This window comes from Neobacillus bataviensis (assembly GCF_019969725.1).
In genome coordinates, this window is record NZ_JAHXYW010000001.1 from 115,344 (window position 1) to 173,014 (window position 57,671).

61 protein-coding genes, 1 pseudogene, 1 riboswitch and 1 other annotated feature (2 of these 64 cut by a window edge) are annotated in these 57,671 nt (G+C 37.8%); of the genes and pseudogenes, 16 read left to right on the forward strand and 46 right to left on the reverse strand.

Annotation, left to right across the window (positions count from 1 at the left end):
• On the reverse strand, positions 1-2,245 hold the 5' portion of the coding sequence (locus LC455_RS00605) for a DUF4132 domain-containing protein (protein WP_223587631.1). It extends 2,672 nt beyond the left edge of the window; only the first 2,245 of its 4,917 coding nucleotides appear in the window; the start codon lies at positions 2,243-2,245; its stop codon lies off the left edge, out of view.
• A 91-nt stretch (positions 2,246-2,336) separates the two neighbouring features.
• Entirely contained in the window at positions 2,337-2,693 is a 357-nt protein-coding gene (locus LC455_RS00610) for a hypothetical protein (protein ID WP_223587632.1), read from the reverse strand.
• Between the two features lie 390 nt (positions 2,694-3,083).
• Here LC455_RS00610 and LC455_RS00615 point away from each other — a divergent pair, with 390 nt between their 5' ends.
• Positions 3,084-3,959, forward strand: coding sequence for a DMT family transporter (locus LC455_RS00615; protein WP_223587633.1), 876 nt, complete (start codon positions 3,084-3,086; stop codon positions 3,957-3,959).
• A 120-nt stretch (positions 3,960-4,079) separates the two neighbouring features.
• On the opposite strand, the gene LC455_RS00620 is transcribed toward LC455_RS00615, so the two are convergent.
• The 8 genes from LC455_RS00620 to LC455_RS00655 form a co-directional block, all read right to left on the reverse strand.
• Positions 4,080-4,580: a DinB family protein gene (locus LC455_RS00620; protein WP_317851404.1), complete on the reverse strand. Its 501-nt coding sequence runs from the start codon at positions 4,578-4,580 to the stop codon at positions 4,080-4,082.
• A gap of 521 nt (positions 4,581-5,101) precedes the next feature.
• A complete protein-coding gene (locus tag LC455_RS00625) occupies positions 5,102-6,265 on the reverse strand; it encodes a DUF4317 domain-containing protein (protein WP_223587634.1) in 1,164 nt (387 codons plus the stop codon).
• A 70-nt stretch (positions 6,266-6,335) separates the two neighbouring features.
• The gene (locus LC455_RS00630) at positions 6,336-7,691 is read right to left on the reverse strand and encodes a DHA2 family efflux MFS transporter permease subunit (protein WP_223588635.1); all 1,356 of its coding nucleotides are present in this window, start codon (positions 7,689-7,691) and stop codon (positions 6,336-6,338) included.
• A 212-nt stretch (positions 7,692-7,903) separates the two neighbouring features.
• Complete coding sequence (locus LC455_RS00635; RefSeq protein ID WP_223588637.1) at positions 7,904-8,362, reverse strand: MarR family winged helix-turn-helix transcriptional regulator; 459 nt, start codon at positions 8,360-8,362, stop codon at positions 7,904-7,906.
• Positions 8,363-8,400: 38 nt separating this feature from the next.
• Positions 8,401-9,780: an MFS transporter gene (locus LC455_RS00640; protein WP_223587635.1), complete on the reverse strand. Its 1,380-nt coding sequence runs from the start codon at positions 9,778-9,780 to the stop codon at positions 8,401-8,403.
• A gap of 37 nt (positions 9,781-9,817) precedes the next feature.
• Positions 9,818-10,627, reverse strand: coding sequence for an MBL fold metallo-hydrolase (locus LC455_RS00645; RefSeq protein WP_223587636.1), 810 nt, complete (start codon positions 10,625-10,627; stop codon positions 9,818-9,820).
• Between the two features lie 19 nt (positions 10,628-10,646).
• A complete protein-coding gene (locus LC455_RS00650; RefSeq protein ID WP_223587637.1) occupies positions 10,647-11,081 on the reverse strand; it encodes a MarR family winged helix-turn-helix transcriptional regulator in 435 nt (144 codons plus the stop codon).
• A gap of 156 nt (positions 11,082-11,237) precedes the next feature.
• Positions 11,238-12,203, reverse strand: a complete 966-nt coding sequence (locus LC455_RS00655; protein WP_263297666.1) for an ABC transporter substrate-binding protein — start codon at positions 12,201-12,203, stop codon at positions 11,238-11,240.
• 286 nt (positions 12,204-12,489) lie between these two features.
• On the opposite strand from LC455_RS00655, the gene LC455_RS00660 reads away from it, so the two are divergent.
• Together LC455_RS00660 and LC455_RS00665 are read left to right on the forward strand one after the other, a co-directional pair.
• Complete coding sequence (locus tag LC455_RS00660) at positions 12,490-13,917, forward strand: Na+/H+ antiporter NhaC family protein (protein ID WP_223587639.1); 1,428 nt, start codon at positions 12,490-12,492, stop codon at positions 13,915-13,917.
• A gap of 78 nt (positions 13,918-13,995) precedes the next feature.
• Complete coding sequence (locus tag LC455_RS00665; protein WP_223587640.1) at positions 13,996-14,598, forward strand: YhcN/YlaJ family sporulation lipoprotein; 603 nt, start codon at positions 13,996-13,998, stop codon at positions 14,596-14,598.
• 203 nt (positions 14,599-14,801) lie between these two features.
• On the opposite strand, the gene LC455_RS00670 is transcribed toward LC455_RS00665, so the two are convergent.
• The 5 genes from LC455_RS00670 to LC455_RS00685 form a co-directional block, all read right to left on the reverse strand.
• Complete coding sequence (locus tag LC455_RS00670) at positions 14,802-15,203, reverse strand: gamma-glutamylcyclotransferase family protein (RefSeq protein WP_223587641.1); 402 nt, start codon at positions 15,201-15,203, stop codon at positions 14,802-14,804.
• Between the two features lie 15 nt (positions 15,204-15,218).
• The gene (locus tag LC455_RS00675; RefSeq protein ID WP_223587642.1) at positions 15,219-15,704 is read right to left on the reverse strand and encodes a GNAT family N-acetyltransferase; all 486 of its coding nucleotides are present in this window, start codon (positions 15,702-15,704) and stop codon (positions 15,219-15,221) included.
• A 112-nt stretch (positions 15,705-15,816) separates the two neighbouring features.
• Complete coding sequence (locus LC455_RS31250) at positions 15,817-15,942, reverse strand: hypothetical protein (protein ID WP_263297644.1); 126 nt, start codon at positions 15,940-15,942, stop codon at positions 15,817-15,819.
• Between the two features lie 188 nt (positions 15,943-16,130).
• Positions 16,131-17,084, reverse strand: coding sequence for an ATP-grasp domain-containing protein (locus tag LC455_RS00680; protein ID WP_223587643.1), 954 nt, complete (start codon positions 17,082-17,084; stop codon positions 16,131-16,133).
• 15 nt (positions 17,085-17,099) lie between these two features.
• Positions 17,100-18,149 (reverse strand): LLM class flavin-dependent oxidoreductase, encoded by a 1,050-nt coding sequence (locus LC455_RS00685; protein WP_223587644.1) that lies wholly within the window; start codon positions 18,147-18,149, stop codon positions 17,100-17,102.
• 108 nt (positions 18,150-18,257) lie between these two features.
• Positions 18,258-18,361: riboswitch (SAM riboswitch) on the reverse strand.
• A 234-nt stretch (positions 18,362-18,595) separates the two neighbouring features.
• On the opposite strand from LC455_RS00685, the gene LC455_RS00690 reads away from it, so the two are divergent.
• Positions 18,596-19,228 (forward strand): MOSC domain-containing protein, encoded by a 633-nt coding sequence (locus tag LC455_RS00690; protein ID WP_223587645.1) that lies wholly within the window; start codon positions 18,596-18,598, stop codon positions 19,226-19,228.
• Between the two features lie 125 nt (positions 19,229-19,353).
• Here the strand turns inward: LC455_RS00690 and LC455_RS00695 are convergent, their stop codons facing one another.
• From LC455_RS00695 to LC455_RS00720, 6 genes are all read right to left on the reverse strand, one after another.
• Complete coding sequence (locus LC455_RS00695; RefSeq protein WP_223587646.1) at positions 19,354-19,443, reverse strand: YjcZ family sporulation protein; 90 nt, start codon at positions 19,441-19,443, stop codon at positions 19,354-19,356.
• Positions 19,444-19,502: 59 nt separating this feature from the next.
• Positions 19,503-19,625 carry a YjcZ family sporulation protein gene (locus LC455_RS00700; RefSeq protein ID WP_223587647.1) on the reverse strand — a complete coding sequence of 41 codons (123 nt, stop codon included), beginning with the start codon at positions 19,623-19,625 and terminating at the stop codon, positions 19,503-19,505.
• 320 nt (positions 19,626-19,945) lie between these two features.
• A complete protein-coding gene (locus tag LC455_RS00705; protein ID WP_223587648.1) occupies positions 19,946-20,686 on the reverse strand; it encodes an esterase family protein in 741 nt (246 codons plus the stop codon).
• Positions 20,687-20,703: 17 nt separating this feature from the next.
• The gene (locus LC455_RS00710; RefSeq protein WP_223587649.1) at positions 20,704-21,891 is read right to left on the reverse strand and encodes an ATP-grasp domain-containing protein; all 1,188 of its coding nucleotides are present in this window, start codon (positions 21,889-21,891) and stop codon (positions 20,704-20,706) included.
• Between the two features lie 153 nt (positions 21,892-22,044).
• A complete protein-coding gene (locus LC455_RS00715; RefSeq protein WP_223587650.1) occupies positions 22,045-22,875 on the reverse strand; it encodes an alpha/beta hydrolase in 831 nt (276 codons plus the stop codon).
• Positions 22,876-23,173: 298 nt separating this feature from the next.
• Positions 23,174-24,091 (reverse strand): Gfo/Idh/MocA family protein, encoded by a 918-nt coding sequence (locus tag LC455_RS00720; protein ID WP_223587651.1) that lies wholly within the window; start codon positions 24,089-24,091, stop codon positions 23,174-23,176.
• A 266-nt stretch (positions 24,092-24,357) separates the two neighbouring features.
• Here LC455_RS00720 and LC455_RS00725 point away from each other — a divergent pair, with 266 nt between their 5' ends.
• Positions 24,358-24,978, forward strand: a complete 621-nt coding sequence (locus tag LC455_RS00725) for an isochorismatase family cysteine hydrolase (protein WP_223587652.1) — start codon at positions 24,358-24,360, stop codon at positions 24,976-24,978.
• Between the two features lie 94 nt (positions 24,979-25,072).
• On the opposite strand, the gene LC455_RS00730 is transcribed toward LC455_RS00725, so the two are convergent.
• The 6 genes and pseudogenes from LC455_RS00730 to LC455_RS00755 all read right to left on the reverse strand — a co-directional run bounded on the left by LC455_RS00730 (position 25,073) and on the right by LC455_RS00755 (position 28,408).
• Positions 25,073-25,822 (reverse strand): ABC transporter permease, encoded by a 750-nt coding sequence (locus LC455_RS00730; RefSeq protein ID WP_223587653.1) that lies wholly within the window; start codon positions 25,820-25,822, stop codon positions 25,073-25,075.
• A complete protein-coding gene (locus LC455_RS00735; RefSeq protein WP_223587654.1) occupies positions 25,823-26,584 on the reverse strand; it encodes an ABC transporter ATP-binding protein in 762 nt (253 codons plus the stop codon).
• A 201-nt stretch (positions 26,585-26,785) separates the two neighbouring features.
• Positions 26,786-26,875, reverse strand: a pseudogene (locus tag LC455_RS00740) (DUF1048 domain-containing protein); the annotation flags it as partial.
• Positions 26,876-26,934: 59 nt separating this feature from the next.
• On the reverse strand, positions 26,935-27,276 hold the full coding sequence (locus tag LC455_RS00745) for a DUF1048 domain-containing protein (RefSeq protein WP_223587655.1): 342 nt from the start codon (positions 27,274-27,276) through the stop codon (positions 26,935-26,937).
• Positions 27,273-27,617: a PadR family transcriptional regulator gene (locus tag LC455_RS00750; protein WP_223587656.1), complete on the reverse strand. Its 345-nt coding sequence runs from the start codon at positions 27,615-27,617 to the stop codon at positions 27,273-27,275. Before LC455_RS00750 ends, LC455_RS00745 begins: the two co-directional genes overlap by 4 nt.
• A 263-nt stretch (positions 27,618-27,880) precedes the next feature.
• On the reverse strand, positions 27,881-28,408 hold the full coding sequence (locus LC455_RS00755) for a dihydrofolate reductase family protein (RefSeq protein WP_223587657.1): 528 nt from the start codon (positions 28,406-28,408) through the stop codon (positions 27,881-27,883).
• A gap of 376 nt (positions 28,409-28,784) precedes the next feature.
• On the opposite strand from LC455_RS00755, the gene LC455_RS00760 reads away from it, so the two are divergent.
• Positions 28,785-29,678, forward strand: coding sequence for a DMT family transporter (locus tag LC455_RS00760; protein ID WP_223587658.1), 894 nt, complete (start codon positions 28,785-28,787; stop codon positions 29,676-29,678).
• A gap of 44 nt (positions 29,679-29,722) precedes the next feature.
• On the opposite strand, the gene metG is transcribed toward LC455_RS00760, so the two are convergent.
• The gene (gene metG, locus LC455_RS00765) at positions 29,723-31,360 is read right to left on the reverse strand and encodes a methionine--tRNA ligase (protein WP_223587659.1); all 1,638 of its coding nucleotides are present in this window, start codon (positions 31,358-31,360) and stop codon (positions 29,723-29,725) included.
• Between the two features lie 64 nt (positions 31,361-31,424).
• Positions 31,425-31,698: a binding site (T-box leader), on the reverse strand.
• 336 nt (positions 31,699-32,034) lie between these two features.
• Between metG and hcp the strand changes: the two genes are divergently transcribed.
• Positions 32,035-33,333 carry a hydroxylamine reductase gene (gene hcp, locus LC455_RS00770; protein WP_223587660.1) on the forward strand — a complete coding sequence of 433 codons (1,299 nt, stop codon included), beginning with the start codon at positions 32,035-32,037 and terminating at the stop codon, positions 33,331-33,333.
• A 232-nt stretch (positions 33,334-33,565) separates the two neighbouring features.
• On the opposite strand, the gene LC455_RS00775 is transcribed toward hcp, so the two are convergent.
• The 5 genes from LC455_RS00775 to LC455_RS00795 form a co-directional block, all read right to left on the reverse strand.
• Positions 33,566-33,766 carry a cold-shock protein gene (locus LC455_RS00775; RefSeq protein ID WP_223587661.1) on the reverse strand — a complete coding sequence of 67 codons (201 nt, stop codon included), beginning with the start codon at positions 33,764-33,766 and terminating at the stop codon, positions 33,566-33,568.
• A 170-nt stretch (positions 33,767-33,936) separates the two neighbouring features.
• Complete coding sequence (locus LC455_RS00780; RefSeq protein WP_223587662.1) at positions 33,937-34,767, reverse strand: sugar nucleotide-binding protein; 831 nt, start codon at positions 34,765-34,767, stop codon at positions 33,937-33,939.
• A 45-nt stretch (positions 34,768-34,812) separates the two neighbouring features.
• On the reverse strand, positions 34,813-35,220 hold the full coding sequence (locus LC455_RS00785; protein ID WP_223587663.1) for a hypothetical protein: 408 nt from the start codon (positions 35,218-35,220) through the stop codon (positions 34,813-34,815).
• A gap of 186 nt (positions 35,221-35,406) precedes the next feature.
• Positions 35,407-38,007 carry a phosphoenolpyruvate synthase gene (ppsA, locus tag LC455_RS00790; protein ID WP_223587664.1) on the reverse strand — a complete coding sequence of 867 codons (2,601 nt, stop codon included), beginning with the start codon at positions 38,005-38,007 and terminating at the stop codon, positions 35,407-35,409.
• Between the two features lie 528 nt (positions 38,008-38,535).
• Positions 38,536-39,300, reverse strand: coding sequence for a GGDEF domain-containing protein (locus LC455_RS00795; RefSeq protein WP_223587665.1), 765 nt, complete (start codon positions 39,298-39,300; stop codon positions 38,536-38,538).
• A 190-nt stretch (positions 39,301-39,490) separates the two neighbouring features.
• Here LC455_RS00795 and LC455_RS00800 point away from each other — a divergent pair, with 190 nt between their 5' ends.
• Positions 39,491-39,991, forward strand: a complete 501-nt coding sequence (locus LC455_RS00800) for a hypothetical protein (RefSeq protein WP_223587666.1) — start codon at positions 39,491-39,493, stop codon at positions 39,989-39,991.
• Positions 39,992-40,032: 41 nt separating this feature from the next.
• Here the strand turns inward: LC455_RS00800 and LC455_RS00805 are convergent, their stop codons facing one another.
• Both LC455_RS00805 and LC455_RS00810 read right to left on the reverse strand, forming a co-directional pair.
• The gene (locus tag LC455_RS00805; RefSeq protein ID WP_223587667.1) at positions 40,033-40,836 is read right to left on the reverse strand and encodes a metallophosphoesterase; all 804 of its coding nucleotides are present in this window, start codon (positions 40,834-40,836) and stop codon (positions 40,033-40,035) included.
• Entirely contained in the window at positions 40,837-41,736 is a 900-nt protein-coding gene (locus LC455_RS00810) for an AraC family transcriptional regulator (protein ID WP_223588639.1), read from the reverse strand.
• 125 nt (positions 41,737-41,861) lie between these two features.
• On the opposite strand from LC455_RS00810, the gene LC455_RS00815 reads away from it, so the two are divergent.
• Together LC455_RS00815 and LC455_RS00820 are read left to right on the forward strand one after the other, a co-directional pair.
• A complete protein-coding gene (locus tag LC455_RS00815) occupies positions 41,862-42,806 on the forward strand; it encodes a DMT family transporter (protein WP_223587668.1) in 945 nt (314 codons plus the stop codon).
• Between the two features lie 259 nt (positions 42,807-43,065).
• Positions 43,066-44,892 (forward strand): APC family permease, encoded by a 1,827-nt coding sequence (locus LC455_RS00820; RefSeq protein WP_223587669.1) that lies wholly within the window; start codon positions 43,066-43,068, stop codon positions 44,890-44,892.
• 125 nt (positions 44,893-45,017) lie between these two features.
• Here the strand turns inward: LC455_RS00820 and LC455_RS00825 are convergent, their stop codons facing one another.
• Both LC455_RS00825 and LC455_RS00830 read right to left on the reverse strand, forming a co-directional pair.
• Positions 45,018-45,392, reverse strand: coding sequence for a nuclear transport factor 2 family protein (locus tag LC455_RS00825; RefSeq protein WP_223587670.1), 375 nt, complete (start codon positions 45,390-45,392; stop codon positions 45,018-45,020).
• Between the two features lie 165 nt (positions 45,393-45,557).
• A complete protein-coding gene (locus LC455_RS00830) occupies positions 45,558-45,764 on the reverse strand; it encodes a Fur-regulated basic protein FbpA (RefSeq protein WP_223587671.1) in 207 nt (68 codons plus the stop codon).
• Positions 45,765-45,997: 233 nt separating this feature from the next.
• Here LC455_RS00830 and LC455_RS00835 point away from each other — a divergent pair, with 233 nt between their 5' ends.
• On the forward strand, positions 45,998-46,918 hold the full coding sequence (locus tag LC455_RS00835) for a hypothetical protein (RefSeq protein ID WP_223587672.1): 921 nt from the start codon (positions 45,998-46,000) through the stop codon (positions 46,916-46,918).
• 5 nt (positions 46,919-46,923) lie between these two features.
• Complete coding sequence (locus LC455_RS31620) at positions 46,924-47,658, forward strand: SH3 domain-containing protein (RefSeq protein ID WP_223587673.1); 735 nt, start codon at positions 46,924-46,926, stop codon at positions 47,656-47,658.
• A gap of 80 nt (positions 47,659-47,738) precedes the next feature.
• On the opposite strand, the gene LC455_RS00845 is transcribed toward LC455_RS31620, so the two are convergent.
• From LC455_RS00845 to LC455_RS00855, 3 genes are all read right to left on the reverse strand, one after another.
• The gene (locus LC455_RS00845; protein ID WP_223587674.1) at positions 47,739-48,770 is read right to left on the reverse strand and encodes a threonine aldolase family protein; all 1,032 of its coding nucleotides are present in this window, start codon (positions 48,768-48,770) and stop codon (positions 47,739-47,741) included.
• A 37-nt stretch (positions 48,771-48,807) separates the two neighbouring features.
• Positions 48,808-49,140, reverse strand: a complete 333-nt coding sequence (locus LC455_RS00850) for a nuclear transport factor 2 family protein (protein ID WP_223587675.1) — start codon at positions 49,138-49,140, stop codon at positions 48,808-48,810.
• A 109-nt stretch (positions 49,141-49,249) separates the two neighbouring features.
• A complete protein-coding gene (locus tag LC455_RS00855) occupies positions 49,250-49,453 on the reverse strand; it encodes a Fur-regulated basic protein FbpA (protein WP_223587676.1) in 204 nt (67 codons plus the stop codon).
• Between the two features lie 289 nt (positions 49,454-49,742).
• Here LC455_RS00855 and LC455_RS00860 point away from each other — a divergent pair, with 289 nt between their 5' ends.
• Positions 49,743-50,666, forward strand: coding sequence for an MBL fold metallo-hydrolase (locus tag LC455_RS00860; RefSeq protein ID WP_223587677.1), 924 nt, complete (start codon positions 49,743-49,745; stop codon positions 50,664-50,666).
• Here LC455_RS00860 and LC455_RS00865 read toward each other — a convergent pair.
• The 4 genes from LC455_RS00865 to LC455_RS00880 form a co-directional block, all read right to left on the reverse strand.
• Entirely contained in the window at positions 50,663-51,454 is a 792-nt protein-coding gene (locus tag LC455_RS00865; RefSeq protein ID WP_223587678.1) for a rhamnogalacturonan acetylesterase, read from the reverse strand. The genes LC455_RS00860 and LC455_RS00865 overlap by 4 nt on opposite strands.
• Positions 51,455-51,541: 87 nt before the next feature.
• Positions 51,542-51,685 carry a hypothetical protein gene (locus LC455_RS00870; protein ID WP_223587679.1) on the reverse strand — a complete coding sequence of 48 codons (144 nt, stop codon included), beginning with the start codon at positions 51,683-51,685 and terminating at the stop codon, positions 51,542-51,544.
• Positions 51,686-51,728: 43 nt separating this feature from the next.
• Complete coding sequence (locus LC455_RS00875) at positions 51,729-52,967, reverse strand: GGDEF domain-containing protein (protein WP_223587680.1); 1,239 nt, start codon at positions 52,965-52,967, stop codon at positions 51,729-51,731.
• Positions 52,968-53,086: 119 nt separating this feature from the next.
• A complete protein-coding gene (locus LC455_RS00880; protein ID WP_223587681.1) occupies positions 53,087-53,554 on the reverse strand; it encodes a CoxG family protein in 468 nt (155 codons plus the stop codon).
• 127 nt (positions 53,555-53,681) lie between these two features.
• Here LC455_RS00880 and crcB (LC455_RS00885) point away from each other — a divergent pair, with 127 nt between their 5' ends.
• Together crcB (LC455_RS00885) and crcB (LC455_RS00890) are read left to right on the forward strand one after the other, a co-directional pair.
• Positions 53,682-54,056, forward strand: a complete 375-nt coding sequence (crcB, locus tag LC455_RS00885; RefSeq protein ID WP_223587682.1) for a fluoride efflux transporter CrcB — start codon at positions 53,682-53,684, stop codon at positions 54,054-54,056.
• Positions 54,053-54,412 carry a fluoride efflux transporter CrcB gene (gene crcB / locus LC455_RS00890; protein WP_317851387.1) on the forward strand — a complete coding sequence of 120 codons (360 nt, stop codon included), beginning with the start codon at positions 54,053-54,055 and terminating at the stop codon, positions 54,410-54,412. Before crcB (LC455_RS00885) ends, crcB (LC455_RS00890) begins: the two co-directional genes overlap by 4 nt.
• Positions 54,413-54,541: 129 nt before the next feature.
• On the opposite strand, the gene LC455_RS31260 is transcribed toward crcB (LC455_RS00890), so the two are convergent.
• The gene (locus LC455_RS31260) at positions 54,542-55,069 is read right to left on the reverse strand and encodes a hypothetical protein (protein WP_263297645.1); all 528 of its coding nucleotides are present in this window, start codon (positions 55,067-55,069) and stop codon (positions 54,542-54,544) included.
• A gap of 196 nt (positions 55,070-55,265) precedes the next feature.
• Here LC455_RS31260 and LC455_RS00900 point away from each other — a divergent pair, with 196 nt between their 5' ends.
• Positions 55,266-56,282, forward strand: a complete 1,017-nt coding sequence (locus LC455_RS00900; RefSeq protein ID WP_223587684.1) for a C40 family peptidase — start codon at positions 55,266-55,268, stop codon at positions 56,280-56,282.
• 905 nt (positions 56,283-57,187) lie between these two features.
• On the opposite strand, the gene LC455_RS00905 is transcribed toward LC455_RS00900, so the two are convergent.
• On the reverse strand, positions 57,188-57,671 hold the 3' end of the coding sequence (locus LC455_RS00905) for a YhgE/Pip domain-containing protein (protein ID WP_223588643.1). It continues 1,427 nt past the right edge of the window; only the last 484 of its 1,911 coding nucleotides appear in the window; the start codon falls outside the window, past its right edge — the gene reads right to left on this strand; its stop codon occupies positions 57,188-57,190.

Consider the following 57,671-nt stretch of genomic DNA (forward strand, 5'->3'; position numbering starts at 1 on the left):
TGTTAATCCTTTTATAATAATAGCGATACACTAGGTCTAAACTGAACATGACATTTAGCTCGATAAGCTCTGGTGTAGTGATTTTTGTTGTTTTAAAATAGTCCTCCCAAACCTCAGCTAGTGGCAGGTCATCGATTCCCTCCCGCTTGTCCTGCATGTTGACGTTTTGACCTCGTCTTAGAGTTGTACCCACTAGGTGCATTTCCTTATAACCATACCAATCGACTTCATATTCGTGCTCGCGATGCTCGTGAATTAACTCGGAAAGGCCAGTTAGGATCTCTTGGATTCTTGTAAAATCGGTCGAGAACACGTTACTGGTTTCGACTTTTGGGATATGGTCAGTTGGCAACTTGCATTGTTTTTCTGGATCGTATAGACCGAAACCGTTCTTTAAGTTATATTCCTCTTTTGTTGTAAGCTTGCCGATTAATAGCTTTTCTTTTTCAGTCGGAGCCTTGATAACCTTGCATTTGTCTTTTACCTTTTTGAATTTTTCCGGCGATGCGTCTTTTAACTCTGAGATCATTTCAAGTCCGCCGACCCGTTGCAATTCACTTTTACTTGTTAAAAGTCGGTCTAATGATTCTTCTAGTTTTTCGTCTACTAGCTTTAGTAAAAGCTTAATAGCACTTTGACGGAGGTTTCCTGTTTTTAATTTTAGGATTGCTTCAACTTTGTCTATTTCGTCTGGTGCGAGAGTTAAATCTAGGATCCGTGTCATCGCTTTTTCACGATTGGTCATGCTTTTATCAGATAAGCATGCAAAAATATACTCCCGTTGAGCAGGGTTAGATTGATCTTGAGTAAAGCAATCGAGTAAATAGCCTCTCGTGTCTGAGTCGTACATGTCTTTTTTCTCGATGATTTGCTTGATGAGTCCCTGGTCCATATCATAGGCAATCAGGTAAAGCATCTTTTTTACGATGGAGTCAGCAGAGTACGCTACCTCTAAGCCACTGAAAACCCTGGATTTGATTGTTATTTCTTTTTTAGGAGCAGTGTCTAACATTGCTTTTAAAAGAGTGAACTGGCGTAGTCGCTCGGACCTTTCTTCAAGTGCCGGAATGCGTTCGAACTCGATTTTATGAATATACTGATTGGTCTTACGGTTCCAGTTCCACGAAAAATAGCACTCGTACGTATAGTTAGAGAGCAGAAAGACCTGTAGCTCCTGGTCTGTTTCGTCTAGATGCTTGGAGGCAATCGTGTACTTGAGCAGGTCGTTCTGACTCTGGACGAGCATATATTGGGCGACTATCTTCTGATAGGTTTCGCCGTTATCCATAAGCGCGTTTACCTGGTGGTTGAGGTCCTCCTCTTCGATTACTGCACTTGCCCATAGACTTGTGTACAGCTTGTTCAAATCCTCACTCTGCAGCCACCGCTTGCGGAGGTCAGGATTTGTTAGGCATTCATGGATGTATTGAATCATTTGCTTGGTAACGCGGGCCTGCTCTGCCTCAAGGGTTAAGCCTGTCCACACGTCGATTGCTCTAACAACAGAGCTATATCGGATTAGGTTGTTGTCAAGGATAACGTTAAGCAAGTGTGTTGTTGCCGCTAGTGTGCCTTCATCCATAGTTTCGACGATGTTTTGGCGGAGACCCTCTTGAAGTCTCGCTGCCACAAGAAGCTCGCCGATGATGGTATAGGCTTCCTCACGATGGCTGAGCAGCATGCCCTTTATCATCTCTCTTGTGAGGAGGGCAGTGTTGTTGTCACCATAGATGACTTCTTTAAGTGCGCTTAGCACGTCGTCGTTTTGCTGGTCTAGCTCGAAGGCGATAATGTCGCTGGTTACCTGGTTGTTTAGGTCAAGGTGCCGGTTTGTAAGAATGTCCATGATGGTAACGTTGTATTTTGCTAGATCATGGAGTGATGCGCACTTTTCGATGATTCTGTTTAAGTGGGCTGTTATGTTTTTGGTGCGGAATGGTCTCCGGTCATAGCCCGTTGAGTAGGAATACTCGGTTGCGTGATTGATGATGTATTTCATGACAGTAGCGTGGTAATCGCCGAGTACATTCCGCGTAAAGTCCACTAGCCGGTTGAGCTTGTCTTGGTCAGTTTCTGCTTGCTCATTGAGCGTATTGGTGAAGCGACGAATATGTCGTTCCTGGTTATAATAATCCGTTTGCATGTACTTTAGGATGTGCCTTGCTAGCTTTTGATCCTTTTCATCGAGTGTTGCGATCTTTGCTTCATAATCTATCAAATTATTTTCGCTTGATTCTATCGTCATTTAGGTATCCTCCTTTGAGTGGACCTGGGGGACGGTTCTCCTGGTTTCATTTTGAGCCACAGGAACGTCCTTCTTGTTTAGTTCAGTCATCCTACCACATCCGGCCCGTGAGCATTGTCAGGCGTATGAACACGACTTCGGCGTCCTCTGTTACCTCTAGTGGGGTATCTAGCTTCTCAGCTTCTTCGTCATTTATGAACACCCGGTAAAATCCGTCTTCAAAGGCTTGAATGGCGGTTTCGATTGCTTTCGTTAGATCTGCTTGCTTGTCATTATATAGTGTTTGGAAGCCTACTTTTCCGGTTTGGGCTTGCTGCTCGATTTCTGAGTTGGAAAGAAAGTTAATAAGTGGTGTTTCTGGATTGATAGCTTTTTTGTTGAACGGTTCGACGTTTTGTGTTACCACTTGGGTAATAAGTTCTCTTAGTGTGTTTGGTTTTTTTAGCATCTCGTATGATTGTTTTGTGATGAAGTTTTTGCGTTTCGCTAGGGATTTTAGTGATATGTAAATGTTCATAAGCAATTTCCTCAATATTTCATTTTTATTAAATATTATCATTTCAATATATGTTATTGTTGCTTTTTCTAATAAATTTCTTTGATTGCTTCTTTGACAAACCTGTCCGTTTGTTTAAGTACAAATTTTCACAATTCTTTGTTAAAATAAATTAAATATTTAATTAGATAAACCGGACTAGAGGTGAAGTAAATTGTATTGGACTCCATTATTTGAAAACGATGTACCAGTAGCACACTATTGCTCTTAATGGAGTAAGGGTGGCTACATCTCTCCGTTAGGGGCATTTTGACCTAATTAAACTACGGAGGGAATAAAAAATTGAAAAACACCTTATTAGGTTCTTTATTTTTGATTTTGGCTTCCAGTATTTGGGGCGGTATGTATGTGGTTGTCAAAGTTGTAGTAGCGGTCGTAGCTCCACTGGAACTTGTGTGGTTAAGATATTTGGTTGCTATTGTGGCACTCCTTATTGTCGGCTTCGTCACACAGCAAAATTGGCGTATAGAGAAACGTTATTTCTTATTAATTATAGCCATTGGAATTATTGGTAACGCCATTTCAATTGTCACTCAGGAAACTGGAACAATGCTATCGTCTGCCCAAATGGGAGCGATTATAACTTCGTCTACCCCAGCGTTTATGGTTATATTTGCTCGCTTACTACTAAAAGAACGGTTGACCTTAAAGAAGATTCTGTCCGTTTGTTTAGCAACAGTTGGGGTTTTTCTTATCGTTGGAGTCGGTCATTTGGATGTATCCAGTAAACTTGGAGGCATCTGGCTACTGATTGCTGCTTTAACGTGGGCACTTATGTCTGTACTTGTTAAGCGTCTTCCAAGTGACTATTCACAAATTGTGGTAACGACCTATTCAATCCTGGTAGCCCTAATTGTGTTGACTCCTTTTGTTTTGCCACGGTTACACGAAATTAATATTTCTCAAATGAGTCACCCAACGATCTGGGGGGGACTTTTGTATTTAGGTATTGTCTCAACAGCAGGTGGATTTCTACTTTGGAACCGTGGATTACAAATGCTTAATGCTTCAAGCGGGGGAATATTTTTCTTTTTTCAACCCGTGGTTGGAACATTGCTGGGGTGGCTTATTTTAGGAGAGACCATAGGAGTAATGTTTTGGATAGGATCTATCTTAATCCTTATAGGTGTTTTATTCGTTATTAAACAGCAAGATTAATATTCACCCCCTTCAATTAAAGCTGAAGGGGGTTTAGATTTTTGTAGGGAAATAATTGAATTCTTCTTAATTAAGAAAACAGGCTCTTCAAAACAATCCTATATTCAACTTACACACCAGTCACTTAACAAGTTTTAGTTCTAACTCATCTTTTTGGCGCAAGTGATGACGAAAATGCATTCCAACCAAATCATACCATTCCCTTGCATTCAGCCATCCGAACCCTCCATGTTTTACTTTATAATTTGGGTTTATATGATCCACTTTTGATTCCCATTGTCTCAACCTTAGAATTACTTGATCCATTCTGCTGATAAGTTCGCTATCTAAATTATTAGGTGGAGTATTTAGTTCATCCGGTAATTTAATTTTAATTGGTGGAAACCCTCCGATCTTAAATAAGTGCTCACCAAACTCCGTTTTCCCAAGGGGTTGTTCATCTTTTAAGGTGGCACATGTTTCCGAATTATCTAGATACTCATGGGCAACAAGGATTAAATGGTCATACATTTGCCCAATAGACCAAACCGCTTCTTCAGATTTATATCTTAGCTGTTCCAAAGAGTAATTTTGAAGCTCGTTTTTGTAAGAATTAATCAGTTTAAGTTCGCTCAGTTTAATTCCCCCTTTGTATTAATTAACTCAAATCTAAAACTTTTTAAATTTTTTGTATATGTAACTAATTATTCAATTTTCGATTACTTTTTCAACAAACCTGCCCTAGCTTTAAGCAGGCGTCCTATCATATGAAATAGTTTCATTGCAGCTTGAGCTTGATTCCTCTTATTCTATTATACTTTTCGTAACTTAAAGTACTTTTTCACAATCTTTTGCTTCTAACCATTTTGGTCGGAAACTCCTTCTCCAATTAAACTCACCGTTAATTGAATAAAAAATAGGATCGCCACTGCAATCCTATCATCACCCGTTTGTTTAATTTAATAATAAATCCTCTATATACTTTCCAATCTTGTCCTTAAGAAGCTTTATTAAGGACATTTTGCTTGATCTCGGAGCCAGTTTTGTCCTTAATAAGTCTTTTAAGAGTGCTAGAAATTAATTTATTGGAGTTTTTTCAGCAACCTTATTAACTCCGTTTTTTTTATTTATTAGCTCATCTAGCTAAACAGAATTTCCTGTTATTATCCAATTGTCTCCGATTCCAACCGGAATCCTTCCACGACCACCTCTTCGTCGACCTCCAGCAATAAGCATCGTTTTCCTTCATAAGTAATATATTTTACATATTTCAGGTCTTTCGGGTTGATGGTTACATTGGCCAATTTGGTCTCGATTTTTATGGTCTTTGGAACTAAGCTGCTGGCTTTGAATTCATATTTTTCATCATCTATGATTTTTTTAATGGCATGTTCCACTTTTGCTGTCTCTACATTTTCCACGCCGCTTACGGTCAAAATGCGTTCGATATCCCGAGAATCCAATGTAGGAATTTCACTTTCTTCATTTTCTTGACTCTCTTGAACCAACTTATCGATTTCCTCATAAACATTGGAAATAACCCGGGATTCCACTTCGTCTCCCATCACTTCTTTTAAAATAAAATCGAAGCAGTCCTTATCTTCCTGGGCAGTAATAATCTCTTCGCAATTGAGCACTTCTTCAATAAATCTAGCATCTGGTTGATTCGCTTTCCCTGCACAATAGAGAAGATGGTTTACATCTGCCGCATTGTCATTAAAAGCAGGGAACAAAAAGCCGGACAATGGAGAATCTAAATTAATAATAGGATCAAAGAAGTTATGCGATTTGAATTCTTTTTCAATATAATCAAAAGTCAAAGCACTTTTCGGTTGATCCGTTTTATTCAGACTGCAAAGGATAAATGGGCTCGAATAGACTTCATCATCCCCGCCTTCTTCGGTTTCCGCATTCCGTTTCCGGGTCGCTTTTCGGTATTCTCCCCGGATAAAGGTCACCACTGTATCAAATTCATATTTCGTGTTCGCAAACATTTTCAAGACGATTTCCAGCATGTATTCTTTCCAATCATCGGTTGACTCTTGTTGTAATCCTTCGAAAAGGAACATTTGGGTGCTGTCTTCCACATCGCGAATGAATTTCAGCTCAAACAGTTTAGCATCAAGCTGCCCTGTTAATACCTTCTTAAAGTTTGTTAAAAACAATTCTTGCGCTTCTTGTTCTAACATTTGAAACGGCTGGCTGACATGATGGTAAATCTCGCCTGATTCTTTCTGCACATAAACATTGAAGATTTCTAGAATTTGCAGGTTGTAATTGTCTAATTTAAATTGTTTCCGGATATTAGCGATATCTTTTTTATTCATTTGATTCAACTCCCATCCCTGATTATACTGTTCAGGAGGAGAAATAGGAATACTCTATAATTCCTACTCTCTAATGATTGGGTTTTTTAATAAAAAATGACAGGACTACATTCATCACCGCTAACCCTAAACTGATAGTAAACACAAGTGAAGAACCTTCTGATGCTGCTAGTGTTGGTTCATTTGCAATGGCTAAGTAACTATTCTGTTTGGCTGCCATAATCGATACCATTACTGCAATACCAACGGCGCCTGCTACTTGTTGGATTGTTTGGGTTAACGCAATTCCGTCCGGATAGTATTGTCTGGGAAGCGAATTTAGCGTGTTTGTTTGTACATTTGCAAGTACCGCCCCAATACCTAACATCATGATAATATGAGTTACCACGATCATCCATAAAGCCGTATCTGTGCCAAACTGGGAATAAAATAAATATCCAAGGGCCACTAGTATAGTTCCAGGTGTAATAACCGCTTTAGAACCATATAAATCGAATAAACGGCCAATGGTTGGCGCTAATATACAGTTAAGCAGGCTTCCTGGCAGCAGGATTAAACCAGTTGTAAAAGCAGCGATAACTAAAGCCATTTGCATATACATTGGCAAAATGACAAGCATGGACAACATATTAAAAAACGTTATAAAACTCATAATAATACCAAGCACGAATTGCGGGTATTGAAATGCTTTAAGATTCAGCATCGGATTCTTCATTTTCGTTTGACGAATTGAAAAAAGAATCAATGCACAAACCCCAGCAATGATGGAGACCATAACAGTTGAATGCGTCCAACCGTGCTCACCGCCAACACTCACTCCATAAACAAAACCACCGAATCCAATCGTCGAAAGAATAATAGATGCTGCATCAATTGAAACCTTACGAACCTCATTTACATTCGGTAAATAAAGAAGCCCGAAAATAAGTGAGAATAGTATGAAAGGGATTGTAACCAAAAAAATCCAGTGCCATGATAATGTATCTAGGATAAGACCGGCTAATGTTGGTCCAAGCGCTGGGCCAGCTAACATAACTAAGCCCATAACTCCCATTGCAGCACCACGTTTATTTGGAGGGAAGATTGTAAAAATAACATTCTGTGTTAATGGCAAAGTAATCGCTAAACCCGCCGCCTGAACGATTCGTCCCGTAAGTAATACACCAAAAACAGGTGCGGCGGCTGCTAGGATTGTCCCGGAAATGAATAGTGTTACAGCAGCAATAAACATTTGCCGTGTTGTAAATTTCTGCATCAGGATACCTGTAACCGGGACTAAAATGCCCAGAGTAAGAAAATAGGCTGTTGCAAGCCATTGAATCGTAGTAGCACTAACATGAAAGATTTGACTTAAATCTCCTAAAGCGATATTTAAGGCCGTTTCACTAAAAAGTCCGACAAAGCCTGCCACCAAAAGTGCAGCCATGATCGGGCCGGTTTTGACTTCTGTTGTAGTTCTCGAGACTGTATTGCTTTGTTTTTTTGCTATTGATCCTGTTTGTGTATTCACGTATTAAACCCCTTCAATAATTTTTTGGCATTACATTATTGTCAACTAGGTTGACTAACTTAGTTTAAAGAAAAACCACCTTTTTGTCAACCAAGTTGACAAAAAGGTGGTTTTCTTTTTACCCGGCCTTATTGTTCAATTCCCCATTCTAACTTTAATAGATCTTTAAGCATATTTACTTGCTCCAAACCTATTTTTTCTGCGATTTTATCCTCAAGCTGGGCTTTAAGTTCTGCATTTTTTTCGTAGCATTCCTCACCTAAAGCTGTTAGCTGGATACACTTCTCTTTCTTGTTGTTTTCTAAGTTTGCAATTTCTACTAATCCTTTTTCAGAAAGATTTGTAATAAACTTATGAATGGCTTGGCGGGATATTTCTACATTTTTGGTAACATAGGAAATGGTCGGTCTCTTCTTATAAATCCTGGCCATGATATACCATTCAGAATTGGAAATATAAATCTCACTGTTATCATTCCATGCTTTTTCTGAAATCTTTCGGACCAAACTATGTCGCTCGCTCAACAAATCTATAAGGTCTAAGTGTTGTAATTCAGAGTTAGGAATCAACCCATTCACTCCAATCATATTCTTCGCACCTACTATACAAAATCCGTTATTGGATGTCAATTTAGTTGACTTCCTTCCCTCGAACGTGCTTTTCGGTAATATAATCCGTACATGAATACAGCCATAATGATTACAAAGGAATAGCCAATATAAATATTCCGATAAATATTTTCCGAAGATAAACCTTCCTGAAGGGTTAATAATAAGCCAGAAACTGTCACTCCCAGCCCCGCACCGAAAAATTGCATTAATTGGACGATTCCTATCCCCGACCCAATTTGAGTCAGAGGCAGGATTCTGGTGATCTCGTTCGAAATGCTTGATGAAATGGCCGTAAAGCCCACACTTGCGAACATATAGGTTAAAAGGATGAAATAGGGATTTAAGGTTGTTAACCACGCAAATAGGATAGTGGCACTTAATAAAAATATTTGCCCAAAAACGATAACCGGTGCATTCCCAAAGCGATCAATTTTTCTACCAATAATTTGTCCAGCTATCACCGCCAAAATGGCTCCTGGAAAAATGATTATTCCTACCTCTGCTGGTGCTTTCTTGAATACAGTTGACAGAATAATGGGCATTAAAAACAGATTTGAAAAGTTTATGAAAAACGCTGAACAACTAATAAATAGAAGTTTTGTATATTGCTTATTTCTGAGGAGTATTGGTGGAATAAACGGCTCTTTAATCTTATTCATATATCTCCAACTTACTGTCAATAGTACAGCCGTACCTAATAAAAAACCATATGAAAGTGTGGAGAGAGAAAGTAACAGGCCCGTAACACTAAGTCCCGTTAGAATGGCACCATATAGATCGAAATGTCCTTTTTTAATAATTTCCTTAGGCAATAACCTTAAGAAGAAAGGAATAGATAGAATAGAAAATCCAGTGATAGCGAAAAGATAATTCCATCCTAAGTATTGAGTAATAACTCCTCCTATTACAGGTCCTAAACCAAATGCCAATGAAGCAGCAGACGCAATAATCGCCATCGCTTTTCCACGCCTTGATACTGGTATATAGCGCCCCGCCATGATCATGCTTAATCCCATCACGGCTCCTGCCCCTGCAGCTTGAAGAATTCGAGCTCCTAATAATAAAATAAAATGATTGGAAAAGAAACCGATGATCGAAGCTATTCCTAAAATGCTAATTCCAAAGAGTAGAAGTCTTGAGAGAGGAATAAAATCCGATAGCCTGCCAAATGTCAACGTTGATATAGCAAACATGATTGAATAACCGGAAACAAGCCAAGATGCGGTGGATGAGTTCAAGGAAAATTCATGAAGGACAACTGGCAATGCAACATTAAACATAGTCGTATTCATTACTACCAGCAAGGTCGTAAAACTCCAAATGAAAATGAGTTTATTCTCTTGAAAGGACACCTTCATTTCAGATTGGGTAGAATCAATTATAATGGAAGACATTTGTTCCCCGCCTTACTTTTATAATTTTATAATCATTCTAGTAATCTAAAGGTGGATTTGTAACAATGGAAGAAATGATATGCAAGGAGTCCCATTCTCCACCAGAAACTGACACAATTGGGTACTTTTTCGGAAAAAGCGTTTTATCGATTTCATTAATTGTAAATCCTTTTTCATGTAAATCTTTTACTTCACCGCAAAGGTTTTCAAGATCATTTAACTTTTGCTTCAGCATTACTTTTCCGTCTTTTATGTACCCTGAATGGGAGCAAAATATCGTTTCGAAATTATACGATAACAGCATTCGAATGGAATTCATAATTAAACGGATTGATTCACTTTTCATAATGACCTTTGTTTTCGGTGCAACATATAAGTCACCTGTAAATAACCTGCCTGTGTCTTCATGATAAAGCGAGATATGGTCATCTGCATGACCTGGTGTATAAATCACTTTCCACTCTTGACTCTTAGTTTGAATCGTTTCTCCTAGCGGCAAAGCCGTAAACTCTTTTCGTATCCCCCAAGCCAGCTGGCGATATTTGGGATATGGGCAGGGCTGGGCACAAGTGCTAATTCCTTTATCATGTATAAAGATGGGGACATTTCGGTTTTCTTGGAACCATGAAGCTGTCCCTGTATGATCCTCATGACTATGAGTTAATGTAACCAGGTCAATCGAATGGCTTTCATAAAATGGAATTAGATCAGATTCAAGGTGTTTACACCCGGTATCAATTAACATTCCGTCTACTAAAAATACATATACTGATCTTCCTTTTTGTCCTTCCCTTTCAAAGCTTCCCTCAATACAAGTAACGTCTTCTCTTGCGTAAACATTTATCATGCGTTTACTCCCCCTTTCCTTAAACTCCCTTATTCGTGTTACTAATTCCTATTTCAAAAAGGATTTTCTTAAATTGCTGAATTTCCTCTACATCAAAATCGGACATCACTTCTTTATTCATGTCATCCATTTTTTCACATAATAAAACCTCCATAGATCTCCCTTTCTCAGTCAGAAAAACCAGCTTGTTCCGGCGATCATTAGGATCCACTCGCCGTTCTATAAACCCGTTTTGTTCCAACCGATCGATTATTCCTGTTATCGTTGCACTGTCCATAAGAAGTTGTTCAGCTAAAGCATAACCAAATTGTCCATCCTTTTCCCATAGCCGACGGAGCAATGCAAATTGTACAGGCGTCACACCATAAGAGGCTAGCTTAGATTTACTCACTTGATTCACTCTTTGTAAAGCTTTCGCTAGTAAAAAATGAACACAGATATCGAATTTTTCCATCATTCTCCCACCACTATTTATTTAAATTTTCTGACTAATAAGAATATATCATGTTCAAGATGATTTGTATACAAGTAATTCGTATGCAAGTGATTTGCGTAAACGAAACTCACACAGCAAAAAACCTGCATGTTTAAGGCAGGTTTTTTGCTGAAATTATTCGCCCACTATTTTCGCGTTCTTTAGCATCTCTTCTGTTAATGAGATTCCTTCTTCTTGAGCAGCTTTTTTATTGATGTACAACTGAAGGTTTTCTGGGAAGCCGACAGGAATTTCGCTTGGTTTTTTACCTTTTAGAATTTCAACAGCCATTTTTCCTGTTGTATAGCCAAGATCGTGGTAGTCGAATCCATAAGATGCGAAGGTTCCCCGTTTTACAGAATCACCTTCACCGACAAAGGTCGGGATATTTTTGTCATTGGCTACTTTAATCACAGATTCTAGTGCAGAAACAACAGTATTATCTTTCGGAATATATAATACATCCGCACGCCCAACCATTGACTCTGCTGCCTGCTTCACTTCGGAACTGGCTGTGATCGTAGTTTCAACCGCCTCCAGCCCGGCTGCCTTTAGAGCGATGTTAGCATTTTTAACATTAACAACAGAGTTTGGTTCACCGTTATTATAGATGATGCCAACCTTTTTGGCATTGGGAATAAACTTTTTAATGGCATCAATCGTATCCTTAATCGCATCAGGGTGTGTATCGGATGTTCCGGTCGCATTCCCGCCGGGCTTGTCCAGGCTTTGTACTAGTTGGGCCCCAACTGGATCAGTTATGGCAGTAAACAATATTGGAATATCCTTCGTCGAGTTGACCACCGCCTGAGCACTTGGTGTGGCGATTGCCAATATAAGGTCATTCTTGTCGGCCACTAAGTTATTGGCAATGGACTTATTATTGTTCATGTCTCCCTGAGCGTTTTGATAATCAATCTTTAAATTCTTTCCTTCCACATAGCCGGCATCCTTCAGTGCCGCAATAAATCCTTCTCGAGCCGCATCAAGGGACGGATGCTCGACAATTTGTGAAATCCCTATTTTTACCACTTTCTCGTTTTTCTCCTTTGCTTCTCCGCTAGTTTCCTTACTTCCCGCTCCACATGCGGTTAGTAACATTAACACTCCACATACCAAAAGTACTAGACTCTTTTTCACCTATAAAATCCCCCTAAATTATGTATTCTACTAATAAAAAAAGGTTAACCCCCTCATTCTAAAAATTTATAATATTCAGATTTTATCATGCTAAGTATTTCGGGACAATAGTACCTTTCTATTATATGAGAATTTATTCTAGTACGTTTTACCTAATTTCCGTTCCAAAAATTTCTGGTTTTAATACTAAATTTCGGAAAATAATAAAAGAGGAGTAAAACAAGATCCACTGCTGGAGGAAGTAGATTTGGAACATACTTGGTTTTCCTTGATACCGTTTCTGATTGTCATTGGCATGTCTATTTGGATAAAAAACATCCTGCCTGGTCTGGTAGTCGGCCTTCTTGTTAGTTCCTTCCTTGTGTCTGCCCATTTTTTAGGCGGTGCCCATCAGGCCGTCACCTATATCGTGACAACCTTGTCTAATGAGACGAACATGAAAATTATCGGGTTTCTTTATTTATTTGGCGGCCTCGTAGGGATGATGAATATTTCCGGCGGGATTAAAGGTTTTTCCGAATGGATGGGAACAAAGATTAGAACGGAGCGGGGCCTGCTCGGGTTCATCTGGCTTACCCTCCCTTTTACCTTTATGATGCCAATGTTTCGAATCATGATGATTGGTCCAGTCGTCAAAGCTCTTGCGAAAAAAATAAACATTCCGAAGCAAAAGGTCGGACTGACAATGGATATTTCTACAGAATCCGTTATCGTCCTTTTACCCGTTGCCACGGCCTTTGTGGGATTCATGGTCTCGTTAGTTGAAGGCAGCATTAGAGGACTTCACATCGGCCAATCAGCGTATCAGATTTTTTTGCTGAGTATTTTATTTGATTTTTTTGCGATTACGATGCTTGTCATCGGACTCATTCAAACCCTTTGGTCTTCTTCTAGAAAATCACAGGATACACGCTTAAATAATGAGCAGGAACTATTGGAAGAAGAGCATGAATTTCACCGGATGGGCATTAAAAGAGAATTATCCCTAGTCCAATCACAGCCATGGAATTTGATTTTTCCTGTTTTTTTACTTTTAGGACTTTCCTTGTTTCTTCTATGGAAAGACGGTACTGCTAAAGGGGCCAAAACCGTTTTCGATGCCTTTTCGAAAGCTGATGCCACCTTCGTCATGCTTCTTGCCGTATTTATAACTCTAGTGTTATCCTTTGCTTTCTATATCTTAAGACGGCTTCCTTTAAATGAAATTTTGTACCATTTTTATGATGGCGGCAATCAAATGATGGAAGCTATCAGTATGCTTGTTTTGATCTGGTCCTTGACACTTGCGGCCAATGATCTTGGATTTTCCACCTTTATCAGTTCAACATTAGGATCCTTTTTACCACCTTTTTTGACTCCAGCAACCATTTTTTTGCTAGGTTCCCTTACAGGGTATTTTATTGGTTCATCATGGGGAACGTGGGGGCTGTTTATGCCATTAGGAATATCCTTGGCTTCAGCTACCGATGCTTCCATTCCGTTAACGGTCGGTGCAGTGTTTGCCAGTGGTGCATTTGGCGCTTTAGCATCCCCATTAGGCGATACGACGATTACGACAGCATCGATTCTCGATATGCCTCTTATCGATTATGCGCGGTATAAACTGAAGGTTTCTGCTTTGGGAGGGATTATTGCTGTTGTACTATATCTTGTTTGCGGTTTCTTTATTTCTTGAAAATGAATCTCCATGCATGAATGGTTCACCTTGAATAGCTCAAACTAATTAGTAAAGATAATTTAAGGAGTGAACTTCTTGAAGAAAATAAGTTTGGTTTCTGTCGTAATGGTTGCTGCCCTTTTAGGTTTAACCGGTTGTAATAATGATAAAGCATTAAATAACAGAAACAATTTGAGAACAAACAATAATAGTAATAAAGAACTCAAAATTAACAATGTTTCCAACCAAAATCTACGCGTATCAGCACGCGCCAGTAATAATGTGGAAAGTCTTAAAGAAGTCGATCAGGCCCATGTCATCCTTCGAAATAATGATGCCTATATTGCGGTCAGTTTAAAAAATAACACTAGCAATACTGGAACTGATATAATTGGCACCAATGATGGTACGACCGGAACGAGAGATACCACTACAAATAATATCGATCGTACCAGGCTGGGAGGCCGTACGGTTGGATCTGGCGATAATACGAATTATAAAAAAGCGGCATCTCCACTTGATAAAAAAATTGAAAGACAAGTACGTGCTGCTGACCGTTCCATTGATAATGTCTATATTTCGTACGATACTGCCTTCTTTGGTAAAATGACAAATTATACAAACGATTTACGCAACGGAACTAACAGAGATGGTGTTTGGAACGATTTTACGAATACGATTAATGGAGTTTTTCGATAAAGCTGCCGAAATTTTTATTCGGCAGTTTTACTTGATTTACCGTGGCAGCTTTCTTTTGGGCTTTTAGGGCAATGAAACGCCTTTTCATTTACCTTTGACTCTCTTTTTCCGGCTTCTGGGGCAATGATACGCCTTTTCATTTACCGTAGATACTCTATTTTCGATATCTCCGGTAATGAAACGTATTGCTGGAAAAGCACTTCTCACTGCGACTGCATCAGGCGATATACACACCAATCACATTCTTTAATTTGCACTAAATTTGGCTGCTGTCGACCCTCAGGAAGAACATATACAAAAGCCTTATAGTCTCCACTTTCGGTATGTACTGATTGAACAACTCGATCATAATAATTGTCTTTCCCCGGACCATAGTATTCTTCGAGCATGTCCAGTGCTTCAAGTTCATTGTCATTCACTTGATATAGTTCACCATATACCCGTTCTCCTCTGGACTGAACCAAATAGGGATATCCGCTGCCAGAATCCAATAGTTTACCTGTAGTCCAACACTTATCTGCCAGACATTCAGCATTTTTAAGGAGATGGTGATTCCGCTCATACCTCCTTAACGTCCCATATACAAAAACCAAATGCTTCTTCAAACTCAGCCCTCTCTTCTAACTAAAAAGATTTGATTTTTCCATTATAACCGTTTTAACTTCAAAACCATTTGGATTTTTTACTATTCCCTCTTTGGTAATAACATAACCTATAGATTCATATAAACGTACATTATCGGATAAACTCGCCCTTACTTTACATACGGCCTTAATTTTTCCTTGTTTATTTGCATAGTTTTCAAGCCACTTTAACATAGACTTCGCAATGCCCTTCCTTCTTGCAAATGGCGGAACCGATACCCTTGAAAAGTATATAGAATCATCTTGTAACATAAATCTTAAAGAACCGACAGGAACTTCATCTAAAAAACATAAAATGAAACTCTCAGTACCATTTAGAAAAGAGTTTCTAAGAATATCAATTGGTTCATTAACTGCACTAGAAGGAACATCAAGATCACGATACTCATCAAAGGCTTCCTTCATTAATTGATGGGCAATAACAATTTCATCTTCATTTCCTATTCTAATTTCAAACCCCATAATTAACGATTTTCCCCCCTATTAATCTTTAACTCTTCCACCTGGTAAATATGTTCATAATGAATTGATTATAGGGACAGCATTACTGTCCCCCTAGCTTCCATTTTATTGGTTACTTATTATGACTATTAAGTGCTTTTAATGCTTTCTTTGCAAGTCCACTCTCTCCAGCAAATTCTACATCCGCTTTTGGCATAGCATTATTTAATTGCTTATTCTTATTCTTATTCTTCGCCATTTTTTACCCCCCTTTAATTTTATTTTCCCATGGATGCCCGATATTGGGATCCACGATTTTAGTTTGCTTTCTTTTTGGTTTGCTATGCTATATGATGACTTATTAAATCAGCTGTGCAAGTCTAAATTAATTGAAAAACCTTCGGCGTAAGACGAAGGTTCAAAAAACTTGTTTATTCTGTTTTTCAGTTAACTTGTTAAAAGGACGTATTTTTCTTCTAATGTCTTCTTTAAGAATAAAGCGACTTCGAGCATTCCGTATTTTCCAGCTTTTGCTTCTGCATCAGAATTATAATTCGTGTTTGTATTAATATCGTAAGTAAAAATTTCACCTTCACCATTTTTGATGAACTCGATTCCAGCAACTTGAATATTATTACCAATTAGAACCTCTTTATATTTTTCTAAAATTTCGTCCTCAAACCCTTCAATGATTTGGAACTTAGGTTTCTCTTCTACCTCTTCTCCTACCGGGCAGAATAGATCGCCAATTTGGCATGCGTCCGCTGGGCAAAGTTCAAATCCTTCCGAAGTATCAACCTTTACGGCATAAACAAAGTTTCCTCCTACAAACTCACAGCGGGTTATGTAGCTTTCAGGAGATTGAATGTACTCTTGAATAAGGGTAATGCCATCGACCGGTTCTTCGAAATTCGGTCCTTCTACATAAGCTTTTAAAGCTTCTACACTATGGAATAATTGAACACCTAAGCCTTTACCGGCACGGTTATGCTTCGTAATAAAGGGCTGTCCTGCAAATGCTTCGGCTGATTTTATAATGTTTTGTTTTCCAACAGCTGCAATTGTTTTTGGAGTTTTAACACCATACTTGTTTAACTCTAAATATTGTAAAACCTTACTAACTTCTAGCTTTAGAGCGCTCGTTCCATTTAACACTGTGCGCCCATGTGCTTCAAGCCAAGCTAATACTTGCCCAGAAAATTCAGCTGCAAAACGATGATCACGTGTATGAGAAGATGCACTCATACGGCTATAGAAGATTCCTTCTGGCGGCTCTTTTGATAAATCTAACGTTCCTTCGTCCAAATGCCATTCTTCATAAGGAACACCAAGTTCCGCTAACCTTTTTGTTAAATGGACTGTCCACTCACTATTTTCATGTATCACATATACCTTGCTCATCTCTAAGTCCCCTCACTAGTTCTTTATTAAACTACGTTTTTGTTCAACTAATGGCATAACCTGCTTTGCAAAGCGTTCCATTTCCTCTAGTTGAGGCGAAAATTGCAATAACAATAGGTTTAAGCCAGCTTCTTCATATTGTATAATTCGATCTGCAATTTGCTCAGGTGTTCCAACTAAGTTCGGCCGTAGGCCGCGATTGGATACAGAGTAATCCTGTAATTGGATTTGTTGCTCTAAGTGTGATTTAGTGGTGAAATCCTTAAAGCCAGCATATCCGCTAGTGTCTTTCACAGTAGTGATTTTTTCAAGCTCAGCCAGAGCTTCTTCTTCTGTATCTCGGCAAATAGCATAAGCTGCCATTCCGAAAGAACTAAATGGCTTATTGCCAGTTTGTTCACGCCGTGCCTTCATATCGGCTATTTTTCGATCAATCTCTTCAACTGTTCCACCGTGCATAACATAAGCATCACATTTTTCTGCTATGGTTTGCTTGCCTTTTTCACTTTCACCGCCTGCATAAAGAATCGGATTTGGTCTTTGAACAGGTTTCGGTGCAAGCTTCGTATCCTTTAAATCGTAAAATTGACCAGAATAATTGAAGGTTTCTTCTGTCCATAAACCTTTTAGGACATCAATAAACTCTTCGGTACGAGCATAACGCTCATCATGTTCTGTAAAAATACCTCCATATTGACGTGCTTCTTCTGCCCACCAAGCTGAAACAACGTTAAGAGTAAAACGGCCGTTACTGATTTGATCAATATTTGCTGCCATTTTTGCTGCTATAGCAGGATTATGAAAACCTGGGCGTATCGCGGTCATTATTTCAATTTTTTCCGTCACTGCCGCAAGTGCTGCTGCTGTAGACCAGGCTTCAAGAGAATCATACTCCGGTCCTTTAATATCATTTAAATATAATTCAGCTATTAAAGTAGTCGAGTATCCCCACTTTTCAGCCGATTGAATGACCTTTTTAGCATATTCAAAGGTTGGAGGCATATTTTCATCTTCTACATTTCGTAACCAGCCTCCAAAAATCGGCAACCAAAAACCAAATTTCATATGTATTCTCTCCTCTGCTATTCTAATTCTCTAGTTTTCCTATTATTTAAGTAGGATTTGTCTATAAAATAAAAACTCTCCTCCTAAGAAGAGAGTTTTATTACTCTCTTCTCATCTTTCAAGCGATGTGCTTGATGGAATTGGCACAGTATTCATAAGAACCTGCTGCCGAGGCTTCAAAGGGCCAGTCCCTCCACCTCTCTGGATAAGAAGAAAAATGTACATTCAATTTTTAATTAACTAATGTGATAATAGTTTAAATTTATCAAATTGTCAATAAAATATTTCTAAACCCGAAATGTTCTTCACAATATAAATGGAATGTTAACCTTTTCCTGACCCCAATGTTTTTTTTAAAATTGTACCTTTTCAAATGACATTTGTATAATACAATTTATATTAGCATTTTAATTTTTGGGGTTTTGTAGAAGTGAGGTAAATTCAAATTGGTTCGAAAAATTATTAATTTAGCTGTTGGAAAACCAAAGGAATATAATTGGAACAATAAAATAGAACTTACTGGAATAGGAAAATCCACTGTTGAAGCCCTTGAGGTGAAAAAAACTGGTATTGTTGGTGATGATGTTGCAAATCACCAATTTCACGGGGGACCAGACCGTGCAGTATGTTTGTATCCATTCGAGCATTACTCTTATTGGGAAGAGGTATTTCAAAAAAAGCTTATTCTACCTGCTTTTGGGGAAAATATTACTGCAACAGGGATGACGGAAGAACAGGTTTGTATTGGTGACATATATAAAATAGAGGATACTATTCTACAAATAACACAAGGGAGGGTTCCTTGTGTAACTATCTCCAATTATAATGAAGAAAAACAACTTTTAAATAAAGTGGTTGAAACGACTCTAACGGGCTACTTTTTTCGGGTATTGGAAGAGGGTACAATTAAGTTCGATTCGGAAATAAATCTTGTGGAAAAACACTCAAAAGAAATATCCGTTTCTTTTGCTACAAAAATTCTTTTCCATCAAAAACAAGATAAAGCATCAATTGAAAAAATATTGACAGTTGATGCTCTTTCAGAGGAATGGAGGAATAGATTTTTAAAATTGCTATGATTCTCTTTTCGAAAACGGTGGATAACACTAAAACCTAGCCAAAAAAGCTAGGTTTTAATTTTTTATTTGTTTGTCAACAGCCCCATAAGAGGGCCTTTTTCTAGGTTAATTTCTCTTATTCCAAATTAATAGCACATAAATGATGCACCAATAATGATAAGAAGAATGAACAATACTACGATTAACGCGAAACCACTCCCATATCCACCGCTCATTTTATAACACCTCCAGCATAATGTTTTCTCCCGCTAGAACGTGTATTGGTATTGGTTTATTAATAAGTCATAGATGCTCCAACAATAATTAAAAGGATGAACAATACTACGATTAAAACAAAAGAACTGCCTCCGTAAAGGCCGCCACCGTAGCAATTACCGCCCCAGCCGTAACCAAACATATTACTCACCACCTTTTGGAAGAACTCAAATTTGTATTATTTTAGTTAAGATAAGGTTAGCTTGGATTAGCATCAGTTAATAAGATAAAATAAGCAATTTGCCTATAAAAATAAAGACACGTCAGCATTATACGCAAAAGCTCTTTAGGATGTTACAAGGAAATGACAAATATGCTGGTGGTCTCTATTAGCAAGTACATACATTCAAAAATCTATTAAAACAGAATAAAAAATAGGAATGGTGTGATAGCTTCCATTCCCATTTCACAATAGCCTATAAAAAAACACCAGCGACTACCGTGCTGATGTTTTTTGACATTTTATGAAAGTAATTTTCCTAAATAATATGGCATTTGGTGTCGCCACCAAATCCAATCATGCGAAACATCTTCGCCCCACTCATCAAACAACGCTGGAATTTGTTTTTCTTCAAAGGCTTCTTTTAATGTAAAGTATGAAGGAAGCCCATCCTGTTCCCAATCACCCAGCCCGGTACAAATAATGATATCTGCCGAACGATATCGATCAATAAACCAGCCGTCATTTTGATTCCATATGTAATCTTTCGGAGAATTTTCGTAAACAAGAGGATCATTTCCGTAATCTCCAAAAAAGTAACGCGCATCGTAAATACCGCTAAGTGCAACGGTTGTTTGGAAGACATCCGGATGTCTCAGGAAAAAGTTCAACGCATGATATGCCCCCATACTACACCCTGTTGTCATCATTGGATCAAACCAACCTGTTTTATGCTTAATAAAAGGAATAGCTTCTGAAATCACATAACGGTCATATGCCGCGTGGGCTAATGCACGGTCATGCGCCGGTTTTGAGTCGTGCAGCCAGCTTTCGCTATCTATACTAGCTAACGTAAAAAACTGAACTTTTCCGGATTCAATAAATTCATGACACGCATCAATCATTCCAAAATCATAGTATTCAGTATGCGTCCCTCCAGATGAAGGAAAAACTACGATAGGCATGCCACTGTGTCCATATCTGTTCAACAGCATTTCACGTCCTAATTCGCCACTCCAATGATTTAACTGTTCTATATGCATAAAAAAATCTCCTATCCCTATACGTTTACAATGCTGCAATTTTTTCGTTCATGTACAAAACGGATAATCTCATCCACTTCTTCTTGCGAATCTGCATTAATGGCATAAAATTGATTTCCTTGGAGTTCCGCAAACGCTTCTGGCATGCGCTGTTCAAACTTCACACCCTCGCCAAATCGTTCAGTAATAGCATTCGTATCATGTTTATACTCATACGCATCACGCTGTGTTATACCGACACAAAACTGGTTTTCGGCATCGGGCTCCTTAAATTCTCCTCCTGTCACAAGAGAAGCATACTGAGCAAATAAATCAATGGAGTACGCGAAATTGTACATATCAACCGTGTAGCCGCCAGCCAAGCGGTTATTATATTCAAGTGCAACATAATCCCCATCTTCTAATTTAAAAAACTCAATATGGAAAAAGCGTTCTTTCATGCCAAAAGCTTTCACAATCGCCTTTCCATAAGTTTCGAGCTTTGGATCAATTTCTTTTTGAATCACATAAGCTAAATCCAACTGACCCTTAACGAGTTCCAGAGTTGGCACATTATATGTAAAACTTGTTTGGAAAACAATGTTCCCTTTCTGATCTACTAAACCATCAAATGTACAAAGCACGCCTCCTTCGACATATGGTTCTAAGAAGTATACTTGTGCTTCTCCCCATTCTTCTTCAAAATGACGTACATCCTCTTCTGAACTTAATTTAAAGGTTGCAGCTGATCCAACTCCATTATCCGGTTTAGCGATAACTGGCAGTCCTAATTCATCAATGGCCTTAGATAACTCCTTTTTCGTTTTAACGACTCTTCCTTCTACAACAGGCACTCCTGCTTTTTTAAACAGCTTCTTCATTTCAGATTTATACTTAACTTTTTTCAAGTCATTCGTTTTATTGCCGTACACGTTAAATTGCTCACGCAACTGTGCATCAAGTTCTAACCAGTATTCGTTATTGGATTCAATGCGGTCAATTGGACCATGTTTATAAAATAAAAATGCAACAGCACGTTTCACTTCATCTACATCTTCTAAATTAGTCACACGATAATATTCTGTTAAAGAGTTTTGTAATTTGGAACCTAATTGGTCATATGGCTCTTCGCCAATTCCTAAAACATTGACACCTGAGTCTTTTAAACGATGAGCAAATGACTGAAAATTACTTGGATAATATGGTGATATCAAAATATAATTCATAAAAAAGCTCCTCTCTCAGAATCAAAAAATTCATTATTTTCACAACTAAGGTACAGTTATTTTAATTTAAAATCAATCTAAAATTCCAAAAATATTAAAAAAGTGATAGATTCCTCACATGATCTAATACAGTAAATATATTATTCAGTTTATTCAAGACCACTTCTCACTTAAGAAACGTAAACATTCTGGCAGGTGTTTTGCCCAAGCTTTTTCATCATGTTCTTCATCCGCAAAAATATTTAAACGAATGCTATCAATTGGAACAGAGCCTTTTATCAGTTGTTTATAATACTTAAGCGAGCAATCGATATATGCCTGCTTCATATTACCATACATCAATTGTCGATCGGCATCATCGCCTTCCTGAGTCCCAACTTGAATGTACACGCGTTGTTCAGGATCCAGTTCTTCTCTATCAATATACCTGTCAAAGGCTTTACTCGTAATCCAATTGGCTAAAGAAAAAATGCCTAAACCACCAATTTGATCTTTATATTCAATACCCATAAAAGCCGAAATATTTCCTCCAAGTGAACTGCCAATCATCGCTGTATGATATTTATCCGATTTAGTTCGGTAATGCTTATCGATAAACGGCTTCACGACTGTCATAACAAACTCAGCAAACTCCGCGCCTCTGCCGCCTAGTTCAATATCTTCAGGAAGAGGGCTTTCAGTAATTTTCCAAGGCGTATATTCATTAATTCGATCTTGTCCAGCGTTATCTATTCCAACAACAATCATCTTCGGTAAATCGGGGTTTTGTTTAATTGCGGGAATAACTTTCCATGAAAACCCGCTATAAGATTCACTACTGTAGAAAACATTTTGTCCATCATGCATATAGACAACTGGATAATTTATATCCTCTTCTTTATCATAATTTTTCGGCAATAAAACACGCACGCGACGTACTTCATTTTTATAAGACATATGTAATTGGTGTGTTTCTAGTTTTAAATAAAAATAGGATTGATTCATTTTACCTTCCTCGCTCCTTTGATATTATATTAAATATACTGAATAAATCTAATGTTCACAATAAAAATATTGATCCATGCATTGGCAGATGGAAGTACGTTAAGCGCCACGATCAACAAAACAACAAGCGGTACCTTAAAAATACTTCTCCAATCCGTTAGATAGGTGCTCCAAATTTCCCCTTGTTTTTCCACCTCTTGTGAAAAGTTTCATCTAAAGGAGTTATTTTGCACTTTAAGTAAATATAATAAAACCCCATTTCTCAGTATTAAAATTGAGAAATGGGGTTTTATCGATACTATTTTTGTTTTAGTAATTGATCTACAATTAATTGAGACTTTAAGCCTTCTAATCCATCAACAAAGGGTTGAGTATCATTTTGAATACAATACATAAAATGCTGTACAGCATCTTCAAAGCCTCGTTGTTTTAAAATTGTTTCCCATGATGAAGAGAATGTGGTAGTTACAGCATTTTCTTCTTCTATTTCAGTTGTATTCATGTTTTTTACACGAATAATTGCTCCATCTGCTACCAGTTCTAGTTGTTCTAAATTTGTCCCTGCTTTTCTATGCATGGCTGTGGTAATAGATTTACTTTGAGAGGATTCATACATATGCTGTGCATATAAAAGTTGATTTTCATCGTTCGTATGAATTTTTCCATACTGTACATTAAGACCTCCATCCCCCAGCCAACGCGCTGTATCGACTAAGTGAAGGTAATCATCTAACATGGTGAACTCATAAGAATAAGGTCCTAAACTGTCCGTTCTGTGCTTTTCAAATCGAAGCCAAGCTATATTATTCGCTCTTTCCTTTACTTTCACATACATTGGGGCAAAACGGCGATTAAAACCAACCATTAATTTTCTTTTCATCTTCTCACTTAATTCGACTAATTTTTCTGCATCTGAGATGGAAGTTGCCAATGGTTTATCAACATATACATCTATCCCTTTATGAAGTAGTTCTGAAACCACTTCATAATGAGATTCAGTAGAGCTGTGTACAAACATTGCATCACACTCTTGAGCCAATGCTGGTAAACTACCAAAATCTTGTATACGATACCGATTGCAGATTACCTTTCTTTTCTCTCTATTGGGAGAAAATGCACCTACAAATGTCCAATCTGTTTCTTTTGAAAGAATAGGCAAATATGCTTTCTGAGCGATACCACCCAGTCCTACCATACCAATTCTAGGTTTCAACAAATAAATCATCCTTTATCCTATATAGATTTTGGTTCCATGGACTATTTTACAACTACTTTCTAAATTATCCCAAATAATAATTTAACCCAAATACTGCATAAATTTACGAAACTTATGATAGGCCTGAGTAAAGGCAAATCGAACTAATACCATACTCCATTAATAAACAGAATGAGTCCAAGTCCCCATCAATATATATTCATCAAGAGGAAAAACTGAATCTTAAAAGGAAGAATACCAATTTATGTGAATTGGAGGAAAAATGAATGTTCAAACCTAATCCCTCAAATACAGCCATTGTCATAACGGACCCACAAAATGACTTTCTGTCCCCCGGAGGTAAAGGATATCATCTAACAAAAAAAATTATTGAACAATACAACACACTGGGTAACCTTGAAATTCTAATAAGAACAGCAATGAGTAGAGGATACCAACTTTTTGTCTCCCCTCATTATTTATATCCCCATGATTATAATTGGCAATTTACTGGAGCTGAACAAGAAATGTTACTAAAGCTTCGAATGTATCAAAAACAAAATGACTACACTTCTTTTGGAGCCGACTGGGTTCCTTCACTAAAGCCATACATTTTATCTAACCAAACTGTCATTGCGACCGCCCATAAGATTGCCAGTCCGCAGACAAATGACCTTGTTTACCAATTACGTCAGCATAGGAAAGAAAAGGTGATTTTGGCAGGTGTCTTATCAAACATTTGTGTAGAATCCCATATGAGAGACTTAATCGAAAATGGATTCCAAACAGCTGTTGTTTATGATGCCACTGCCACCATAAGTGAGAGGGATTTTCAAGCAGCTGTTACAAATTATCATGCATTCAGCAGTGCTACATGGTCAACTCAACAGGCGATCTCACTATTATAAAATTAAAACACTGTACCTCGAGTTAAGTATAAAAGGGTTGCTTGTGAAAGCAGCCCTTTTTATAATCCTAAAGTTCTTTCGCATAATGGTGTACTTACCCTAATTGGCGTTTAAATTCTTTACTGGCGATGAAGTAAGCAATGATTATGATACCAACGCACCAGGAAAGCGCGATCCAGATACCGTTGCCAACAGACCCTTCATACAACAGGCCACGAATTGCATTTACGATTGAAGTCACGGGCTGGTTCTCAGCGAACGCACGAACAATTTTAGGCATGGTTTCGGTGGGGACAAAGGCCGAACTTATAAACGGCAGGAAAATCAGCGGGTACGAGTAAGCTGTCGCCCCTTCCATAGACCCCGCTCTCAATCCAGGAATAACCGCCAGCCATGTCAGTGCCAGCGTAAACAGCCCGAGTATCCCAGCTACCCCGAGCCAATCCAGGATACCAGCGCTGGAACGGAAGCCCATCAATAGCGCGACGAGGATAACCACCACGACAGTAAGCACATTGGAAACAAGCGAAGTCAACACGTGAGCCCACAATACCGATGAGCGCTTGATGGGCATGGTAATGAAACGCGCCATCAGCCCGCTCTTTACATCCGTAAACAGCCGCAAGGAAGTATAAGCGACGCCGGATGCGATAGCCATTAGCAAAATTCCCGGCAATAAATAATTGACGTAGTTGTCCGTACCTGTCTCTATAGCGCCGCCAAATACATAGACAAACAGCAGCATCATCATAATCGGCGTAATCGCCACCGTGATAATCGCATCGGGGCTTCGCATGATGTTGAGCATCAAACGCCCTAATAGAACCCCTGTTTTGCTTTTCATTTACATCTCCTCCTTTTTGCCGACGATTGCGAGGAAAATTTCCTCCAATGTCGGCTGCTTCTCGATGTACTCCACTTTCGCTGGCGGGAACATCTCCTTGAGTTCAGTAAGGGTACCAGTCGTGATGATTTTTCCGCCATGTAAGATGGCGATACGGTCCGCCAGTTGTTCGGCTTCCTCTAGGTACTGGGTCGTCAGCATGATGGTCGTGCCTCCGTCGGCAAGCTCCTTGACGGTATCCCAAACTTCAATCCGCGCTTCGGGGTCAAGCCCTGTCGTCGGTTCGTCGAGAAAAATAACTTCCGGGGTACCGATCAGGCTCATGGCGAGGTCAAGCCGGCGTTTCATCCCCCCGGAATATTTGTCCGCCCGGCGGTTTGCCGCATCGGTGAGGCTGAATCTTGCAAGCAGATGGTCGGCGACTTGAGCGGGATTGGAAACTCCCCGTAACTTGGCGATCATCATCAGGTTTTCCCTTCCTGTGAGCATGCCGTCTAAAGCTGCGAACTGCCCTGTCAGGCTGATACTCTGTTGGACATGATTTGGTTGACGCTGGATGTCAAAGCCGCAAATACCTACTTCGCCGTCATCGGGCTTCATCAGCGTCGACAGAATGTTGACCGTCGTCGTCTTACCCGCTCCATTTGAGCCCAGCAGTGCGAAAATTTCGCCTCGCCGCACCTCAAAATCCACCCCCTTTAAGACTTCCTTATCTTTAAAGGATTTTTTTAACCCTTTTACAGAAATCGCTGCATTGCTCATACTTAATCCCCCTTTTTAAAATCGTAGCTTGGCGCTAAATTGTCTATAATTCACTACTCAGTCTTACTGATAATCTGTATTACTTACTACTTAATTAAAAATATAACTGAATAGTGAAGGTGGCACAATCACATTTGTAACCAGCTATTCAGTCGGAATTATCTATTGATTTTACTTATTTCCAAATTGCATCCTGATAATCTAATCCAAAACTTCACGATACTTGTCGACATTGATTTTAGCGTTTGCCACTAGTTCGAGGGCAAAGGAAGCCAAGTCGTCCCCTGTGACGGTTTGCGTCGTTAGTGTCGATGCCAGGTACTAGGCGAAAATCCACTAGGATTTCGCCGTTAGCCACGACCAATCGTATCGTTCAACTTCTTGCGATATTTGTCCCTCCAAGTTTTCTCGTCTTTCACTAGCTCGTCGCAGAAAGCCGCCACGTCTTCGCCCGTGAGGTCAGTAACTTTCTTGCCTTCCGCTGCACCTTCCTCGAAGAGGTCGAGAATGCCGCCAAAGATACGGCTGCTGTCCTTCCAGTCGATGGGGCCGCCACCAGCAGTCCACATATATTTTTGAATAGCTTTGTAAGCGTTGCGGTACTCACTTGGAAGTGCCTTCGCACGCGCCTCCATCGCCTTCCATTCCCGCTTGTCATCCAGACTTCCAATAATTTTTTCAAAAATACTCATATTATTTCTCCTTTTAATTTTATTTTATTTTTAAGTTCAGTAATTTTACTTGAGACGAAATCCCATTTTTTCCAAAAAACTTCAAGCTGCTCTTGACCTGCTGCGTTAAGTGTGTAAAATTTTCTCGGCGGTCCCATAGTGGATGGCTTTTTCTCGATGTCCACTAGATTGTTTTTCTCAAGCCTCATGGTAATCGTATAAACTGTCCCTTCAACCACATCAGTGAAGCCAAGTTCTCGCAGCTGTTGCGTGATTTCATAGCCGTAAGTTTCGCCACGGCTGATGATTTCAAGCACACAACCCTCAAGCACCCCTTTCAGCATTTCTGTGATATTTTCCAATTTTTTACCTCCATTTATATTTTACTTATAATTTTTAGTACTCTGTAACACAGGTATTTTGTGTTGCTGATATTCAGTATTACTGACTACTAGTATATAGTATTACCGAATACCATCATTTGTCAATAAAACTTTTCATCAAAATGCCCGTTTTTGCGTCTTCATAGGTGTTTATATCAAATTTATTTTCGAACGGGTTTCAGAAAATATGTAGTTGAAAAGAAAAAATCTTCCCCTTCTAACAAAGGGAAAGACGATGAAAATTATTTTTTTATATAATGAAGCATCGCAAGCTGACCTAATTTTTCTGCTTTGGTTAATGTGTATTTTTGAGTAATATCATCTCCGTTATAAAGGGAAATTCCTTTCCCTAATATAATCGGGGCAATGGCTAGTTGGATTTCATCAATTAAATTTTCCTTAAAAAATTCACGAGCTAAATTTCCTCCACCAATTAACCATATATCCTTACCAGGCTTTTGTTTTAAATTTTGAATGAAAGTTTTAACATCTTCATCAATAAATGAAACATATTCATCGGATCCACTACTAGATTTAGAAAACACATAATTTTTATAATTGCTATAAGGATATTCGATATCAAATCCACGTACGACATCATAAGTTCCTTTACCCATAATAACCGTGTCAATTCTTTCTAGGAGTGAATTGTAGCCAGAATCTCCTTCTACTTCAGTTGATTCTAACCATTCTAATGTACCATCCTCATTTGCAATATAGCCGTCAATGGATGTGCCAATATATAAAATAATGTTACGCTGTTTATTCATGTACATCTCCAATCCTTTGTTTCAGATAATACAATTAGTGATTTTAATGGCATTTAAATCTCCCCTTGATGGTTTAATAATATGTGGTTTATAATAGTGTGAATATTAAAACATTAGCTAACGATATTCAACTTTCCTATCCTTTAGTCTAACAAACATCTATATAGTATTATTGATAAAATCAAAATGCTAATCGAAATAGGGGGATTATTATGCCATTATCAAATATTAGTTTATCCACTTGGAAGCCATTTTCAGCATCACCGCCACCTCCGTTTACTCCAGCTGTTGAACCAGCATTGAATAAGCTTATATTAAAAACAGATTAAGAATCTGCGAAAATATAAGCTGTTTCGCAGATTCGAAGGAGTAGACGATGAAATCTAACATTCAGTTTATATTATCAATGATCATTTTCGGTACAATTGGTTTAGTTGTAAGATACATTGATTTATCTTCGAGTGAAACAGCCTTACTAAGTAGTTCAATCGGATGTCTATTTTTAATGTTCGTATTTTTTGTGATGAGAAAATCCATTCCGTGGAAATTAGTGAAAGCTAATGCTTCCGTTTTATTACTTTCTGGGATTGCATTAGGCGGGAATTGGATTTTCCTGTATCAATCGTACGATTATACAACAGTCACTAACGCAACCTTAGCCTATTACTTTGCACCTGTGTTTGTTATGATTCTCTCACCAATTATTCTCAAAGAACAATTAACTATCAAAAAGATTGTTTGTATTGGTGTTTCGATAGTAGGTATGTTATTGATTGTTGGAAATGGAATAAGTGCATCTGAAAAAGATGATCTACTTGGGATCTTTTTTGGGTTAGTAGCAGCTGCATTTTACGCTGCATTAATGTTATTGAATAAATTTATTCAAAACTTAGCCAAGTTAGAGATTACGATCATCCAACTTGGTACAACAGCTTTACTTCTTTTGCCCTATGTGCTTGTTACGGAAGGATTCGGTATCTTGGAAGTATCAAGTTCATCCATTCCCTTCATCATACTGTTAGGGATTATGAACACTGGTCTTGGATTTTGGTTATTTTTCTCAGGTATGCAGAAGTTAAAGGGACAAAGTATTGCTATGCTAAGCTACGTGGATCCCTTTGTTGCTATACTAATTTCAGGGGTAATCTTACAAGAACAAATGACTATTATACAAATGTTTGGTGGGGCATTGCTTTTAGGTTCCACTTTTGTAAGCGAAAATCAATCCGTGAAATTATTAAAACCATTATTGAATAAAACAGCTAAATAAAGAAATGAACAGTGGGAAGCATTCGATCTCCCACTGTTTTGTATTTAAACAGACTGGTGGTATAATCTTTCAATTTCTTCATGAATTTTTTCTGGGTCAATTCGTTCGAACAACGGTTCAACATTTGACAAATACTGTGACTTAACCAAAAACGCTCTCCATTCCGTTTCTGTTGTGTTTATCATTTCCTTGACTTTTCTGCTTGAAAAAGGAAGAAATGGCGTAAGGATATGAGCTATATTTGCAATTAGATAAACACAGTTCGCCAGCGTTTGTTTGCAAGACTCGGCATCATCCTTTATTTGTTTCCATGGTTGTTGTTCATCAAAGTATTTGTTCGAAAATCTAACAGTTTCAAATACTTTTTCCAATCCTAGTTTGAAGGCAGCAGTTTCAATGCAATGACCTACTTCCTTGTATAAGCTATTAACTTTATCTTGAATATTCGAAGTTATGTCCTTTTCAGGAATAGCACCGTCAAATGACTTTTCAATAAATTTTAATGTCCGATTAACAAAGTTTCCATAAGCCCCTAATAACTCACTATTATGACTGTATATAAACTCTTTCCAAGAAAAATCAGCATCTCGGTTCTCTGGTGCGTTGATTGTTAAGAAATACCGAATGGAATCTGGTTCATACCTTTCTAGAATATCTGGAACCCAAACAGCCCAATTTTTACTTGTAGATAATTTTTTCTTTTCCAAAGTCAAATACTCGTTTGAAACGATATGCGATGGTAATGGTTCTTTTCCAAGACCAGCAAGAATTCCAGCCCAGATTATGGAATGGAAAGGGATATTGTCTTTCCCGTGAACATAATAGGATTGAGTGGAGGAATCCCAAAATGTTGAATCATCGCTAGCTGTTTCCTTTGCCCATAGCTTGCTTGCAGTGTAGTATCCTGATACAGCCTCAATCCAAACATAGATCTTCTTATCTTCATATCCAGCAACTGGAACACTAACCCCAATAGGCAAATCCCTTGAAACGGCCCTATCTTGCAAACCTTCCTTTAAGTAGCGTTTCGTAAGAGAAATGGCATTTTCCCTCCATAGGTTATTATTGTCTTCTGCTTCTTGAGTATAGTTTTCCAAAACATTTTGGAATGAGCTTAACGAAAAGTAAAAATGCTCAGTCAATCTTGTAGTAGGTTCGTTTCCGCAAATTTTGCATTTTCTTTCAAGTAATTCAAGTGGTTCTAAAATCGTTGAACAATTGTCACATTGATCGCCGCGCGAAGGCTCTTTACAAAAAGGACAAATTCCTTCAACATAACGATCAGGTAAAAACTGTTGACAATGTTCACAATAGGTTTGTTCGATTTCTTTTTTGTAAATCAGCCCTTTCTCAAGTAACTTTAAAAATATCTCTTGAACGATTTTATGGTGATGGTCAGTGTCAGTTCTTGTATAAGTATCGTATGAGAATCCTAATCTTGAAAAACAATCTTCGAATTCTTTGTGATAACGGTCTGCAATCACTTTTGGAGAAACACCTTCTTGTTTTGCTCTAACTGTAATCGGTGTTCCATTACAATCGCTTCCTGAAACATACAAAACTTTTTCTCCCTTTAAACGGTAATATCTCGCTAGAATGTCGCCAGGCAACAAACTTGAAATATGACCTAAATGTAATGAGCCGTTCGCATAAGCCCATGCCCCACCAATAAAAATACTCATTGATTAAAACCTCCTAATAAAAATATCATTTTAAAAACAAAAAAACCTCGCCTTAACTGTAATAGTTAAGGGCGAGGTTTGAATTTCCACGCGGTACCACCTTAATTTGCAAATAGTTCACACCATTTGCCTCAACAAGTACGGAGTATTAAAAGCTACTCTTAAACTGTGACATTGATAACGAGTGCCAAATCCCGTCGTAACCTACTAATTCTAAAGTACGTTCAGTCCGAAGCTCAGAGACCATTGTTCAAATGAATGTTTTTGCTTCTTTTCAGCTACCGAAGCTCTCTGGTGAAAAACAATAACATTTTACTTTTTCTCTTCATTGCCTTTATTAAATAATTTAACAATAGTTTATTCAAAAATTTCCCAAGAGTCAATATGAAATAATTTTTATATTTAAAATGTTAAATCTTTTCATTTTTACTTGAAAAACCACCAAAATGGCGGCCGGATCATCAGCTCTTTCTTGTCACGAAGTGTTCAAATCTTTTTGACTTGTTTGTGAACTGTTTCATGAAGAACTCCAAATTCAAAATTAACGAATTTATAATAGCCATGTAACCAAGTTGATTATATGTATATTACTTTTGACACTATTCAATCATTCACACCAAAAAAGAGAAAGTTTCTTATCTGAAAAATTGACAAAAATGGAAAGAGGGAAAAAAATGTTTTGTTATCAATGTGAGCAAACTCCAACCGGAGGCTGTAATGTAATCGGTGTTTGTGGAAAAGATGAAACGATTGCAAGTTTACAAGATACAATTATTTTTGGATTAAAGGGTATTGCTGCCTATCGTACTCACGCTAACCAGCTGGGATTCACAGATCATTTCGTAGATGCAACTACACACGAAGCCCTTTATTTGACACTGACAAATTCAAACTTTAACTTACAAGAGCATATCGATATGGCGATGAAAGTTGGTCAATCGGCAGTGCGTGTTATGGAGTTACTAGATGAAGCACACACAAGTAGACTTGGAATTCCGCAACCGATTCGAGTAAGCCAAAATAAAATTGAAGGTAAATGTATTGTTGTAACTGGTCACAATCTTTTTGCTTTAGAAGAATTATTAAAGCAGACGGAAGGAAAAGGTATCAATATCTATACCCATTCTGAAATGCTTCCAGCTCATGGTTATCCGGTATTGAAAAAATATTCGCATTTAAAAGGAAATATCGGGAAGGCTTGGTACGATCAACGCCGCCTTTTTGAAAAATTCCCTGGAGCTATTTTAGCGACTACCAACTGTGTAATGCCTATAAAAGGAACTTATGCAGATCGCATGTTTAGTTATGAAGTAGCCGGTTTAGAAAATGTCCAAAAAATTGTTAATGATGATTTTTCACCATTAATCGAAAGAGCATTGGAACTACCTGAAGCCAATATCGATTCAGATGAAACACTATTAACCGGATTCCATCATGAAACAGTTTTAGGTTTAGCACCAGAAGTTATTGCAGCTGTTAAAGAAGGAAAAATTAAAAGATTTTTCGTTATTGCTGGTTGCGATGCACCTGGTAAAGGCGGAGAATACTACCGTGAGCTTGCAACATCCCTGCCTCCTGAGACAGTGATCCTTACAACATCGTGCGGAAAATTCCGTTTTAATGATGTTGATTATGGAACTGTACCTGGTACAGATATTCCACGGTATATTGATTTAGGTCAATGTAATAACTCGGTTTCAACCATTAAAATTGCTAAAGGGCTTGCAGAGGCTTTTGAATGTGAGATTAATGAACTTCCTGTCAGCATCGTGCTTTCTTGGTTTGAACAAAAAGCAGTCGCCATTCTTTTAGGGTTGTTCAGTTTAGGTATTAAAGATGTCAGAATCGGACCAAAACCACCTGAATTCATTTCTGAAGGTGTAATGAACGTTCTCCAAGACACATTTAATTTAAAATTAATCGGTACAGCCCAAGAGGATATACAGGAAATGCTTCAACTTTCAAAATCTTAACCGCAAAACATGGTTAAAACGGAAAAAAGGTTGAGGCTGAAACCACCCACATTAGAGTAAAGGTTTAGTCGAATAAGAAAACCCGAACCCGCGAATTAGGTTTTTCAATATTAATATGTTACACTTTGTTTACCATTTGATTTACCGTTTCCCCACCCATTCTAAGGTGGGGTCTTTTTTTTAAGCATTAAAAAACAGACTCCAAAGTGGAGTCTGTTTTTTTGTTTTTGAATTAAGCTTTACGAACGTTAGCCGCTTGAGGTCCACGGTTACCTTGCTCAACGTCAAAAGTAACGGATTGACCTTCTTCAAGAGTTTTGAAGCCTTCTCCTTGGATAGCTGAGAAGTGAACAAATACATCTTCTCCACCTTCACGCTCGATGAATCCGAAGCCTTTTTCGCTGTTAAACCATTTTACTTTACCATTTTCCATTTTTCATTTGCCTCCTAGTGTGTTAAACACACAATATATTACTATCCTTGCTCTTAGTGATCATCTAGAAGAAAAACACCGAACAAAAATATTTATTAAAGAATATCACTAATTAAAAGCGTTTTCAAGTTTACAATCTTTTGACCAGTTAAGTGCAATAATTTCATATCTTACTTACCATTTTCTAACAGGTATGAAATAATCTCTTGATTCGTACTTTGTAGAGAGCTAGGAATATCATTACGATTTGAAATTAAGCTAAAATAAAAAGTATCGACTTTATTCTGATATAAGCTATATCGTAATATGTCTTTTTTACTTACGAGGTTACTTAGAATTTCTTCAAAAAATTCCCCCTGAGACATCATATCCGTTGCTCCTAAGTGAAAAATCCCTTTTAAATTACTTTCAATCATAAATCGTAGTTGTTTTGCTAACAAAACATCTAAAAGATTGTTACATATGAGATTGCTGTACACATCTATCACTTTATTATTTTTTATACTATCTTTAATTAAGTTCCATCTCGGTGAATCCATACCCCATATCGCTGGAATCCGGATGATTATTACTCGCTCATCCAAAGCTTCTTTAAGTATATTTTCACATTTAATTTTGAAGTTCCCGTAATCTGATTCAGCAATAGGTATATCTATTTCTGAATGGGATTTAGAAAAGTCTCCATCAAAAACATTAGTGGTTGAAAAGTAATAAACACGGGTACTTTTATTTTGCAAATCCATAGCCAATTTCTTATGAAACTCAAGTTGCCGATCAAACTCTCCTCTAAGGCACGAAATCACTATGTTGGGTTTAATTGAATTTGTTATTATTTTTAGTTTATCGAGATGCTGTACTTCTAATTGGAACTGCTTATCAATAGGAAGACTAGTTAACTTAGAAGAATATGTTCCGTACAGGTCAAAATCATATTTCAATTCATCAATTAAAGCTCTGCCTACAAGCCCGCTTGCACCAAGAATTAGTATCTTTTGCATCATATTTCCCCCTTCGACAAACTTTTTATAAAGAATCAACTTTAAATTTCAAGGAATCTCCTTGTGTTTACCTCTTCCAGTCTTTCCTTGATGATAGCCTGCTACATAGAATACAAGTCCTAAGAAACCAAAAACAACATCCTCAGAAACACCTAACTCTCCAAGCAACAAACAAATACAAATAATGATTACAACAACAACAATCGATATTATAGTAATTTTATTCTTTTTTCTATTGGACTCCTTTTGTTTATCTCTTCCTGTCCTTCCTTGATGGTAACCTATACCGCCGAGAAGCAGCCCTAAGATTCCAAAAACAACATCCTCTGAAACACCCATTTCTCTAAGCAACAAAGAAATACAAATAATGATAATGATAACAACAACAATTATCGAAATAATATTAATTTTATTCTTTTTTCTATTGGAATTTTGTTTGTTTTTTCGTCTCACCATACTCCTTCACCCCTCTCTTTGAGTATACGAGTGATTAGAAAAAGTATCCCGCTTTTATATTGGCGTGCCTAATACACGCCTTCTATATTAATTGAATTATTAATTACTAAAAATTCCCATTTGAAAAAATAGAAAGAAGCGACTGTTCCGTGAACAATCGCTTTCGCTATTTTTGTCAGAATCCAATTACAATATTGTGATATACCCTTCTGTTCCATGCACCCGAATGCGTTGCCCATCTTTTATCAGTTTGGTAGCATTTTCTACTCCAACAACTGCTGGTAAGCCATATTCACGTGCGATTACTGCTCCATGGGTCATCAGTCCACCAACTTCGGTGACTAAGCCTTTTATCGATACAAACAAAGGTGTCCAGCTAGGGTCAGTAAAGGCAGTGACTAATATATCTCCATCTTCTAGATCAGCATCTTCCATGTTTAAGATGACACGTGCCCTTCCCTCTATCACTCCGGAAGAAACAGGCAGACCTACAATAGCTTCAGGAGGGAGATTTTCACGGTTGTACTCCCCTGTAACGATTTCACCATCAGACGTGATCACACGTGGAGGAGTAAGTTTTTCATATAATTTGTACTCCTCTTTTCTTTTTTTGATGATTTGGTAATCCAGTTTATTTGTGCGTGCTGCTTCGTGAAGTTCTTCAAAAGTGAGATAGTATATATCTTCTTTTTCTTGAATAAGGCCCTTTTGTGCGAGTTGTTCGGCTTCTTTTAGTAAAGCCAGTTTATAAACGAAATAGCGACTAACCATGCCGTATTTTGGATATTCACGGTAACCGATGAAATTTCGGACTAGGTCGATCATGCGTTTTGTTTCTTTGGCTTTTTGTTCACCATCCGGTAATTGCTTCAATCGCTCTAATACGTCCTGTTCTTTTTTCAAAGCTTCCTGTAAACCTTGTTCAAATTTCCGTTTGCTGGCATTAGGTTCAAAGTTTTTGATGTTACCCAGAATCATGGGAAGAAGTGTAATTGGTTTTTCAGTCCAACGAGTTTTAGTAAGATCAATTTCTCCACTACATCGCATTCCGTATTTGTTGAGATAAGTATAGATCGCGTCTCGGGTTTTTTGTCCACCTTCAAACTTAACCAGTTCATCCAAAAAGTTATCATCTTTTACATGTTGTAAATAATTAATTACTTCCGGATAAGGACGAATCACATCTGCTACATCCAATAACGCCAGACCCATTTCTGAAGTAATATTGTTTGGTACAGATTGTGATAGTGTGTCTGCAACGTTTTTTTCACCTAACCACTTATTTATTTTTTCATTGATCCATGATGAAGCATCCATAGCTGCCATAAACACACGCGAACTCTGTGGATTAAATAATATCTTCTTTAATTCCTGGATATCTTCAAGAATAAAATGAAATAAATCCAATCCTGATTTCGTTTGGATGTTTTGTTTTAACTCTTCTATTGATGCTTGAGTACTCTTGATCAAATCAGCAACGATGGCCGGATCGCTGTCGATTTCTGCGAGCATATTTGTATGGCTTCCGCTGGGACTCGGTGCTTTTTGATCATTTGCTAACGATTTAATAAAATCTCCTCGCTCTATTATGGTCATGAGTGCATCTTTCATGAGCGGGTCGTGTTGGCCCATGGCATTTAATAACATTTTTCTGCTGTCAGTTGAAGCCAGCCTATGTGTGATATCAACAAACAACCTTCCGCCAGCTTTACGCATAGGTGCAGGAGTCGTTAGCAGGTAAAAAGACAATCCCAGTGGTTTTATAGGGTCGGTCATCATTTGTTGATGACCGACAGATATATATACGTGATTTTCTTGATCATTCGCTTCTGGGATCGGGAAAAGCGTAGTGATTGGCCGACTTTGGACAATATAAAAGGTATCATCAACCAAACACCATTCGATATCTTGCGGACAGCCAAAATAAGCTTCAATCTGTCTACCGATACGTGCCAGTTGTAAAATTTGATGTTCAGTAAGTGTTTGAGTCTTTTGCTGATCAGGATCAATCTGCACAGTCTCTGTACCGCCTTCTTTTAATCCATAGATAGCTATTTTTTTGGTTGCAATCCTCTTATCAACGATTTTATCTTCTTGTACTTTATAACAATCCGCAGATACTAAGCCAGAAACCAGTGCTTCACCAAGTCCAAAACTGGCATCGATTGATAGCAGCTTTCGATTAGAAGTAATCGGATCAGAGGTAAATAAAATCCCTGACGCCTGTGGGAAAACCATACTTTGAACGATAACGGATAAATAAACTTGTCTGTGGTCAAATCCATTTTGCATACGGTAGATTACCGCGCGGTCCGTAAATAGAGAAGCCCAACATTTGCTTATATGCTGCAAGATGGCTTCTTTTCCGATGATATTTAAATAAGTGTCTTGTTGACCAGCAAAAGAGGCATGTGGTAAATCTTCAGCAGTCGCACTAGAACGCACTGCATAAGCATGTTCATCACCGAGATGGGAGAGATAGTGTGTAACTTCTTTCACAACATCGGAAGGTATTTCTACTTCCATAATGGTTTTTCGAATCTTCCGGCTGATTTCACCAATTTGTTCTCGCTCCTGTACTTTTAGCAGCGTTAGTTGATCCAACAAAGCCTGATATGTTTCGTTTTGTTCGATGGCTTTTTGGTATCCCACTGTTGTAACACAAAATCCTTCTGGTACTTGTATTCCTTCAATTTTTGATAATTCCCCTAAATTTAACCCTTTTCCGCCAACCAGCAAAAGCTGCGGTTTATCCATTTCCTGAAAACCGAGAACCAAAGAACTCATTCTACATCTCTCCTAACCAGTAAGGTTCTATTGATTTTAGCAGTAGTAATTGAGAATAAAAAGTCTATTTTGACCATTTTTTATATGCTATAATTAAATTAGGGAGAGTTTGAAAAAAATAGCCTGGTCCTTACAATACAGTAATCTGATTCCCCGGTTCATCCTCTCGAAAGCATGCCTTTCATTCAATAAAAAAGATTTCCTTTATGAAAATAAAATTCTTAAGAAGTTCACTTTCATTGATTGATATACTATTTGTCAAATCTTTCGTTCTCAATACAAACTCTTTAACCCCAATAAATTCTGATTCAGTAATTAAGTAAAATTGTGTTCCTTTTTTATAGCCATTGAATTGCCTTTTTAGTGTGTATACCTTCATTGATAACCTCGAATAATGTGTATTTTTTATAAATGGAATTATACCATTAAAAATAGCTCTGACATTTATGTTAAAAAGAAAAAACCGCCCTTAGGCGGTAGTGATTAACTGACAATACCGTAAGTTTAAAGAGGAAATGGTTTTCGACCTCATTCCCCCTCAAACATTACAAAAGTGTTTTTTCCTTGCAATTTAGCTTTATACATAGCTTTATCTGCATTTCTAATTAAGCTGATCGCATCTGTTCCATGTTCTGGAAAAAAGGCCAAACCAATACTTGTTGAAGTGTAAATCTGAATATTTTTTATGTTAAAAGGTTTGTTAATCTCTTCAATGATTCTATTAACAATTTTTGGGGCCGAAGGTTTATCAATCTTTGGTAAAAAAACCAGGAATTCATCTCCCGCAAAGCGTGAAACTGTATCCTCTTTACGTAAACAGTTTAATAGTCGATCTCCCATTTCGATTAATAAAAGATCACCAATTTCATGCCCATAATTGTCATTTACATGTTTAAATCCATCAAAATCAAGAAAAATGACTACACCAGCTTGTCTTCCCCTTCTTAGATCAATCAGTGAACCGGTTAATATTTCTTCAAAATATCTCCGATTTGACAATCCAGTCAATGGGTCAAAATAGGATAAAGCTTTATATTTTTCTTCTGCTCTCTCTAATCTGATTCTTTGTTTCATAACAATAAAGAGAAATGGCGTAAAAAGCATTGTAGTAATAATGGTGCCAATGAGCGCTTCTATTCCACCCATAGGTATTTTCCATAACCAGTGAATAACACTATATAAGATGTTAAATTCAGTAATCTTTATTACCAATAAGCCAATTAAGATAAAAACTATTTTATATGACCATTTTATATATTTATTTCTTCCTGTTCTCAAATAATACATCCCCATTTTAATAATCCTCTTAACAGATTACTAAATCTAATTTACTACTTCAAATGTAGTTTACTGGTAATAGCTCACATACTATTAATCTACAAACATTTTCTTATCTTTATTTATATGGGCATACACACAGTCAACTAGGTATTAACCTACATATGGTACACAAAGTAAGTTCATGTGCATAGGAGGTTTAAGCATGACAAAATTTTATTCTTTTCATGGGACCGTCACCATGATTACTGATCTTGTTGGGCATAATAGTGAAGGAGATGGCTGTAATAAATTAATATCTGTCGTAAACGAAATGGGAGCAATAGTAAATTTCGTGGTGTCACCGAGCACTTATTTTGTAGACCATGTAATGGTGGCAGCAGGAGATCGTGTGACTGGATATTATGACGGAAATGCACCTGCTCCACTTATTTACCCACCACAATATCAAGCACTTGTCATGGTAAAAGATAGTCCATATCAGAATGTTAAAGTAGATTATTTTAATAGTCAGTTAATAAGTAGTGATGGACGATTACGATTAAATATTTCTCCATACACTCAAATGGTTTTAACAAATGGGCAATCCTTTACAAGTATCCCTGCGAACAGAGATCTCATTGTTATCTATGGGCCATCCACAAAAAGTATCCCCGCCCAAACCACTCCATATAGAATTATAGTATTGTGTTTGAGGTTATTATAGAAAATTCCTGGTTGGGATCATAGTTAGTATAAAAGAACCTTTTAAATTGTAATTACTTTGATGCACGAGAATATTTCCTCCTCCACAGATTTAAAGTTCCATTCATGTGGATAGTAACCTAATGGATTGCATATCATTTCTATTCCCTTATATTTACCATGGTATCTGGAATGAATATGACCAAAAATATATTTTTCAACTCCATATTTCATGGCCAATTCCTCGAATCGTGAACTGCCCATCATCGCATTGAAAAAGTCCCAACTAGGATCATTCTTACATAATACAAACTGTGAGCAGGGAACGAAATGTGTTACCATAATGATATTTCTTCCGCGATATTCGCTTAACCAGTTCTCTATTCTTGTAATATATCGTTCAGTTACTTCATAATCATTCCTCGTCCAATGAGCATTTGTTTTATCTGGCCACGTAAAGTCATTAAAAGTACCAGTTTGGAATTGTTCTTTGGTATATCCTTCTATTCCAAAGGTGTAATCATACCAGCCTCCATCGCCAATAATAACCCAATTTTCATCTAATTTGACTGGACCATTTCCAAGGTTCCCTTGAAACTCAAGTAGTGTTTGATAAGCTAATTCAGAATCTTCATGGTATATATCGTGGTTTCCATGTACAAATAATATCCTGGTTTGTGGATATTCACTTTGTAGTTGATTTAACAGGTCAAGACTTTTTTCAGGGCCAGCAGTCATATCGCCGCTAATGATAAACACTTCCGGTGAATGGAGTGCGATCCATTTTTTTAACGTTGCCATTATATCAGACTTTGTATTTTTACGATTTAAACCTTCATGAATATCGGACAAAACCGCAATTCTCATTCAATCACTCCCGCTCAAATTTTTATGAATATTCCTGTTTTTGTATGCCAATGGTGTCATGTTCATCGCTTTTCGGAATTTATCAATGAAATAGCTTGTGCTGTTAAATCCTACTTGATAGGCAACATCTGTGACACTGGAATCTGGTTGTTGCAATAAAACTAAACTTTTTTGAATTCGAAAATCGGTAACGTAATTCAGAGGAGTTTTCTTTAAAATTCGTTTGAAGTATCGACAGCACTCCGAACGACTTAATTGCCCAGCTCGTGCAATATCGTCTAAAAGGATTTTCTCAGGAAAATGCAGGTGGATCCAATCTATCATCTGCTTCATTCGTTGACTCTTTACCATTTCCGTCTGCTCGTACTCTAATTCAATACCATTAATAATTAAGTTCTTCCAAATTAATGTTAGATGAATGCTGATGTCGATTTCATAGAATGGAGGATTTTCTTTTATCAATTGATTGATTTTCATCATAGAGTCCAAAATATTATTCGCCCAAAGCTTCTTTGGCACTAAGAGTAAAAAAGGTATATTAGTCGCCTGAATATAAGGGTTTACATAGGTTGAATAAAGTTCTTGTGATAAAACGAAACTTGGGGAAACATTTAAACAAATATAGGTACATCCCGAAATATTCTTATCCTTTGCCATGTGCAGGCATCCACTATTTATAAATAGACCCTCGCCTTCCCGCACAGTAATATTTTCTTCATTTACTTGAAAAATGGCTTCTCCTTTTACAATGAGAACAAACTGAAATTCAATATGCCAATGAAGTGGTATATATCCATTTACATTTTGGTTAATCGTTGTTTCGTAACAAGCAATCGGCAGCACAACTGTACGATGTTCAGTTAATTCTTTTAAACTTTGGTCCACCATAAAATCTTTAATTTGCACACTACCGCCTCAATATAATTATATTTTTTCATTCAATTTGAGTATTATTTAAGAGGTTTTCCACTTATTATTTAAGATATTATAACACTATTTTTATATTTGAAGGTGGAGAATCAACCATGAATAGACGAAAGGGAATGTTTCTTGTTATAACGGGAGCGGTATTTTGGGGAATCGGTGGCACAGTTGCCAAAAAGCTTTTTCAGCAGTATCAAATCGATGTGGATTGGTTGGTTACGATTCGATTGCTCATAGCTGGTTGTTTACTCTTAACGGTTCAATATTTCATTAAAGACCGTTCCCAGATACTTGGGGTTTGGAAAAATCGGAGGATCGCTATTCATTTGATTATCTTCGGGTTAGTGGGTATGCTTTCGGTTCAATACACCTATATGGCTTCTATTAAACATGGAAATGCTGCTGTCGCAACATTATTACAGTATTTAGCACCTGTTATGATTATCTTATATTTAATTTTTCGGAAACAAACGGTCTTAACACGAAGAGATTTGCTTACAGTAACGCTTGCTTTAGTTGGTTGTTTTTTCTTATTAACAAACGGCTCCATCTCTCAGTTATCTGTGCCAACCCTTGCCATCGTTTGGGGTGTTTTATCTGGAATAGCTTTAACATTCTATACTCTATATGCCGTTCCATTATTGAAGCAATACGACTCCCTTGTCATTGTTGGATGGGCTATGATTATCGGTGGTTTTGCATTAAGTTTTATCCATCCGTCTTGGCAAATGGACTTTTCAAGTTTACCTTTAAAAGCTTATTGGTATTTAACCTTTATTATCGTATTTGGTACTATGATTGCATTTTGGTTCTTTATAGAAAGCTTACAAAGTCTGGAGCCTAAAGAATCAAGTCTTTTAGGCAGCATAGAGCCACTAGCAGCTGTTTTAACAACAGTCTTTTGGCTAAAAGAACCCTTTAGTTCTTTCCAATGGGTTGGTACAGCTTGTATTATTGGCATGATATTTTTGTTGGCTTTGAATAAAGAGCCTTCTTCAAGTACAAGCCAGCCTTCAAAAAATGAAGAGCCCCTCAGAGTAAGTTGATAGAGGGGCTTTAATAAAGTCCCACTTTAGCCAACAAAAGTATTTTTCTTTAAATCATTCTTTCTAGGTTATATTGATAAATATATTACATATGTTAGGAAGAGCTTTATTTGCTCTTTGATGTATTTTTAGGAACAGTAAGTAAAATCTTAGTGTTCTTTTTTGTATTTGCGTATGATGATTTATATAAGATTTTAGCGGGTAATATAATCCTATGGTTAAAAGCAATTCAATTGCTTATACCTTACGGAGGTACTTTATGCGATATTCCATGTTTAAACGAGCCTTAATTGGGAAACCGCTGAAAACAAGTGAATTAGGCGAACAACGATTAGGTAAATTAAAAGCACTTGCCATTCTGTCATCCGATGCCCTTTCTTCTGTGGCATACGGCCCAGAACAAATTATCATAGTGTTATCTACTTTAGGTCTTATTGCTCTCTGGTATTCGATACCGATTGGTGTAGGTGTCCTTATTCTTTTAGCTGCGCTAATTTTGTCTTATCGTCAAATTATCTATGCTTATCCTCATGGCGGGGGTGCCTATGTTGTCTCCAAAAGTAACTTGGGGAAAAATGCAGGATTAGTAGCAGGCGGTTCGTTATTAGTCGATTACATCTTAACAGTGGCCGTTAGTGTTTCAGCTGGTACGGATGCGATTACATCGGCATTACCACTATTACATCCCTATAATGTGCCCATCGCTTCCATCTTAGTCATTTTGATTACGATTTTGAATCTCAGAGGTATTACGGAATCAGCTTCTGTCCTCGCCTATCCCGTCTATATATTTGTCGTTGCGTTAGTCCTTCTGATTGTAGTGGGACTGTGGCAAATTGTTAGCGGACAGATTCCTTCCCATCTACATACTCCAATTGGGACAGCTGTACCTGGTATAAGTCTATTTTTACTACTGCGTGCCTTTTCATCAGGCTGCTCGGCTCTTACAGGAGTCGAAGCGGTTTCTAATGCTGTTCCGAATTTCAAGGAACCAGAAGCTAAAAATGCAGTCCATACTTTAATGATGATGGGCATCATTCTAGCGGTTCTTTTCACGGGAACAATGTTTTTAGCCTATTGGCTGGGGATCTCTCCTAAAGCAGAGGAAACAGTTGTTTCCCAGATGGCATCTAAGGTTTTTGGGAGAAACTTCCTTTATTATTTTATCCAGGGAACTACGGCTCTTATTCTGGTACTAGCGGCGAACACTGGATTCTCTGCTTTCCCTCTGTTAGCGGTTAACTTCGCGACTGACAAGTATATACCGAGAATGTTCCTAAATCGCGGGGATCGACTAGGATATTCAAATGGAATCCTTACTCTTAGTGTGGCATCCATTATATTGATTGTCATCTTTAGAGGAGAAACAGAACAGCTTATTCCCCTTTATGCGGTAGGTGTATTCATCCCATTCACACTGTCGCAAACAGGTATGATTGTGAAATGGATAAGAGAAAAACCTTCTGGCTGGCTATTGAAAATGACCATTAATCTAATTGGCGCACTGATTACTTTAACGGTTGTGATCATTTTCTTTATCACAAAATTTTCTCAAGTATGGTATGTTCTCATCTTTTTACCGCTTATAGTCTTTGTGTGCCATCGGATTAAAAGGCATTATGATGCAGTGGGTGAACAACTTAGGATTGCAACAGGTGATGATGCTCTTCCGTTAGAGGGCAACATTGTCATTGTCCCGGTCGCTGGGATTACCAAGGTTGTAGAAAACTCATTAAACTATGCGAAGTTAATCGGTGACTCCGTCATTGCCGTTTATGTAGCCTTTGACCGTGAAAGTGAAAAACAAATGGAGGATAAATGGAAGGAATGGCAGCCAGATATTCGGCTTGTGACTTTGTATACATCCTACAGAAGCTTATTACGACCGATTGCACGCTTTATCGAAATTGTTGAGGAAAAGGCAAATGAACAAAAGTACACCCTTACCGTATTGATTCCTCAATTTATTACAAAGAAAAGATGGCACGATATCTTGCATAACCAATCAAGCTTATTATTACGACTCTACCTCATTTATCAAAAAAATGTAATTGTTTCAACCGTGCCATTTCGATTCAAAAAATAACATGCATTTTTGGTATTTGGTAAACAAAATATTAGGGATTCCAAAAGTTATTTTTGGAATCCCTTTTTCTGGTTTATTTTTTCTTCTTCTGAGCTATCCCGCTTCATAACAACAATTCTAATGCATCAGAACACGCCATTTTCATTGGGGGAATTTTCCGGTATGGGCTGACCTACATCCCATAACTCAACGATAAGGTCGTTACGGAATCGAAAGATATGAACCACAGCTGCCCCAAAGTCCTCTTGCGTTTGCTTAACATGGGAGTAAACCACAACGGTATCCCCCTCTTCGATTACACGTTTTACCTCAAGGGTTTTGTGAGGATTCTTAGCGGCGTTTTCTTCCATTGCGAGCATAAGAGAATCAGCATCTCCACGGAAAAAGGCATTATGATGACGGAAATCAGGGCCAATATACTTACTGTATGCTTCGCGCACATCCCCCGATGCAACCAGCTGTAAAAACGACACAGCCTTCTCTCTTAAAGAATTCTTCATTGCCATTCATCCTTTCTTATTAATAGATTTCAAAGTTATGTATTTGTAGTTCCATTATATATCCAATGTATTGAAATTACACCAACATGTTAAGTACAAAAGAGCAAAAGAAAAAGGGCCTAAGCCCCAAACCCTCATTTGTTCTTTTCCTTAAACCATCCAATTTTATACCCATTGAATAGAGCCAAACTCACCATGCGGATGGTTTTGTAATTTAAATTTCCTATACTCATTTTCTAATTTTGAAAGTGGCAGCGAATGAAGCTGTTGATCTTCTTTTTTATAAACGTTTAAGAATATTAGTTTATTGATAAGTTTTTGCCGCTTTTTTTCATCGTTATTTCTCATCATGAACACTCCTTTAGTTTTCACTAAAACCTTCCCCTGAAAATAACAACTTTAAATTCGGTCTGAATAATTTTTTAATTTGATTAATTTTTATTATAAACTTACAATTCCTATCTGTAAAGTATGAATTAATATTTAACTCCCTCATTCCCCAATTTCTGCAAAGATATGGGGCTTTTCTTCCGATTGTCCGCATAGAATGTGGACAAGGGTAAGTGCTCTCTCAATGAAAAAAGTTAACTGGAGGGAATGACTTAATGCAATTTATTGAAGATGTTAAAGAAGTGAAATTTAGCTTTTTGGAAAAACCGCCGGCGTCATCTATGACTTATGCTTTTGTTTATGTTAATAATCACAATAAATACTTTGCTGTTAAAAATGGGGAGCGTTTGTCACGTAGTGAATTGCGGATAGGTAAATATAAAAGGGTTTATACAGTCAATATGCAGCAGCATACCATCACTTATAAGGAGGAAGTCCCTTCAGCAACAAGAGGAAGAAGGTTTTCTGTCAATCTGTTTATCGATATTGCCGTTGAACACCCTGAAAAATTAGTTCAACAAAATGCTGGAGAATTTGGCCACATTATTAACAATAATCTGCCCTTCTGGGTGGAGTCGGAAGCAAGATTTTATCCTATTGAAGAGGATCTTAGTTTTGCCCGGCATATTGAAGAATTTTTTCAAACCTCGCCACTTGTTAAAGTGTTAAGGGAGGCCGGAGTTGTTGTTCGAAATATTCGTGTTTTGATCAGGCAAAGTATTCGGGACCAACGCCATGATGAGGCGATCGCCGATTTAGACCGGAACGCTGAACTATCTGCCTATCAAGAGGCTCTGGACTTGGAGGAAGCTCGCCGGATATCGGCCTCGATTAAAGAAGCCCTTCAAGCTGGAGATTTTATCACTGCAGGGAAGCTTGGGGAAAAAAATGAAATGGCAAAGCGGTTAGTGGAATCGGAGTTTAGCCAAAATCAAACTTTCAAATATGAGGTAAACAAACAACTTTTTTATTTGATCAATGATCACACTATTGACCAGTTTGAGGCGGAACAAAGATCGGCCAAGCTAAAAAAATTATTTCCCTCTCTCCCCGTCAATCAGGAAAATACCAATGAAAAAAAACAGATTACTGGTCATAAAAGAGAACTCCTATCCTATTTCAATAAAGGAGAATAGCGATTGTGGAATCCATTTTAAATCAGCTGTTTTGGATCTGGTCACTTATTTCTTTCCTGCCGGAATGGTTGCGCCTTTTTTTGGCTCTCTTTGTCCTCCTGCAACTCGCAAGGCTGATTTTGTTGTACATTATTCCTCCCTTCTTCAACTTGTTGGTCCGTTTATTGAAAAAAATGTATTATCTTATTTCTTACCCCATCATGGCACTTCTTTGCACGATTCAAAGAAGCCGGAGAGAAGCAGGAAAAGCCGGTATATCTGTTTGGATTGATTACATTGAAGAAATGTTTGCCTTGTTCGAAAGATTTTTCAACAAAATGATTCAGCTTTTCAAGAAACGGAGAAGGAATAAGACAAGGATTAAAAGATGGACCTTCTATTCTGCTACAACTTTAGTAATTTTGCTGACTGCAGCCATCATGAACAATCCAAATAAGTGGTATACACAAAAATGGAAGAAAGCAGAGGTATGGTTAAACCAAGAACATGTGCCCAGACAAGCATCCGTGGCTTCCCCTAATCCAAAAGAATTCATTTTAAATAAGGAGTATAAAGAAGGCGGAAATATTCGGGAAGCACCCACACTAACTGCGCCCCGTCTATACACGATTACAAATGGAGAAATCATGCACTTTTTGAATGAAGAACAAATAGATTCCAAAGGAATTAAGTGGCTAAAAGTTCAAACCGCAAACGGGATCGAAGGCTGGATTTCAGCCTTGATTGTCAGGGAAAAATAATTAATTGAGGGGGATATTTACTTATCATATAAATCCCACGAAAAAAGCGTTAATCCTCCTTGGATTAACGCTTCGTCTTTCTATGCATTTTTAATTGCCCTCAGGTCATTAATAAAAGCTAAAACAACTTCCTCTTTTGTTGCCCAGGACGTAACTAACCGAATTGCAGAGTGATCTGAATCGACCTTTTCCCAAATGTGGAAAGAGTACCTACTTTGGAGTTCAGTAATTAAAGAATTAGGCAAAATTGGGAAAATTTGATTGGATGGTGAATGTGTTAGAAACTTGAAATTTGCTTTAACCAGTTCCTGTTTTAACATGTCAGCCATATTGTTAGCATTCATAGCTAGGTCGAAAAATAAATTTTCCCTGAAAAGCTCAAGAAATTGGATACCTAAAAGTCTTCCTTTCGCAAGCAGTGCTCCTTTTTGCTTCATATGGAACCGAAAATCTTCTTTCAATGATTCGCGGCAAATGACTAATGCTTCACCAATTAGGGCTCCATTCTTCGTTCCGCCAATATAGAAGGCATCCACAAGTGCTGCAATTTCATTTAATGTAAGGTCATTTTCTGTAGAGCAAAGTGCAGACCCTAATCTGGCGCCATCCATATACAAAATCAGATTGTTATTACGGCAAAATTCACTTAATTTCTCCAGTTCGCTTTTATTATAAATGGTGCCAATTTCTGTGGAATTGGATATGTATACAAGCTTCGGTTTCACCATATGTTCGTCTGTATGAAAATCCAGAACTTGCTTTAGGTGTAAAGGGGTTAGTTTCCCATCATCGACATTAACTGTTAGAATTTTATGCCCAGTTGCTTCAATCGCCCCTGTCTCATGTGTAAAAATATGACCGGTGTTTGCCGCAATAGCAGCCTCGTGTGGTCTTAGAAAGGATGAGATCGTAATAAGATTTGTTTGTGTCCCGCCAGCGATAAGGTGGATATCTATATCTTCTCGTCCGATTCTTTCCTTTAAAAGGTCTACTGCTTTTTGAGTGTAGCAATCTTCCCCGTAGCCATCCTCCTGCTCAAAATTGGTTTCGATTAAAGCATTCAATATTCTAGGATGTGCCCCTTCACTATAATCGTTCTTAAAACTGTACATTTGATGTCCTCCCATTAAAATATGTATTCTCCCGATTTTATTCCCTAATAAACCAAACCTTAGAAATTAAATCATTCTTCACTTCATAAATAGCCATTAAGCCTGTGCTTTCACCCGTTAGTCCATTGGTTGCGATCTCCCAGTCGATTACCTTGTTTCCAACTATGGAACGGTTTTTGATTTCCGCGAACATTTTCTTTTTGAAGGTTTCTGTATATCGTTCAATTAGTGCCTGCTTGCCGCTTAATGTTATTGTATTATCCGGGAAAGTCAACACGGTAATATCATCTGAGTAAGTCGTTGCAAACCCTTCTAAATCCTGATTATTGTAAAATTCAATTTGTTTTTGTACCACTTTTTCAATCGACATAACTAAGCTCCTTTCAAATTCTTAAATGATATATAAATAATATCATAATCTTAATATTCTAACTGAACGCAACAAAAGCCAGCTTTTAAAAACCGGCTTTTTTGCTTTCTTATAAAGTTTGCGATGCTTTTCCGGCACTTGGATTGGTTTGAATCCAAATTACCTGTTTCAATTGAACATATTCTTCTTCAAGGTCTTGCAGTGTCCATTCATAAAGATGCTTATTATTTTTCTTAAAAACTCCTAATTTAAGGAGTTCATCGATTAGATGTTGCCTTTTTTGCTGGCAAGCATTTCGAAGATTATTTTTCAAAACGAAAAACCTCCTAGTTTGCTTTTGGGATTTTACTGTGAAAATTGCTTAGAATAGAACGACGAAAGAACTAAAAAATATTCATTAATTAAAAAATATTGTTTCAACTCCTTCCCACAAATGCCATTGTAATTCCTTAAATTAGAAAAAATTGTCGATTTGACACCTATTTATCGATTCTTAAACAAAATGTTATTTAGACTTAATAAATGAAATATTTTTGATGGACCCCCTATTTCCTGTTATAATCAAGCCAGATTCATTTTTGCGAACAATAATAGGTGATTACATGCGAAAAAAATATGCTAATTTAGAGAATGTCAGTACGAACAAAACGTTTAAAGACATGATGAGATGGCAAAAAGAACGAAAAAGCAAGGTAAAGGATTTATCGGTAAATATCGAGCAAAGTGCAAGTAAAATGGTTAAAGAACTACAGGAAAATCGAAATAAAACCACTTATACTTGGATCGGCCATTCGACTTTCCTGATTCAATTAAATGGACTCAATATTTTAACGGATCCTGTATGGGCACAGCGGATGGGGTTTCAAAAGAGATTAACTGTGCCTGGAATCCCATTGACGGACATGCCCGAGATAGATGTTGTGATCATTTCTCATGGCCATTACGACCACTTGGACTTTCAGACGATCAAGCAGCTAAAAGGGAATCCTCAATTTTTTGTACCAATCGGATTAAAATCGCTTTTTCTCAAAAAAGGTTATCATCAGGTTATCGAATTGAATTGGTGGGAAACGGTTATACATGAAGGACTTACTTTCCACTTTGTGCCTGCTCAGCATTGGACACGAAGAACGGCGACAGATATGAATTCGTCCCATTGGGGCGGCTGGGTTATCCAGAATCAAATAGAAACGTTTTATTTTGTTGGAGATACCGGCTATTTCACGGGCTTTAATGAAATTGGAGATCGCTTTCACATCGATACGGTGTTTATGCCAATTGGGGCCTATGAGCCAGAGTGGTTTATGGCCTCATCCCATATCTCGCCCGAAGATAGTGTTAAAGCTTTTTTGGAATTAAAAGCAAAATTGTTTGTTCCGATGCATTATGGCGCCTATCGGTTAGCTGATGATACTGGCCCTGAAGCGTTAGAGAGGTTATATCGTGAATGGGATAAAAAGCAATTACCAAAGGAGCAATTAAGGGTATTGTTGATTGGGGAAACTGTAACTAACGGAGGCTGTTAATAGCCTCCGTTTTTTAATATATGTTTTTGAAGAGGCAGGTTAAGCCCAGCAATTCCCTCCGCAATCAGTTTGGCGATTTCCCTTGCACCCTTTTCTTGAAAATGAATCGGATCCTGTACTCCACCAGGGTAATTTGGATGTTCTCCAGCTTCCAGGAATAAAAAAAACTCCTTTGTTTTTTCTGGTCCAAGTTGTTGATAAAGTGCCATACTTTTCGACGTCAGATCAATGACAGGGACATTCTCCTTCCTGCCAACCACCTTCATTGCATCAGGATACTGTCCGTGGGTGGACAAAGCCTTACCGTCGGTAGAGAAATTCCTTCTTTCGACCGGTGTTACAAGAATTGGGATGGCCCCTTTATTTCGGGCACCGTCAATATATTCTTTTAAATAACGTTGATAGGAAGTGGCAGGATCTGTGTAACGGGATGAATCATAGCTTTTTTCATCGTTATGGCCGAATTGAATGAGCAAGTAATCTCCCTTATGAATTTTTTTTAAAATACTGCGTAACCGCCCTTCGTTAATAAAACTTTTCGTACTTCTCCCCGGGACGGCTTCATTTTTCACGATAATTTGTTCATCGAACATTTGAGGGAGCATTTGCCCCCACCCAGCCCTCGGTGCCCGATTGCTGGGATAATTTGCAACAGTGGAATCACCGGCGAGATACACTGTTATCCTGCTATTTTGTTTGGCTATTGATTTATAGGTTTTCAACCCGCTAAATACTAACAATATGACTGTTAGCATTAAAATACCTTTCAGGTACCATTTCTTTTTCAAATGTTTCTCCTCCTGATGCTTAAGCGCATGATAAAAACCTTCAATTAGATGAAGGTTTTAGCCAACTCATTATTAGCAAAAATTATCTCACGTTGTTGTCTCATTTTCATAAGCAATTACGACTACTTTTTTATGGGCTTGCTCACTTAATTTTTCTTCAAGTGATTGAATTTCATTGATTAATTGTGGTGAAAGTGAAGCTGCAACATATTCTTTTGTTTCATTTGTCATGTTTACACCCCCCTCTTTAATTATAGTGTTTGACTTTCGATTTTTATATATGTATGAGCTCATTTTTAGCTGATAATTGATTTCGGCCGCGCTGTTTGGATTGAAGCAATAATTGGTCGGCATAAATATATCCCTTCTCCATGGATATATTTTCGGTTACATCATAAAAGTAAAGGCCGAAGGATGCAGTATAGGGGATTGATACGTTTTCTCCATTAAACTCTACTGGAACCTGACTGTTTTCAACACCTTGTCTTATTTTTTCTACCAGAGCCACCGTTTGATCATAACCTCGATTCCTCAAGAAAAGCGTAAATTCTTCCCCTCCGCTTCTGAATAAAAAATCATCCTGATTAAGATAGCTTTTTAAGGTTGCAGCAAAATGCTGGATTACCCTGTCACCGACTGCGTGATTATAATTGTCATTGATGGTTTTGAATTTGTCCAAGTCAGTGACCACAATCCCAATTGATTCATTTCCTTGATTTAACTCTGCCATCTTTTTATCCATTAAGGCACGATTGGAAACACTTGTTAAAAAATCGGTATAAGCCATTTGTTCAAATTGGTCTCGTTCCAGCTTATTTTGCAGGTATTGAGATTTTGTAATAAAGGAATGGTTAACCAAATAATTCAAAATAAAGAAGCTGATTAATATCTCCCAATGTCCTTTCTGAAAGAAGACAAATAACATTCCGTTTGTGAACGAGATTTTCCCCATATCGGGAATACTTCTACTTTTAAAAAATTGAAATACCTCCTCCCTCGATTTTATTTCCCCTAAAAAGTAGAAGATGATCGTGAGGAACGTATCTGATATAACAGCATTTATTGTTGCCAGGAAAAACATTAAAATCCAAAAGCCAAATGGTATCGCTTGAAAATATTGTTGTAAGGCTTGGAACACAAAATAGGAAATAGTATTTTGTAATACAAACGATCCGACGTTATAAAAAATGTGCTCGAATTCGTCCGGATCCGCGGTTTTGGTGATCTTTTTATAAAAATAATTGCTAAATCGGTAGATCGTTTCGAAAATAAGTAGTCCTAACGGCCCGGAGAACATGACAAAAGACAAACTGTAGTTCATTCCATAATCAAGTGTCACATTTCCTTGTCGGCTCATGGTACGTAAATGAAAATAAAGCGTACTAAAAAACCAATACAGGATCACTGCCTTGATAAAAAGTGTGTTTTGGAGTGGAACACGATTTGACCAGATCGCCAAGGCCGCAGCGGCAACGAATAATATGTATATGAATATTCTTGCCCTATTCGTCAAAGTCCCCCTCCTTTCGAAGCACAGTTTGAATGCGTCTATGTCTAGATTCCCCTTGTTTTTAGAATACAAACGTTTTTTAATTTACTGCAAAATAAAAAGAAGCAGTTGATCGAAGACCATCATCTGCTTCTTTTTTTCAAGAGATAAATTCTCTTTTTGATTTCTTTCTCCATTTTTTGAAAAAAGTTTGCCAAACTCTTATCAGCGGTTCCGTCTAATATGCGCTTGCTTGCTAAGGCGAGTGCTCCAGTGATCTCTGCATCAGTCATGAATGAAAGGCTGGTACCCCCATGATTTTCTGTAATAAGCAAAACTCCATTGCCATTTAATTCTCCAAGGTTCCCTTTTCCCTTTACATGGAGTCGGTAGGTTGAAGCTGGATCCTCTTCTATCGTGTAGATTTCCAGCTTAAACATATCCTTAATTGGTCCTAAATGAATTTCAATTTCAGCCAGGTAATTTCCAGTCGATCTTTCTTCAAAATAACGGCATCCAGGGAGAGAGTTTCTAAGTACATTTTCATCTTTAATATATTTCCATACAATAGACCTAGGTAATTCAAAGGAGTGTTCATAATTGATTTTCAAAGCGTACTCCTCCTCCATTGGCTTTTATTCATTTATTTATATTCAAATGGAGTTTGTGTTGTTAATTGAGACGATAAGAGTTTAAAATTAGTTGGTGCAGTCTTTTATAGAGGAGGTAAAATTCGCTTTGATTTATCTTTTTGTAGGTATAGCTGGTTCATTAGGTGCGATATTAAGATATCTAATTGGAATGACCTTTTTTACGAATAGCACTTTTCCATTCGCAACTTTACTGATTAATTTATTTGGGAGTTTTTTATTGGCCTGGCTGACAACCAATTTTTTCAAGAAGTTCTCTTTCTCACCTCAGATGTCTACTGTAATCGGTACCGGTTTTGTCGGTTCTTTTACCACTTTTTCAACTCTCAGTGTGGAAACCGTTAAATTGTTTCAATCCGGAAATATGTTACTGGGTGTTCTTTATGTTTTTGTCAGTATTATTGGAGGATTATTTATGAGCCGAATAGGATTTAAGGTCAATAATGAGGTGGAAAAATCGTGACAATCCTGCATTTGATAATAGTCGGAATTGGTGGTTTTTTCGGGGCGAATGCTCGATATTCCATAAGTAAACGATTAAATCACGAATCTGCCATACCATTGGGAACATTGACGGTTAATTTATCGGGTGCATTTCTTTTAGGTGTGATCACTGGCGCGAAAGCTGATATCATGATTGTATTATTATTTGGAACTGGATTTATGGGGGCTTATACAACCTTCTCAACGCTGAAATTAGAAATGATAAAGTTATTCTTTAAAAAAAATAAAAAGGACTTTATCCTTTATACCATCGTTACTTATGGGGCAGGTATTACGCTGGCTTATTTTGGGTATTTGGTTGGAAGTTTTTTTTAGGGTGATGAAATAATTAAAACAACCTTCCCAAAATGGATTTAGGAAGGTTTTTGTATGCATGTTTTAGTTATATTAATATTACTTAACTTGTTTGGAAATCAGGTTTAAGCTTCAATCAACAACAAGACTTTACATTCCCATGCCTGGCATTCCGCTCATTCCAGCGCCTGGGAAGCCGCTCATTCCCATTCCTGGCATTCCACTCATGCCTGTGCCTGGAGATGTGCTCATGCCCATACCTGGAAAGCCGCCCATTCCCATACCTGGCATTCCGCTCATGCCCATGCCTGGAAAGCCGCCCATTCCCATACCTGGCATTCCGCTCATGCCCATGCCTGGAAAGCCGCCCATTCCCATGCCTGGCATTCCACTCATGCCCATGCCTGGCATTCCGCTCATGCCCATACTTGGCATTCCGCTCATGCCCATACTTGGCATTCCACCCATGCCCATACTTGGCATTCCGCTCATGCCCATACTTGGCATTCCACCCATGCCCATACTTGGCATTCCGCTCATGCCCATACTTGGCATTCCACCCATGCCCATACTTGGCATTCCGCTCATGCCCATACTTGGCATTCCGCTCATGCCCATACTTGGCATTCCACTCATACCCATTCCTGGGAAGCCACTCATACCCATTCCTGATGTCATGTTTTCACCTACTTTCACTATATATACTATGATTTTTATAAAATTGGGAGCTTATTTTCTTCTAAAATTAGGCGGATACACTTTGAGCTGATATTAAATTGTAAAGTCCCTATTACAAAGCTGAAAAACTGCTTTGTTATAATGTGGACTTGTTAGTGGTTTGAATTTTACGAAATTTCCAAAAGAGGTGTAATGGATGAAACTTATACTACCCATGTTAATCATATTAGGATTATCTACTTTTCTAACAACCCCAAAGGCTAATGCGGAAGCAAACATATCGAATCAAAATTCTTTGTCCCAAGCAGCATCACATAATGGTATCAATGAAAAATTGCAGAAAATCAATCAAGCAATTCATGATAATCAAAAGGCAATTGTTGAATCTGATTTAGAGGTCGCAGCGGCCAAATCTGAAGTACAAAAGCTTGAGAAGGATATTAGTATTTTAAAAAACAGCATGGAAAAACGAAATAATGTATTAAAAGAACGTGCCCTTTCCTATCAGCAAAGCAATAGACATTTAAGTTATCTCGATGTTTTGTTAGGTTCAACTAGTTTGAGTGATTTTATTGACCGGGTAGGAGCAGTAGCATCGATTGTGGAGGCAGACCGGACCCTTTTGGAACAGCAGGAATCCGAAAAGAATGAATATGACAGTAAAAAGGCCGCTTTAGACAAAAAACTCACTGGACTTCTTAACACGAAAACAAACCTCGAAGGAATGCGTTCCATGCTTTCGGAACAAAAAGGACAATATGAAGGCTTAAAAAAACAGATTGAAACTGTTAAAGTTACGGAATACATAGAGCCTCCGGTTTTGGAGGATGGAAACGTTAAGAAAATTATCTCCGCAGGCTATAAATACATCGGAAACTCTGTCTATGTGTTTGGTGGAGGAAGAAATGAATACGATGTAGCCAACGGAAGATTTGATTGTTCGGGCTTTGTTCATTGGGCTTTTGCCCAGGCGGGGATTGAATTAGGTTGGAGTACAGATTCAATAAAAAATTCTGGTGCACAAGTTTCGTTAAGTAAAATGCGGCCAGGAGACCTTGTTTTTTTTGATACTTATAAAAAAGATGGCCACGTAGGCATTTACCTAGGTAACGGGAAGTTCATTGGATCGCAAAGCTCTACCGGAGTCGCGATTGCCGATATGTCAACGGGGTATTGGAAAGAGAAGTTTAATGGAAGAGTGGTTCGAATGTAATTTTTTGTTGAACTAAATGGTTCACCACGAAAAACTGGCTACGTGACCGAATTCTCTTCTCAACTTCGTTTTGGGTAACTAGAACCACTCTACGTTCCTGAATTCTCTTCTCAACTTCGTTTTGGGTAACGTAGAACCACTCTACGTTCCTGAATCCTCTTCTCAACCTCGTTTTGGGTAACGTAGAACCACTCTACGTTCCTGAATTCTCTTCTCAACTTCGTTTTGGGTAACGTAGAACCACTCTACGTTCCTGAATCCTCTTCTCAACCTCGTTTTGGGTAACGTAGAACCACTCTACGTTCCTGAATCCTCTTCTCAACCTCGTTTTGGGTAACGTAGAACCACTCTACGTTCCTGAATCCTCTTCTCAACCTCGTTTTGGGTAACTAGAACCACTCTACGTTCCTGAATTCTCTTCTCAACTTCGTTTTGGGTAACGTAGAACCACTCTACGTTCCTGAATTCTCTTCTCAACTTCGTTTTGGGTAACGTAGAACCACTCTACGTTCCTGAATCCTCTTCTCAACCTCGTTTTGGGTAACGTAGAACCACTCTACGTTCCTGAATCCTCTTCTCAACCTCGTTTTGGGTAACGTAGAACCACTCTACGTTCCTGAATCCTCTTCTCAACCTCGTTTTGGGTAACGTAGAACCACTATACGTTCCTGAATTCTTTTATCAACTTCGTTTTGGGGTAACGTAGAACCACTCTACGTTCCTGAATCCTCTTCTCAACCTCGTTTTGGGTAACGTAGAACCACTCTACGTTACCCTATAGTGATTCTTCAATGGATTTAGGTCACGTAGATGACTCCTACGTGACCGTATTGGGTTTCTTCTTTTGATTTAGGTCACGTATCCCCCTCATTTTAAAAAAATTTATCAGGAATGACCCTTTTTCACTAAGCTTCCTTTAAATCCGCCTGTTTTTTCACAAGGACCCTTATCACCAACAACGTCAAAATAACCGCAGCGACCAAATAAATCACCAACGCTGTGACATCAGTACGCAAAATATGATAATCCCCAGTTGAAATAATGGAACGGAAGCCTTGTACTGTATAGGACATTGGCAGCAGCGAATGGACCGTTTGTAAAAACGTTGGTGTGAGCTCGATTGGAAACGTTCCTGCACTCGAGGTCAACTGCAAGACAAGCAACACAATCGCTAGAAATCTCCCAGCATTATCCAAAGCAATCACAAGCAACAAAATAATCGACATAAACATCAAGCTTGCCAGAAAGGTAAATAGGTAAAGAAAACCAGGGTTCACAGGATCCAATCCAATTAATTTTATTAAAAAGAGATTGGTAATGATGCTATGAAAAATAGATATAAAAGCTAGTATAACCCATTTCGATAAAAACCAGGCCATCGCCGAAGGA

Bases quoted from the DNA above. Each gene is read 5' to 3' on its own strand.
- LC455_RS00800 (WP_223587666.1), top strand. From the start codon at position 39,491: ATGACAAAATTTTATTCTTTTCATGGGACCGTCACCATGATTACTGAT.
- LC455_RS00805 (WP_223587667.1), bottom strand. From the start codon at position 40,836: ATGAGAATTGCGGTTTTGTCCGATATTCATGAAGGTTTAAATCGTAAA.
- LC455_RS00760 (WP_223587658.1), top strand. From the start codon at position 28,785: ATGAAATCTAACATTCAGTTTATATTATCAATGATCATTTTCGGTACA.
- LC455_RS00730 (WP_223587653.1), bottom strand. From the start codon at position 25,822: ATGAAAAGCAAAACAGGGGTTCTATTAGGGCGTTTGATGCTCAACATC.
- LC455_RS00700 (WP_223587647.1), bottom strand. From the start codon at position 19,625: ATGTTTGGTTACGGCTGGGGCGGTAATTGCTACGGTGGCGGCCTTTAC.
- LC455_RS00745 (WP_223587655.1), bottom strand. From the start codon at position 27,276: ATGAGTATTTTTGAAAAAATTATTGGAAGTCTGGATGACAAGCGGGAA.
- LC455_RS00785 (WP_223587663.1), bottom strand. From the start codon at position 35,220: ATGGTGAGACGAAAAAACAAACAAAATTCCAATAGAAAAAAGAATAAA.
- LC455_RS00845 (WP_223587674.1), bottom strand. From the start codon at position 48,770: ATGTACAGTTTTAAGAACGATTATAGTGAAGGGGCACATCCTAGAATA.
- LC455_RS00795 (WP_223587665.1), bottom strand. From the start codon at position 39,300: ATGGGGATGTATTATTTGAGAACAGGAAGAAATAAATATATAAAATGG.
- LC455_RS00625 (WP_223587634.1), bottom strand. From the start codon at position 6,265: ATGAATAAAAAAGATATCGCTAATATCCGGAAACAATTTAAATTAGAC.
- LC455_RS00695 (WP_223587646.1), bottom strand. From the start codon at position 19,443: ATGAGCGGTGGATATGGGAGTGGTTTCGCGTTAATCGTAGTATTGTTC.
- LC455_RS00815 (WP_223587668.1), top strand. From the start codon at position 41,862: ATGAATAGACGAAAGGGAATGTTTCTTGTTATAACGGGAGCGGTATTT.
- LC455_RS00685 (WP_223587644.1), bottom strand. From the start codon at position 18,149: ATGAAATTTGGTTTTTGGTTGCCGATTTTTGGAGGCTGGTTACGAAAT.
- LC455_RS00715 (WP_223587650.1), bottom strand. From the start codon at position 22,875: ATGAATCAATCCTATTTTTATTTAAAACTAGAAACACACCAATTACAT.
- LC455_RS00635 (WP_223588637.1), bottom strand. From the start codon at position 8,362: ATGATTGGAGTGAATGGGTTGATTCCTAACTCTGAATTACAACACTTA.
- LC455_RS31260 (WP_263297645.1), bottom strand. From the start codon at position 55,069: ATGACATCAGGAATGGGTATGAGTGGCTTCCCAGGAATGGGTATGAGT.
- LC455_RS31250 (WP_263297644.1), bottom strand. From the start codon at position 15,942: ATGGCGAAGAATAAGAATAAGAATAAGCAATTAAATAATGCTATGCCA.
- LC455_RS00610 (WP_223587632.1), bottom strand. From the start codon at position 2,693: ATGCTAAAAAAACCAAACACACTAAGAGAACTTATTACCCAAGTGGTA.
- LC455_RS00640 (WP_223587635.1), bottom strand. From the start codon at position 9,780: ATGTCTTCCATTATAATTGATTCTACCCAATCTGAAATGAAGGTGTCC.
- LC455_RS00650 (WP_223587637.1), bottom strand. From the start codon at position 11,081: ATGGAAAAATTCGATATCTGTGTTCATTTTTTACTAGCGAAAGCTTTA.
- LC455_RS00710 (WP_223587649.1), bottom strand. From the start codon at position 21,891: ATGAATTATATTTTGATATCACCATATTATCCAAGTAATTTTCAGTCA.
- LC455_RS00780 (WP_223587662.1), bottom strand. From the start codon at position 34,767: ATGATGCAAAAGATACTAATTCTTGGTGCAAGCGGGCTTGTAGGCAGA.
- LC455_RS00900 (WP_223587684.1), top strand. From the start codon at position 55,266: ATGAAACTTATACTACCCATGTTAATCATATTAGGATTATCTACTTTT.
- LC455_RS00675 (WP_223587642.1), bottom strand. From the start codon at position 15,704: ATGGGGTTTGAAATTAGAATAGGAAATGAAGATGAAATTGTTATTGCC.
- LC455_RS00655 (WP_263297666.1), bottom strand. From the start codon at position 12,203: ATGTTACTAACCGCATGTGGAGCGGGAAGTAAGGAAACTAGCGGAGAA.
- metG (WP_223587659.1), bottom strand. From the start codon at position 31,360: ATGAGTATTTTTATTGGTGGGGCATGGGCTTATGCGAACGGCTCATTA.
- LC455_RS00775 (WP_223587661.1), bottom strand. From the start codon at position 33,766: ATGGAAAATGGTAAAGTAAAATGGTTTAACAGCGAAAAAGGCTTCGGA.
- LC455_RS00725 (WP_223587652.1), top strand. From the start codon at position 24,358: ATGTTCAAACCTAATCCCTCAAATACAGCCATTGTCATAACGGACCCA.
- hcp (WP_223587660.1), top strand. From the start codon at position 32,035: ATGTTTTGTTATCAATGTGAGCAAACTCCAACCGGAGGCTGTAATGTA.
- LC455_RS00825 (WP_223587670.1), bottom strand. From the start codon at position 45,392: ATGAAGAATTCTTTAAGAGAGAAGGCTGTGTCGTTTTTACAGCTGGTT.
- ppsA (WP_223587664.1), bottom strand. From the start codon at position 38,007: ATGAGTTCTTTGGTTCTCGGTTTTCAGGAAATGGATAAACCGCAGCTT.
- LC455_RS00820 (WP_223587669.1), top strand. From the start codon at position 43,066: ATGCGATATTCCATGTTTAAACGAGCCTTAATTGGGAAACCGCTGAAA.
- LC455_RS00735 (WP_223587654.1), bottom strand. From the start codon at position 26,584: ATGAGCAATGCAGCGATTTCTGTAAAAGGGTTAAAAAAATCCTTTAAA.
- LC455_RS00680 (WP_223587643.1), bottom strand. From the start codon at position 17,084: ATGAGCAAGGTATATGTGATACATGAAAATAGTGAGTGGACAGTCCAT.
- LC455_RS00860 (WP_223587677.1), top strand. From the start codon at position 49,743: ATGCGAAAAAAATATGCTAATTTAGAGAATGTCAGTACGAACAAAACG.
- LC455_RS00705 (WP_223587648.1), bottom strand. From the start codon at position 20,686: ATGCATATAGAACAGTTAAATCATTGGAGTGGCGAATTAGGACGTGAA.
- LC455_RS00850 (WP_223587675.1), bottom strand. From the start codon at position 49,140: ATGTCGATTGAAAAAGTGGTACAAAAACAAATTGAATTTTACAATAAT.
- LC455_RS00630 (WP_223588635.1), bottom strand. From the start codon at position 7,691: ATGGCTGCACTTTTGGTGGCAGGCTTTGTCGGACTTTTTAGTGAAACG.
- LC455_RS00755 (WP_223587657.1), bottom strand. From the start codon at position 28,408: ATGAATAAACAGCGTAACATTATTTTATATATTGGCACATCCATTGAC.
- LC455_RS00645 (WP_223587636.1), bottom strand. From the start codon at position 10,627: ATGATAAATGTTTACGCAAGAGAAGACGTTACTTGTATTGAGGGAAGC.
- LC455_RS00870 (WP_223587679.1), bottom strand. From the start codon at position 51,685: ATGACAAATGAAACAAAAGAATATGTTGCAGCTTCACTTTCACCACAA.
- LC455_RS00835 (WP_223587672.1), top strand. From the start codon at position 45,998: ATGCAATTTATTGAAGATGTTAAAGAAGTGAAATTTAGCTTTTTGGAA.